Here is a 53,507-nt window from a genome sequence, read left to right as displayed (position 1 = left end):
ATTTTAATGCGACGCTAGTGATTTACGAGCTCTTATGGTCTTTCCCTAAGATTTGTTCAAAATACTTTTTATTGTGTAAAACCTTTTCATCATTTGGAATAAACGATCTGGCTAATTCATTATGGGCATTGGCTAGTTCATATTGTTGCAAGCGATCAAAAAGTACACAAAGTTGTAAATGCGGTAACCATGTAGTATAGATTTTATTTTGGAATGGGGCGTTTGGGTTTTGTTTAATGACGAGGGCTTGTTCGTACCAAAATATAGCTTCGTAGTTTTTAAAATTCTCCATAAAGTGGAATCCTAGTCTACAACACGCTTCTGGGCGGGGAATATCATATTCGAAGCTTCTTAATATAGAGCTCAAATAATTTTCTATATCATTTAAATGGGAATAGCAATCTGCTAATTTGTAGCATGCTTGAATATTATCTTCTACCCAGCCCAATTTAGAGGTTAAAAATGTTTCATAGTAAAATAGGGCATCCTCAAATTGTCCATGATCTAGTAATTCATTTGCGTAGTAAAATGTATCACGGGGGGAAAGAGGTTCTCCAGATTGGACGAGTTGCCTATAGATATTAATATTTCGAGTATGATCATGACTAAGTGGTAAATGGCTGACAGCGACATCACTATCTAAAAGATGGCCACCTACCTCTAAATATTCGTGGACAGCTCCTATCCATTGAAAGTGTTTATCCCTTTTTACTAAACGATATCTTCTTATTAGAGAGCTTACATTGCCCTCACTATCAAAACTTAAGTGATAATTCATTGAAACTGCTTCTATATTTGAGTTTAATGATTGTTTTAGAGATTTGAATTTCTCCTGATCCTCCGCTAAAAATACATCGTCTGCATCAAGCCATAAAATATACTCCTTTGTTGCTTGTTGAAATGAAAAATTTCGTGCTGCTGCAAAATGATGAATCCATTTAAAATCAAAAATTCGATCAGTAAATTGTTTAGCGATTTCCTTTGTACTATCGGTAGAACCCGTATCAATAATATTAATCTCATCAACCAAGTCTTTAACGGATGCTAAACATCTACCAATAACATCCTCTTCATTTTTTACGATCATACATAAGCTAATTGACACCATAACTAAAATAACCTCCTTTCCAGAATCTATGTAGTATATGTTTTCTAAAAGAGGAGAGTTGGATAAATGTTTGTTAGTAGCATTATTTTTATAATGAATCTGACAATGCCGCTGGTTTGTCATAGAATTACCAATCAAGTTTCACTCGGATTTCACAAATGTGAAGTATAGTTAAGAAGCAGAGGTGATGATGTTGAAAAGGTTTGCATTCTTCATTCTTTCTTTACTTCTAGTAGTATGGTTGGCTGGCTGTACGGATTTATCCTTTAAGCCTATCAAGAGCAAACAGAACTTTATTGCGTCTTTAAATATACAAGAACCATCATTAGATTTTATAGATGAACAGGGGAAGGTAATTGCCACATGGTTGTTCGATAAAGCTTATACTGGTGCAGTATTGCTGGGAAACAATCGTATATTATTGTTCGGTCATCAGTTAGATAAAATTGATGTTTATACATTATCAACTGGGGAAAAGCTCTATTCAAAAAAAGTGAAGATGGGTACTACAAATGTTTATTATTCCGAAAATGATAAACAATTCTTTATTACGAATAGCACCACGAATACAGTGACAAGCTTTGATGAGAAGGGAAATGAGCTTGCCTCACAGCAGTTAGGTAATTACCCTATGTCCATGGTAGCTTTTAAGGAAAAGCTATATATCATAAATTTTAAAGATACCAAATTATCAATTTTAAATGTCAAAGATCTGAAGGTTGAACAGGAATGGGTCATTCCAAAATCAGCTCATGGTTTAGCCATAATAGAGGAGACAAATGAACTGTGGGTTGGAGGGCATGGTGATGGCAGTAAACCTAATAGCTCCGTAAAGCGTTATGATTTAGCTACAGGCGAATTGCATGGAGAAATAGAGATGCCGTTAATGCCTGTGGGATTAACAAAAACGAAAGACTCAGTGCTTGTAATTAGTCATGGACATAATGAATTATATGTAGCTGACTTTAATGGTAAGGTGAAATGGCAGCTAGAGGTAGGGGCTAATCCATTTGTTGTTAATCAATTTAAAGACTATATTGTGGTTGCCGGATATGATGATCACACATTGTATTTTATTAAGGATGGTCATGTAGAAAAAACAGTGGATGTTGGAAAAGGTGCATTTCAACTGTTAGTGAGGGAGGAAAAATTGTGACAACTGTATTAATTGTTGATGATGAGCGAGATATGCGCAATCTAATAGAGATGATGCTTAATAATTCTAATTTTGAAACCTTTACTGCAGCAAGTGGTATGGAGGCATATGATATTATTGTTCGTGAACAAATTGATTTGGTTCTACTTGATGTTATGATGCCGCATGAGGATGGCTTTGTAGTATGCCAAAGTATCCGAGCAATGTCGAATGTACCAATCATATTTTTAACTGCCCGGGATGCAAATGAAGATAAGGTAAAGGGGCTTACGCTTGGTGGGGATGATTATATTGTCAAACCATTCACAGTAGAGGAACTACTAGCTCGTATACGTGCTGTTTTGAGAAGAACTGGCTCAAGAATTACGGAAATACAGCAAAAATATATTGTTATTGGACCAATCAAGTTAGATGAAATATCTCGAAAAGTTTCCGTTAATGATAAAAGTATCCCACTTACGCTAAAGGAATTTGAACTATTGCATCTATTTATGAAAAATCCAGGAAATGCATATACGAGGGAGCAATTGTTAGAACGCATTTGGGATATTGATTATATTGGTGGAACAAGAACTGTGGATACACATATTAAAACGTTACGGCTGAAGCTTGGAAAGGAAGCAGCGGCATATGTACAAACCGTCTGGGGAGTAGGTTACCGTTTTGACGCAAACGAATGAAAAAGATTTCTACTCGTATTTGGATATTAATTTTTACTTTTTTAATTATAACAGTCGTATTCATGTATGTTTTGACTGATTTTTTATATGAACGACTTTATGTGGAAGACACAGAAGATATGATGATTGAGGTCGGTACAAAATTACAAACTATGTATGCAGGCGGAAAAGTAACAGATGAATTTATTGCAGATATTGAACATTATAGTAATTATTCAAATTTAAATATTTTTGCAGTTAGAAATCCTCGTGAGCTTAGCGCTTGTGTACCATTCGATATTGATTATGAAACATTGATTGGTCCAGAGGATCGCCAGCAATTATTAGCAGGTCATTATGTACAGAAAATAGGGTATGAACCTCGGTTTGACAGACAGCTTATTTCTGTAGTACTCCCATTAGTAGATCAAAATAGACTTGAAGGCATCATCTATATTTACTTTCCATTGGCAAAAATTAGTGAGTTAGCAAATGAACAGGTTATTTTTCTAGTTGGAAGCGCCCTATTATTTTTACTCGTAATAAGTTTTTTAATTTATAAAGGGATTCGCCATATAATGCGACCTTTAAGTGAATTGCAAAGAGCAGTAGAAGAAATGTCGGATGGAAATTATGGAACTCGTGTGCCGGTTAATTCGAGGGATGAGATTGGGCGGTTATCTAGTACCTTTAATAAAATGGCAGTTTCTATACAGCAAGAGGATGAGGCGCAAAAAACGTTTTTAGCTACCGTTTCTCATGAATTACGGACGCCTATTAGTTATGTGAAGGGCTATGGTGAAGCATTGCATAATGGTTTCATACAGGAAGAACAGAAAGAAGAAACTATTCAGCTGATTGTACGCGAGGCAAATCGTATGGAGCGTTTAACAAATGAACTGCTTCAACTAGCTCGGATGGAGAATGAGCAAAAAGAAATTACCCTATATCCAATTCCACTTGCTGAAACATTACGTGAAGTTCAAAAGATATTAATTCATCAGGCAGAAAAAAAGAGGATAGCACTCCATTTAGATGCTGACGATGCTTTAATTATCAAAGCAGATGAAATCAAGCTGAAGCAGATTTTTATTAATATAATAGAAAATGCTATTAATTACTCGAATGAGCAGTCAAAGATAGAAATAGTAGCTGTGGAGAATCATAACAATGCTCAGATTATAATAAAGGATTATGGAATTGGTATTCCACAGGAGGATCTACCACATGTGACTGAGCGCTTTTATCGTGTCAATAAGGCCCGTAGTCGAGCAGATGGTGGTAGTGGCTTAGGCCTATCAATTGTGGAGCAGCTTTTAAAGCAGCTATACGGTAAAATTGAAATTGAAAGTAAAGTAGAAAAGGGCACAACGGTGAAGATTACGTTGCCATTAATGGAGGAAGAATAAATGAAAAAATGGTTGTTTGCATTAATAGCAGTACCATTATTAGTTGGGTGTGGGGAAAAAGAACCGACAACATTAAAGGAGCCAGAGGTACCTCAAATACCAGATGTTGAAATTTTAACAGCAAAAGAAGTAGCAATTAATGAAACAATTGAACTTGCCGCACATGTTGAGCAGGGTGGAAAAAATGTCGATAATGCTGCTGTAGAATTTGAGGTTTGGGAATCTGGCAAACGTGATGAAGGACAATTGATTGAAGGAAATTTAGAGAAGGATGGCGTTTATAAAGCAACAACGACTTTCGACCATGATGGTGTTTATTATATGTACGCTCATACAACTGCTAATGGCGTACATAATATGCCTAAGCAACAAATTATAGCTGGAAACCCAGATATGTCAAAGGTTGTACCAGAGGATGACAAAGCGAAAAACAGTATGGATAATAATATGATGAACCATGGTAAAGAGACAGAGCAAAGTGATGAAGAAAAAAATGAAAAAAATCATGATTAAACACTTGCATTATTGTTAAAATAGGAATATGATAATGACCAGATGACCGAAATGGTTTTCTGGTCATTTTGTTTCTGTGTACTAAGAATGTACATAACATAACAAGAAAGGATGTTACTAATGGATCGTAGGCAAGAAATTCTTGAAGCAGCTGCAAAATCTTTTACATTGTTTGGTTACAAGGCGACAACGATGGAGCAAGTAGCGAAAATTGCTAATGTCGGTAAGGGTACGATTTATACATTCTTTGCAAATAAAGAAATTTTATTTCAAGAGATAGCAATGTCACTTGTACGAGAGATGAAGGCAGAAGCAGATGCAGTGTTGGATGCATCAGCTAGTTTTATGGACAATGCACATAATGCTTTAATGAAAATGCTTCAGTTCCGTGAAAAACATCTTTTATTTGCGAAGTTATTAGAGGAGGAAAAAGAATTACGAACGCCAGTTGTCAAACAAGTTCTCATCCGTATCGAGACTGAGATTTTATCGTATGTTGCTGAGTTAATTCAAAGGCGTATTGATAAAGGTGAGATTCGAGACTGTGATGCAGAATTGGTAAGCTATCTATTGCTAAAGGCATATCTAGCATTTGTCGTTGATTGGCATGAACTACATGGTGATATGATTCCCGAGGAAAAGATTTTAAATCTTTTTAAAGAAACAATCTTTCGTGGACTAATTTTAACTTGATTACTGGATCAAGCACCAGTCTACTCATGGAAGTTTCGATTTTTTGGATTAAAATGACCGACTGACGTTTTCGGTCAACTAGTATAGGAGTGAGGTAATTTTATGATTAAAGCTGAATGGCTGAAAATCTTGAAAACAAGAAAAATGCTTGTGTCAATCATCGCTGTATTATTTATCCCAGTCATGTATGCAGGCATGTTTTTATGGGCTTTCTGGGATCCATATGCAGGCCTACCTAACCTACCAGTAGCAATTGTCAATGAAGATAAGGGTGCTGAAATGGATGGGGAAAAATTAGACTTAGGTGATACCCTAGTCGAAAAGCTTGTTGATAGTGAGCAATTTAATTTTATTGAAGTATCTAAAGAACAGGCTGAAAAAGGTTTAAATGGCCGTGACTATTACATGATTTTAGAAATTCCAACAAATTTCTCTGATCATGCTACAACACTATTAGATGACAAACCTTCTAAATTAGTGATGAACTATATTCCGAATGAAGGATTAAACTTCCTTGGTGCACAGATTGGTGAAACAGCAATGGATCGTGTACGTGCGGAAGTAAATTCACAGGTTTCAGCGACTTATGCAGAAAAATTATTTGATTCCATTGCCACACTTGGAGACGGCTTTACAGAGGCTGCTGATGGCTCAAATAAGCTAGATGAAGGTGCTCAAAAAGTAGCTAATGGTGCGAAAGACTTAAAAGGTTATCTTGAGCAACTAGCATCAAGCACAATTGAGTTATCAAATGGTACAGATAAAATCACAAAAGGTGCTGGAGATGCTGCCAAAGGTGCAAATGATTTATCTACTGGTTTAGTAAAGCTTCAGGATGGTACAGTGCAATTACAAAAAGGTGCCCAACAAGCAGCTAATGGTGCTACAAGTCTTGAGCAAGGTTTAACGCAATATACACAGGGTGTTGCTAAAGTAGAAGCAGGTTTAAACACTTTAAATGACAAACAACAACAGATTAGTTCAGGCGCAGCTTCTATTGCTGAGAACGCTGGTGCATTAAATGGTGCAGCAAACCAATTAACATCTGGCTCTGCAAAAGTAGAAGCAGGAATTACAGCCTTATCTAACCAATTACAAGGTATGATGGCTTCAATGCCTGAAGAGCAAGCAGCGGTATTAAAGCAAACATTAGCAGAGCTTCAAGCTGGAAGTGCCAGCGTGCATAATGGTTTAAATTCGTTATCTGCAGGCACAGAAAAATTACAAGCTGGTGCAAATCAAGTTAGCTCTGGAGCTACTCAAATTGCAGCAGGTCAGGCAGAAGTGTTAGCAGGGGCTAACGCACTAACTGCAAAAAGTAATGCATTAGTGGAAGGCGCTAAGGGTCTTCAAGCAGGTAATACGACATTAGCAGCAAAATTAGGTGAACTAAATGCTGGCGTGAAAACAGCAGTAACAGGTTCTAAAACATTAGCGTCTGGTTTAAATGAATTAGCGAATGGTACAACAACTTTAAATCAAGGTACATCTACACTTGCCTCAAAATCTGGTGAGCTAGCACAAGGCTCTGCAACACTTGCAGATGGTTCAACTGAGCTTGCAGATGGTACATCAACTTTATCTGGCAAATTAGGTGAAGCAAGTGAGAAAGCAAATGAAGTTCATGCGAATAAAGACACATATGATATGGTAGGTAGCCCAGTTCAAGTCGATAAGGAATCTGTTAACCATGTACCTAACTACGGCACAGGCTTCGCTCCATACTTTATTTCCCTTGGCCTATTCGTCGGAGCATTATTAATTTCCATCGTGTTCCCACTTGTAGAGCCAGCTATTCGTCCAAAAAATGGAGCAGCTTGGTTTACAAGTAAGGTGTCAGTATTAGCATTCGTCGGCTTAGTTCAAACTATATTAACAGTGGTTATTGTTAAATGGGGACTTGGTCTTGAAGTAAATAATTTAGGATACTTCATATTAACAGCATTATTAACAAGCTATGTTTTCTTAGCTTTAATTCAAATGTTAGTGTCTATCTTCGGTGACCCAGGACGCTTCATAGCAATTGTTGTACTAATTTTACAATTAACAACAAGTGCGGGAACATTCCCACTGGAGTTAATCCCATCACCGTTACAAGTATTTAACAAACTATTACCAATGACATATACTGTTCAAGCCTTTAAAACAAGTATTTCTACAGGCGATATGACATTCTTAATGCAAAACTACGGCGTTCTATTAGGCTTCCTAGTTGCATTCTTAGCAATTACGTTCGGATACTTCATGTTACTACACACAAAACGCTATTCCAAAGTAGCCGAAGAAAATTAAAATTTAACTTACTATGCACCCACCAATTAAATGGTGGGTGTTTTTATGTTGCTATTGTATTGAGTATTTTCAAGGGCTTGGCTATTGTGAGAAATTATTCAGGTGGAGGGAAGGTCTGCTCAGGCATGGGAAGAATTCGCTCAGGTAGGAGACAGAACAGCTCAGGTTGAGAGGAAATTCGCTCAGGTGAGAGAGAAAACTGCTCAGGTTAAGAGAAAATTCGCTCGGGTGAGAGAAAGAACTGCTCAGGTCGAGAGAAAATTCGCTCAGGTGGGAGGCAAAACAGCTCAGGTCGAGAGAAAATTCGCTCAGGTGGGAGGCAACCTGCTCGGGTATAGAAAGAATTCGCTCAGGCAGGAAGTCTCCTCTACCCAGGCAATGAAAAAATTTGCTAAATCCCAGAAACAACAACAAAAAAACAACAGCTGATATGAGCGTATCAGCTGTTGTTTCGTAAGTGTAAGAGATTTAATTAAGGGTTCATCAAAAATGATGAGGGGTGTCATTAATAGTACGTGTGGGGCACGTAAATGACAAAATTACAGAATAGGCAAATGCTTATAGGTGGTTACATTTTTCACAAGTGTTGCTGTAGCATTCACTTTGTTCTTCAATTTTTTCACCGCATTCTGTGCATTGCTTTGCAGGTAGGTTCTTGAAAAATTCAACTACGTTTTCTAACATTGTGGACTCCTCCTTTAAGTTCATCTGTACTATTACTGTTTTGATATTTTATAGTGTATTATAACAGATGCTTTTCGTCAACACAAAATGCCTAATTTGCGTTAAAATAAATATGGATATTTTGTGAAGGAGGAAAAGCAAACAATGATTTTTGTTGATAATAAAGGAATTCATGACCCACGCATTAACCTTGCCATTGAGGAGTACTTATTAAAAACAATGGATGTTGAAAAGGAACCTGTACTCCTTTTTTACATAAACCAGCCTTCCATCATCATTGGAAAAAATCAAAATACTATTGAAGAGATTAATACAGATTACGTGGAGGACAACGGCATTATTGTTGTGCGACGACTATCTGGTGGTGGTGCAGTGTATCATGATTTAGGAAATCTTAACTTTAGCTTTATTACCAAAGATGATGGCGAAAGCTTTATGAATTATAAAAAATTCACGCAGCCTGTTGTTGAAGCACTGGCTGCAATGGGTGTCAATGCAGAGCTTTCGGGGCGTAATGATATTTTGGCAGAGGGACGTAAGGTTTCCGGAAACGCACAATTCTCTACTAAGGGGCGAATGTTTAGTCATGGCACATTGATGTTTGATACAGAAATTGATGCTGTTGTATCTGCTTTAAAAGTGAAGAAGGATAAAATAGAATCCAAAGGCATTAAATCAATTCGCTCACGAGTGGCTAATATCTCAGAATTTTTGAAGGATAAGATGACTGTTGAAGCGTTCCGATTAGAAATTTTGAAATCCATTTTTAATGGTGAGGAAAATATTCGTTACTATGAGCTATCGGAGGAAGACTGGGCAAATATCCATAAACTATCTGCAGAACGTTATCAAACTTGGGAGTGGAACTACGGTAAATCCCCACGCTTTAATATTCAAAAAACACACCGTTTCCCAACAGGAGGCATTGATATTCGCTTAGAGGTAAATCACGGCATTATTGAAGAGGCGCATATTTTTGGTGATTTCTTTGGAGTAGGAGACATGGCTGATGTTGCACAACGACTAGTTGGGACAAACTATAATCGAGCAGCAATTGCTGAAGCGTTAGAGGATATTGATATTCCAACATACTTTGGTGGAATTACAACTGAAGAGTTTTTACAATTAATTTATTAAGTAAAGCTAATTCGAAAAAGACGCATGCCTAAGACGTCACACTCGGATTACATGATCTTTTACGATAAAGGTTCGCTGACAATTATGTCGTCGAACCTTTTTTTGATACAATATAGAGTAGAAAGGAGTGTTCGTATGGAGAAGCATCGAATATTTATTGTCGAAGATGATGTAAAGATTGCATCATTACTTGCGGAAACGCTTAGAAAATATCAGTACGAAGTTGAAACAATTAAAGAATTTGATCATCTCATTGAAGAGTTTACAGCATTTAACCCACATATGGTGTTGCTTGATATAAATTTACCTGCGTACGATGGCTATTATTGGTGTCGTCAATTACGTCAGCATACAACTTGTCCAATCATTTTTATTTCTGCCCGTTCGGGGGAAATGGACCAAATATTCGCATTGGAAAATGGTGGTGATGATTTTATCACAAAGCCGTTTAACTATGAGATTGTGCTGGCAAAGATTCGTAGTCACTTGCGCCGTACATATGGTGAATATGCAGCAAGACAAGAAGAACGGACGATTAAGCAGGGACAGCTAATTCTTCATTTAGAGAGAATGGAGCTTCATAAAAATGATTTAGAGATACCCCTTCAGAAAAAAGAATGTATTATTTTAGAGCTACTAATGGGTAATGCTCCAAAAGTAGTTACTCGTGAGCAATTACTAGAAGAGCTCTGGGATGATCAGGCTTTTGTGGATGAAAATACATTGAATGTGAATATGACACGAGTACGTAAAAAACTTGCGGATTATCATATTTCTTCCACGATTGAGACAGTGCGCGGTGCTGGCTATCGCTTTATGTTAAGCGCAGGTGAGCTATAGTGGGATGGAAATTATTTTTGCGTGATTATGCATCATTCATTGTGTTCCAGCTACTACTAGTTGGATTCATCATGGTCTTATATGGGCTCGACGGTTTTCGAAACGTTGATACTGCGATTTATTCCTTCTGTATTAGTTTAGTATTGCTAGCCTCTTTTTTACTTGTCCGCTATTTAATGCGTCAGCGTTATTTATTGAAAATCTCACAGCTTCCAAAAACTATGGAGGATGTACTCCAAAAAAACGCGAAAACGCCGGAAGCGATACAGACGGAAAAATATATGCATGAGCTTTATCGACTTTATCAGCATGAGCTCCACTCATTGTATGCAAGTCAAAAACGGCACGATCAATTTATGAATCAATGGGTGCATCAAATGAAAACACCCATATCTGTAATTGAGCTTTTATTGCAGGATGAGCGCCCACTTGATAAAAGGAATGTGCAGGAGGAGATTGATCGTTTACGAAGAGGCTTGGACATGGTGCTTGTGAATGCTCGATTGGAGAACTTTGAGGAGGACATGCAAGTAGAGCAAGTGGCAGTAAAAACAATTATTACTGCAACTGTAAATGAAAATAAACGTTTATTTATTACGAAAAGAGTTTTTCCTGAAATTCATATCGAGGATGACATAATCGTAGCAAGTGACTCTAAATGGCTTCGATTTATTATCGGACAATTTGTAACCAATGCTGTTAAATATACATTTGAAGCCAATAAAAAAATAGTTATTTCTGCAGTGAAAAGGGATGACCATGTGCAACTAGCCATTTGCGATGAAGGTATTGGTATTCCTGCCTCAGATCTTTCGCGTGTCACAAAAGCCTTTTTTACCGGAGAAAATGGTCGTAAAACAGGGGAATCTACAGGAATGGGCTTATATTTAGCTAAGGAGATTTGTGAAAAGCTAGGGCACGAATTAAACATTACATCAGAGGTAGGAAAAGGAACAATTGTTACAGTGACATTTACGAATTAGGGGGAGCAAGGATGAAAGAGGTACATTTTAATGAATGGGTTTTGAATATCGAAAGCGAAAAAACGGAAGCATTTATCGAATTAAATCATGGTGGCTGTGAATGTCTTTCCTGCAAAAATTTTCGTAAGGCTAGTCTTTTGCTTGATGCAGAAGTTATGCATTTTTCAAATTGTCTTGGGTTAGACTTACAAAAACCAACTTTACTAAATGCTTTTCCTGTAGATGGTGAACAGGTGATGTATAGCGGACATTATACGGTATGTGGAGAAGTTATTGAAGGGGAAATGGACGCTTGGGATGTTGTTGTTGGCAATCATTGCTTTAGTCTTGTAGAGGACGATGATCAGACATCTATTGCAGAGCCACATTTTCAAATTGGTTTTGAGGTAGTCTTGCAATGGCTATTACCAGAATCCCTGGAACTAATTAAGAAATAAGGTGAAAGAAGCTATGTCTATTTTACAAATAAAAGATGTGACAAAGGTTTATGAAGGTAAGGTAACACATCGTGCACTAAATCAACTTAGCTTTGATGTTGAGGAGGGCGAGTTTTTAGCAGTTATGGGTCCATCAGGAAGCGGAAAAACTACATTATTAAATATTATTTCTACCATTGATGAACCCACTAGCGGTGAAATTATTTTAGACGGTTTAAATCCGCATAAGCTAAATGCAACAGAGCTTGCTTACTTTAGAAGAAGACAATTGGGTTTCGTTTTTCAGGATTTTAATCTGTTGCATATGCTGACAGTTGAAGAAAATATTGTGTTGCCACTAACGTTGGATCAACAACCTTTGGAAATCATGGAGGAACGTTTGGCAAGCATTGTGGAAAAGCTAGATTTAACTTCTTTCTTGCAAAAACGACCAAATGAAATATCTGGTGGACAGGCACAAAGAACAGCTATTGGACGAGCACTAATTCATAATCCAAGTTTGATTTTAGCAGATGAGCCAACTGGAAATTTAGATTCGAATTCTTCGCGTGATGTACTTGAACTTTTAACAAAAATCAATAAGGAAAAACAAACGACGATCGTCATGGTCACACATGATCCTATTGCAGCGAGCTACTGTGATCGTGTGTTATTTATTAAGGATGGGGAATTTTTCAACGAAATTTATAAGGATGATCGCCGTCAAATGTTTTTCCAACGAATATTAAATGTTTTAAGCTTACTAGGAGGAGGACAAGTAGGTGACCTTTCGACAATTCGCTTACCGTAATGTCGTACGGAACAGCCGTATTTACGGAGCCTTTTTCATGGCAAGCTTTTTTTCTGTGGCTGTGTTTTTTATCTATTCCATGCTAATGTTTCATCCAGATATTGAACGAGGTATTTTAGGTGAGGTATCACTAATTGGGATGATTGGTGCTGAAATTGTACTTGTTCTTTTTACACTTTTCTTTCTGTATTATTCGATGAGTGCCTTTTTAGAGGCCCGATCACATGAATTTGCGATTTTATTGCATCTAGGTATGGAAAGACGTCAGATGAATAGATTAGTTTTTTTAGAAACGATGATTATAGGATCAGGTTCCATTATTGTTGGCATTATATTTGGCTTCTCTTTCTCAAAATTCTTTTTCATGATTGTGCGAGAAATTTTACACTTAGATCAATTGCCATTGTATGTTTCTTGGCAACCATTTTTGCTAACAATCGGTGTCTTTACTAGTGCCTTTGTGGTCATCTCTTTTATCAGTGTGTACTTTACTCGTGAAAGAAAGTTACGTGATTTAATTAAAGGAAATGACTATTTAAATAAAGGTTCTACTTATTCGAAAATACGGGCAATATATGGTATTGCCCTCATTTTATCCACATATATTCTAGCGTTTATTGTTGCGAATACATCATTAATTGGATTGACTTTATTAATTCCGTTTTCAGCGACTTTCGGAACCTATTATTTTTTCAGTGATTCGTTACCTTGCTTTCTAGATGTAGCCCGAGGTAAACGAAAATTCCATTGGCAGCGCTATCGCCTTCTTTCATTAGCTGAGCAAACCCATATTATGATGGATAATGTAAAAATGTTTTTTGTTGTAACGATGGTATCAACTTTGGCATTTTTATCAGTGGGTGTATTAGCCACAATGTCTTCGTATACGACGCAGTATGATCGTTTAAATCCACTGGGGCTTGTATATAAAGGAGATGTGGATAATCCATATGAACGAAGTCATATTAACTCTTTGCGGATTCAGTTAGAAGAAAAGGGTTTATCTTATCATTTATCCCGCTTCGTTGTAGTAAAGCAAACGTCTTCTTTTACACATAACGAAGTGGAAGTTTTTAGAGAATCAGATATGAACGTATTATTATCTTCCTTTAGCTATCCATTGCTTGATTTGGCATCAGGAGAAGCTGTATTCATACCCTATTCAGAGGATTCCTTAAAAAAATTAAAAAATAGAGTGGTACATACCATTCTAGAGGAAAATTCTATCCCAATCACTATAGATAGTGTTTATCCTAAAATCATATTCCCAGGCTCTATCGTTAGTGTCAATTCAATTATTATAAGTGATGAGGACTTTGCCAAGCTCGTTAAGCCGATTATTAATAAAAATGTTGAGCAACCAGTTTATCATTTATTTACTTTTTATATTCCTCAATGGATGGAAACAAAGGATATTGGTAGTGATATTGATGAATTAGCTATATCTCAATATTTCAAAAAGAAAGGTAAATTCAGTCCATTCTATTTTGAAAACGCAGGATTAAATTATTCTTATATATTAGCTACCTACTCATTATTTACATTAGTGGGGGTTCTGGTGGCAACAGTATTTTTATTAGCGGCAGGCAGTTTTATTTACTTTAAATTGCATACCTCTCTTGAACGAGAAAAGCGCAAATTTGATGTTTTAAAACGGATGGGCTTAACAGATACAGAGCTCAAAAAGTTAGTGAATCGGCATCTTTTCCCACAATTTTTCTTGCCATGGGGTGTAGCAATGATGCATAGTGCCTTTGCCTTTCTAATGGTTCAAAGCATTTTAAAGGATATTGCTAATATTTCCATTGTTAATGAAGTTTTCTTTGCATTTGGTTTCTTTGTTTTAATACAAGTAATCTATTTCTATCTAATTCGTTGGCGTTACATCTCCCATATCCGTTCGTAATGTAAGTGTATAAAAGAGAAAAAAATGAATTATTTGACGGTTTTTTTGACATGAAATAAAAAGTCTCATTGTCTTTTAGATATATTTCTTATATAATAATACTGAATGATGATTCATTTTATTTTCATTCAGTAGATGACTCCCACCTCTGAGGTGGTGATATGGATGTGGGTGTAATTCCTTTTTAAGGGATATCCAAATATCTACTGAATGAAGATAAAGCCTCCAGCGGATGTCACGGATTTTCAAAGGAATGAAGTGTACAGGCACAATTCAAAATCCGGACGTAATTACGCTTAGGCGAAATTGATACGATAAGGGGATGGTGTAATTGAATTTAGTTTCGAGTGTTCATCAACAAGCAGTGCAACAGCCAGATAAAATTGCGTATCATTTTATGGGGAAAGATACAACATATGGCGAGTTCGAGTTTACAGTTGGACGTTTTGCAAAGGGGTTACAAGAATTAGGAGTAGAAAAGGGGGACCATGTAGCATTTTTATTAGGCAACACACCTCATTATTTAATTGCCTTGTATGCGACGATGCGCTTAGGTGCTACTGCAATACCAATCAACCCAATTTATACACCGGATGAAATATCTTATATTTTGCATAATGGCGATGTTAAGGCTGTTATTGCACTTGATGCCCTTCTACCTCTAGTAGAAAAGGGTGTACAAGCTTTTCCACAAGTTACATCATTTATTATTTGTGAAACGACAGCAGATACTTCAGAAAAAATTGCAGCCTTGTCACAAGAGGCAAAAGTAAAAACACATTTATTTACACAGGTAATTGCTAACGTATCAGACTCTTTACAGCCTGTAGAAGTGGCCGATGATGATAATGCCATTATTCTCTATACTTCTGGAACAACAGGAACTCCAAAGGGAGCCATGCTGACACATGAAAATATTTATTCTAATGCACGAGATGTTGCACATTATTTAGGCTATAAAGCAGATGATCGTATTATTGCAACCTTGCCAGTTTTCCATGTATTTGCGTTAACAGTTGTTGCGAATGCACCATTATTGAGTGGAGCTACGGTATTACTTGCACCACGCTTTAGTCCAACCGAGATTTTCGCCTTAGCAAGAGAGCAAAAAGCAACTGTATTTGCTGGTGTACCTACAATGTATAATTTTTTATATCAACTACCTGAAGGCAATCCAGAAGATTTCTCGACAATCCGCTTAGCAATATCAGGAGGAGCTTCATTACCTGTGGCACTATTACATAATTTCGAGAAGAAATTTAATGTACGTGTTTCGGAGGGCTATGGCTTGTCAGAGGCTTCACCAGTAACTTGCTTTAATCCATTGGACCGCGATCGTAAAGCAGGTTCCATTGGTACATCCATCTGCAATGTTGAAAATAAAGTTGTAGACGTAAACGGGCAAGAGGTACCTGTCGGTGAAGTAGGAGAGTTAATTGTTAGAGGACCTAACGTTATGAAGGGATATTATAAACTGCCTGAAGAAACAGCGATGGCTATACGTGATGGCTGGTTATATACGGGTGACTTAGCGAAGGTTGATGAAGAGGGGTATTTCTATATCGTTGATCGTAAAAAAGATATGATTATTGTAGGGGGATTCAATGTCTATCCAAGAGAGGTTGAGGAAGTACTCTTTGCTCATAACAATATCGTTGAAGCGGCAGTTATAGGCTATCCGGATCCTAATTTAGGGGAGGCTGTTCATGCATATGTTGTCTTAAAGGAAGTAGCAGCAACCTCCACAGAGGATCTACTTGCCTATTGTACAAAACATATGGTGAAATATAAGGTTCCTAAAGTCATAGAAATTATGGATGAACTACCGAAAAATACAACTGGAAAGATATTACGTCGCTCTTTAAAGGAAAAAGTATAAAATGAAGTAGCTACTATTGAAAAATAGTAGCGCTTTTTTTATTGTGTAATGCTAATTTGTAAAAAGAAATTGCTCTTTCAGGAAATAAGTTGAGTGTAGCTATCAGGAAGTGATAAAATCAAACTTGTGATAACTGTTACATACTTTATCAAGGCTTGTCATATAGTGAGAAAGTAGTCTATAGCAGACTGTTACAATAATGGAACCCTTCGGTGCAACTTTGCGTCAAAGCATTTAGAAAATTAAATTGAAAGAGAGCATTCGGAAAAATGATAGAACTCATCAAGGAGTTAATTAGCTTTATTATGCATATCGATGTGCATTTAGAGGAAATTATTCGCGATTTTGGTCATTGGAGTTATCTTATTTTATTTGCCATTGTTTTTGTTGAAACAGGTGTTGTCATTTTCCCGTTCTTGCCAGGTGATTCATTGCTCTTTGCAAGTGGTACATTAGCTGCAGCAATGGGCGCATTTGATATGTGGATATTAATTCCCGTATTTTTAGTAGCTGCAATTTTAGGAGATACGATGAATTATCATATTGGTCATAAAGTAGGAACATCCATACCACCAAAGAGCTTTCTAGGCAGGGTTATAAAAAAGGAACGTATGGAAGCCGCAGAAAAATTCTTTAATACACATGGTGGAAAAACAATTGTCATTGCACGTTTTATGCCCTTCATCCGAACATTCATACCATTTGTTGCAGGTGCAAGTAAAATGAAATATAGCTACTTCATTATGTACAATGTGGTAGGTGCAATTTTATGGGTATTCAGCTGTACATTATTAGGATTTTACTTTGGTAATATTCCAATTATTAAAGATAACTTCTCAACAGTGCTAATTTTAATTATCCTTATATCCGTAATACCAGCAGTAATTGGAGCTATTAAATCAAAAAGTGCAAAATAACAAGGACAGTCCAAAGGTGATAAAAAATCGCATGGACTGTCCTTCTTTTAGTCTATCTTAAATATTGTATAACCCCCTGAGAATCCTCAATATCTGTTCCATTTGGTGTCTCAATGACAATAAAATTGGAAGAAAGATAGAAGATGGAAGACGGATAGTCGTCATCAAAATCTTCCTCTCGATTGAAATCTAAAATACCTATGGATGCTTTTATACGATGATAATTAACTTCGTGCCTCGATAAAGCTTCAATCCAAAGTTGATTTTGTGACATATAAACATTTGGTAATGGGATCTTATCTGAAATATCAATGCCATCTATAATAGCCGGGAATTGATAATAGGAAACAATAGCTTTTCCTGCTGGAATATTATCATTATAAAGGTGACGAATATTAAGGCTTGAGTCTTCATTTCCGTTATTTATTGTTACTGGCAATGTACCACCTAGAAAATCAAATTCCCATGTTTTCTTCTTATAGTTGTCTGTTAAAAAAGAAGCGTTATATTCCTGATCATATTTTTGGATAGACTCAATATTCTTTTCAATTTTCTTTAATTCTGACTTCGATAATACCTGTATGGATGAATTTGCAAAAAGGCTCAGATATAGTAGTGCAAATAATCCAACTCCAATATATACTGTAATCCCAATTGATAGACGTTTAAGAGTCCAGAAGTTTTTTGTTTTGTTACTTACCTTTCTTACTACAAAAAAGACCAAGGTAAGCAATAATATTGTAATCAATAATGAGAGTAAGAGTACTGTAGCGTTTGTCATTTGCGAGACACCTCCGATTTATCAGCAATCCAAATACAGAGAGTAAAGCACAGTATAGATACTATTATATAAAATCCGCTAAGCATGAGATCTGGTAATTGTATGAATGGTTGAAGATTCACAGACTCGGGAAAAATAATCGTTGAAATAATGCCAATTGCTAATAATACTATCGATGCTATTTTTATGATGCTTGGGCCTTGGAAGCAGTAACCAAATAGTAAACCGATTGCGCTAAATAAACAAATGCTACAGATGCACAAAATAAAAATTGATGGTGAAATAAGAAGTTTATCAATTATGAATGTATCTTTTTCCATTAACATCAAACCTAATATTTGTATATAGTAACTAGCTAACATAATTAAGACAGCAAAAAAGCTATAAAGAATAAGTACAAGTATATTTGCGATTGCACTTGAAGTTCGACTTGAAATAATAGATAAATCATCCATGCGATATGCCTTTGTAGTAAAGAGAATGGCTGTTATAAAAGCCCAAAATACAGTAATGAAAAGAAACGTATCAAGCGAATAAATGGAGAACTGAACATTTAAACTCCCGCGTCCATGACCACTTGAACCACTCCCAGAGCTGAAAAGCAATGCCCCAAAAATAACTTGCAAAATAATAAGAGAGCTAAGGGCTGAACTATATAATTTGGCTTTCCATTTCACTTGCTTTTTGATGATCGTTTTAAAAGACATATTAGTCAAAGATTGCATCGATATCACTTCCTTTATGATTGGTTAAATACCTGCAAATCTCACTTGCAGTAAGGACTGATTTTGTAATGCCTTTTGTGCGAAGCATTTCCTCCGTGATGAAAAGTTTACTTGCATCGACAATTGCCGTGGACACTCCACCTACAATCTGTTGGGCGTAAACGTCAGTTTCTGAAAGCAAGGATTTCATCCTATCACTTGGTCCGCTCAAGGCAATTAATTGCTCCTTCAGTTCATCTACGGAGGCATGTGTAACGACAGTACCCTCATCTATAAGCAGAATTTCCTCCAAAATGGACTCCATTTCTTGTAAGTGATGACTGGCAATTAATATTGTCCGAGGGAAGGCTATGTATTCCTTTAGAATGGCTCTATAAAAATCTGTTCGAATAGCCTCATCCATACCATTCATGGGCTCATCTAATATAGTTAATGCACAGCGACTTACTAATCCATAGACAAGATTAAAGGTAGCCATTTGTCCTTTCGATAATTGCTGATGTTTAACAGAAAGATCAATGTTTGCATAATGTAGCAGTCGATATGCTAACTCATTTTGCCAATTTGGATAAAAATCAGCCCCCATTTTTAAGATTTCCTCTAGGGATAAGTAGTCTGAAAAGCTTAACCGATCATCAATTAAAATGGTGTTGGCAGCAGTTTGAATATTGTTAAAGGGATTCTCATTAAATACCTGACAGAAACCATTAGTCGGTTTTAGAAAGCCCGCTATAATCGTTAGCAATGTTGATTTACCAGCACCATTACGACCAATAACACCGATTATTTTTTCGCCATTTATTGTACAAGTAATATCTTGGAGTGCAGGAAGACGTCCAAATTTTTTAGATAGCTTTTCACATTGAATAACATTCATTTCAATTCCTCCTGTGTTTTTTGAATTAGTGCTAGCAACTCCTCATCAGAAACAAGTAAGCGTTGTGCCTCTAAAACAATCTCTTGAGCCATCTTTGTTAATATTTCATTGCGACGTTTCAATAAAATTCGATCCTTTGCATCTGTTGCAACAAACATACCTAGCCCCCGTTTCTTATAAAGAAGTTGTTCCTCAAGTAAAATGGTCAGTCCTTTACCGGCCGTAGCGGGATTAATATTGAATAACTCAGCTAGCTGATACTGTGAATAAACCTTTTCGTCTGCCTGTAACCGATTGGCGATAATTTCATGTTGTAGCCATTCGGCAATTTGAATATAAATGGGTGTTGTACTGTCTAGATGAATATGCATGAAAACCCTCCCTTCATTTCAGAGTATTACAGTGCATTAGTGTTGTAATGTACTATAGTTTAAATCAAATTAAATGTCAAATAAGGAGGCATTTTTTTTACAAGTAGTTATAAGGTTTTGTGTAACTGGAGAACATTTTTAAATGTATGATGAATGATAAGCAAATGGTCATGAAAAAATGTTATAATATTCATTACAAATAATGGAGAAATGGGGGCGACAATATGGAAGTATTTATTGGCAGACAACCAATTTTTAATCTTCATGAACAAGTTGTTGCATATGAATTGTTATATCGAAGCAAAAATGTGAATACTTTTCCGATGGTTGATTCAGATGCAGCAACAGTCGATGTATTAGTAAACTCATTTCTTTCAATTGGAATAGAAGAAGTTACAAACGGTAAGCCTTGCTTTGTCAATTTCACTGAAAATCTGCTAATGAGCTCAATCAATGAATACCTAAATCCATCTCAAGTGGTCATAGAGATTTTAGAGGATGTCCCTTTGACATCGAAGTTAGTTGAGCGAGTTATTGAGCTTAAATCATATGGATTTAAAATTGCTTTAGATGATTTTATACTGGATGAGCATGTACAAATTTATGACGAATTATTTGTTCATATAGACTTTATAAAGGTGGATTTTCTATTGTCCCCTTTACTTGAACGTATGGAAATTGAGAATAAAGTAAAGGAAAAATTCCCTCATATTAAATTGCTTGCTGAGAAGGTTGAGACACGTAATCAATTTGAAGTAGCGAAGCATTCAGGCTATGAGTTATTTCAGGGTTATTTTTTTGAACAGCCTCAAATTTTAAAAGCAACTGATATACCAGTGAATACGATTCAGTATTTTTATATTATTTCGCTGCTAAAAGAAGAGGAACCTAATATCCAGTTATTATCTGAAAATATTGAACGTGATATCTCGTTAACCTATAAATTATTGCAAATGGTTAATAATTCTTCTAGACGTTCTAAATCGAAGGTACGCTCTATTAAACAGGCGATTTTAATCCTTGGAATAGCCGATTTACGCAAATGGATTTACTTATTAGCCATGCGGGAAATAGATATGAATACTGATTCGGATCTTTTTAAGGAAGTAATGAGAACATCATTATTTAGAGCAAAAGCATGTGAAAAATTAGCGAAGCTCTCCTATAAACAAAATTTTTCAGAGTATTTTTTTGTGGGCATGTTTTCATTGATTGATACTTTATTGCAAAGACCATTACATATTATTTTACAGCAACTTCCATTCTCTGAAGATATAAAAGCAACCATTTTAGGGTATCAAACAGAGATGACACCATATCTAGAATTTAGTATTGCACTGGGGAAACTGGACTGGGATAGCCTAGAAGAGCTAGCTCCAAAAATCAATATAGATTTGACAAGTATTGATCTTTTATACCATGAGGCAATCGAATGGGCTGAAAAATCATTATAGTCAAAGCAGAAATAAGTATCCTTTAAATGCTCGTTCAGGTACTTATTTTTTGTTTTTATCGAATAATTTGTTATATATGGATTAATGAAAGTAAATAATATGCTTGCTTATTTCCTTCATCATGATGAAGTTCTCAACGTCAAAACTATTTGCTATAATCATCACGTCTTAAAAAATTCTGATAGTTGAAGTGGGCGTGGGGAAATGAGACATGATGTTAGGGAAAGCATTGTGGAGTATGTGTATGTAATTATCGGAGCGGCAGTGATAGCTATTGGTTTTAATGTCTTTTTATTACCAAATCAAGTCGCTTCAGGCGGGGTAAGTGGAATAAGTACAATATTGCATGGTTTATTCGGCTGGAATCCAGGGATTGTTCAATATTGCTTTAATATTCCACTATTTATTGCGGGTGTATTATTACTTGGCAAAAAATTTGGGGTAAAATCGTTTGTTGGCACAGTGACTTTACCGTTCATTGTATTATTAACAAATAGTTGGGAGCCCTGGACTGATAATCCTTTACTTGGTGCGCTTTTTGGAGGAATTGTTGTCGGTTTAGGAATAGGACTTGTTTTTAAAGGGAATGCTTCTACTGGTGGCACTGATTTGCTAGCGCAAATTATAACAAAGTTTACCGGAATATCTCTTGGTACTAGTGTACTACTGATTGATGGGGTCATCGCTATTAGTGCAGCAATTGTTTTTGACTTAGAAAAAGGTTTGTATGCCCTGATTGGATTATTTGTGACAACAAAAACGATCGATATTATTCAGCTAGGCTTTAGCCAATCCAAAATGGTTTATATTATTACGATGAAACAAGATGAGGTACGTGATGCCATTTATGCTGAAATTGATCGTGGTGTGACACAATTACCTGCAATTGGTGGTTATACGGGTGAGGCGCGACCAGTACTGATGGTTGTTGTTTACCAAACAGAATTCACAAAGCTGAAACAACTCATTAAAACCGTTGATCCATCAGCGTTTGTTATCGTTTCCGATGCATATGAGGTATTAGGAGAAGGTTTCAAACGTGCATAATTTTGGTATAATACTGTGGAAGTTATTTATTTTGAGGAGGGGTACTAATGAAAAAGGTAATGTTAACATTAGTGTTCGGTTCAGCAATCTTTTTAGCCGCTTGTGGCGGTGGTAAGACGACTAATGAAGGTACAAAAACGAGTGCTACACCAGATGGTGAAGCGATCGCTATGAAATCCTGTATCACATGTCATGGAGGCGAATTGCAGGGTCAAAATAATGCACCAGCTATCAAAGATGTAGGTGCCCGTTTATCTGAAACTGAAATTTTAGATATTATCGAAAATGGTAAAGGTGCTATGCCTCCAGGTATTGTTAAAGGTGAAGATGCAAAAGCTGTGGCTAAATGGTTAGCTACTCAAAAATAAGAGAGTATAAACTAGCGGACAGGAGAACCGCTAGTTTTTTTATGCTTTATAGAGAGTAATTCTCTTCCTTTAGCGAGCGAGAGTAAATACATTTCTTTTATACATAGTCATGCTAAAATAAAGTAATACTGCAATCAGAGAGACTGATTGTTAGTGAAAAATGAGCAAATACGGTCAGTTGTAGAGACCGTTAAAAGAACAAACAATATTCAATTCCATTGAATGGAGGCTTCTAACATTGGTCGTAGTATTAACAAGAGACGTAATGGAGAAATTTAAGTTAGACCTATTAGCTGGTGAGGAAGGAATTGGAAGGACGATTGTCACTAGTGATATATCTAGACCAGGGCTAGAGATGGCAGGATATTTTACTCATTATCCTGCAAATCGAGTCCAATTGCTTGGAAAAACAGAGCTATCCTTTTTTGAAATGTTACCTGCAGATGTTAAGCTTGAGCGTATGCGTTTACTGTGTTCACAAGATACTCCAGCTATTATTATTTCTCGTGACCTAGAGGTACCGGAGGAGCTTTTACAGGCTTCTAATGAAAAGCATGTGCCTGTCTTTAAAACACATATGACAACAACGAAATTTTCTAGTAGGCTTACCAACTATTTAGAGGGACGCTTAGCACCAATGACAGCAGCCCATGGCGTGTTAGTGGATGTTTATGGTATTGGTGTGTTAATTATCGGCAAAAGTGGCGTAGGAAAAAGTGAAACTGCTCTTGAGCTTGTCAAGAAAGGCCATCGATTAGTAGCTGACGATTGTGTGGAAATTCGGCAGGAATCAGAGAATTTTTTAATTGGTAGCCCGCCTCCGCTTTTAGAACATTTACTTGAAATAAGAGGCATTGGTATTATTGATATTATGACGCTTTTTGGAGCAAGTGCGGTAAGACCCTACAAGCGTATTACCTTAATTATAGAACTGGAGATTTGGGATCCTGAAAAGGTTTATGATCGTTTGGGTCTAGAGGAAGAGAAAATGAAAATTATTGATACAGAGTTAACTAAATTAACAATTCCTGTAAGACCTGGCCGTAATGTATCTGTTATTATTGAGGTTGCAGCGATGAATTATCGCTTGAAAAAAATGGGTGTTAATGCAGCAGAGGAGTTTTCAAGACGTTTGGATGAGGTGATCTCTTCCGCTGATGAGTTAGATGATTAATTGTTCATAATTAGGATAAAATGACCTATAAAGTGAATAGAAATTGAGAGGAGCATTTGATGGAGTTATTACTATTGCAAATTAACCCAATTGCTTTTCATTTGGGACCAATTCCCGTTCGTTGGTACGGGTTGTTAATTGTATCGGGTATTATTTTAGCTTATGTTGTAGGTCAAAGAGAGGCTGTTAAACGAGGCTTACCAGAGGATTTTCTTGCCGATTTATTGCTATGGGCAGTTCCTATTTCGATAATATGTGCACGTATTTATTATGTTTCAATGCGTTGGGATTATTATAGTGAAAATCCAGGGAAGATTATTGAAATTTGGAATGGTGGTATTGCTATTCATGGTGCACTAATTGGGGCATTTATAACAGCGTACATATTCACACGTAAGAAAAATATTAGCTTTTTACGTGTAGCGGATATAGCAGCACCAAGTATTTTGATAGGACAAATCATTGGACGATGGGGAAATTTTATGAACCAAGAGGCTTATGGTGGTCCAGTATCTAAAGAGTTTTTAGAAAATCTGATGTTACCAGATTGGATTATTAACCAAATGTATATTGAGGAATTAGGAACCTATGTGCATCCTACCTTTTTATATGAATCTGTATGGAATTTCATCGGATTACTTATTTTACTGTTTTTACGTAAAGTGAATTTAAATCGAGGAGAAATTTTCTTCAGTTATTTAATTTGGTATTCAATTGGTCGCTTCTATATAGAAGGTTTGCGTACGGATAGCTTGTATTTAGTTGGTGACTTACGCTCAGCGCAGGTTGTCTCCATCATTGGTGTAATAGTAGGTCTTGGTGCTATTATTTACAGACGCCTAATAGTAAAACCAGCAGTGAAATATTTGGATAATAAATAAGGGGTGCAGAACGTTATGATAAAGGCATTATTATTCGATTTTGATGGTACATTACTAAATACAAATGATTTAATCATTCAAACATTTATGCATGTATTAAATGAGCGATTTCCTGGGCAATATTCGCCAAAAGATTGTCTAAAATTCCTTGGGCCGTCCTTAAAACAGACAATGAGTGACATTGCTCCTGGAGAAGAGGATGCAATGATTGCTAAATATCGCGAATATAATGAATTACATCACGATGAGCTTGTCACACAATATCCTGATGTTGTCTCAACTTTAGAGCAATTAAAGGCTATGGGTCTCAAATTAGCGATTGTGTCTACAAAGCGAAATGGGATGATTGATCGTGGTCTATCAGTACTAGGTGCAAATCATCTATTTGATGTCCGTATAGGCACGGACGATGTAAAAAATGTAAAGCCTGATCCAGAGCCAGTTTTGCTTGCCCTTGAACGCCTTGGTGTAAACAAGGAAGAGGCCATTATGATTGGTGACAATTCTCACGATATTGAGGCTGGACATAATGCGGGAATTAGAGCAGCTGGTGTCGCATGGGCTTTTAAAGGTCCGGAATATTTACAGCAATTCAAGCCAGAATATATGTTACATCATATGACAGATTTATTAGATATTGTGAAAGCGGGGTAAGTAAATGGCACGTAAAACAGAACGCTACCGTGTTGAAGGAGCAAACTCCCTGTGGAATATATATAATACGGTGTCCTTTTGGAAGGTGATGAAGTGCTTCATTGTCATTCAAATTGGCCGCTTCACACCATTTTTACGTGTAAAAAACTGGCTATATCGAACATTTTTAAAAATGAAAATTGGCGAGCAAACCTCATTAGCCTTAATGGTTATGCCTGATACCATGTTTCCAGAACGCATACACATTGGCAATAATACTGTAATTGGTTTTAATACAACGATTTTAGCACATGAATATTTAATAGAGGAATATCGTCTAGGAGACGTGAAGATTGGTAATGAGGTAATGGTTGGTGCCAATTCAACAATACTACCTGGTGTTACGATAGGTGATGGTGCAATTGTTTCAGCTGCTACACTTGTACATAAAGATGTGCCAGCCGGCTGTTTAGCTGGTGGTAATCCGATGCAAATTATTTATACTGCTGAGCAAATGGCAGAACGTAAACGCAACGAAGTGGTAGAGTGGTGTACGCCGAAAAAATGACCTATAAGGTTGAACAATGAAAAAACTGTTCCAAAAACAATGGTACCTTTGTTTCTGGAACAGTTTTATTTTTTTGTTGGGAATTATATTCAGGCATAAATTCATAATTATTTGGACTCTACAAAAGTTGATTTAGTCAGTGTGCCATCAATGAAATCTGTTGTGTGTAATGCTATTTTGTCTTCAGATAAAACCCTCCTTTACAAATACCTACGATTAATTGTTCACCCAGTTGGACGAATGGACATGCTGTTGTGAATACTCATAATTTATAGTTTGTGTTCTTCCTGGTTATTCACTTTCATTCTCAGTGGCGACTAAATCTCTATTTATAAATTAAAATTTGGAGATATTTTGAATTTCATTATTTTCCATTAGTAAATGTGTANNGAATAATCAGTGTTGAAATTGTTAGAGAATTCAAGTTGACTGAATGGGAGAAATAAGTTAGAATTCTTTCATAATCTAATTCTCTAATACTCTAGTGAATTAAAGTGAAACGTAAGGAAGTGTCTACATGTCTTCAATTAAAATGTTTGAGAAACCACTTGGAATGCGCGATACATTTCCACAAATATATGAAAAGGTAGAGGCTGTAAGAAATACTGGACGAGAGTTTTTATGCAGCAGGGGTTATGAATTTATTATGACACCTGCTGTAGAGTATTTTGATACAGTAGGTAAAGCCTCTGCGATTGCCGATGCCCATTTATTTAAGCTCGTAGATAGTCAGGGAAACACATTAGTACTACGACCAGATATGACAACACCAATTGCTCGGGTGGCCACATCTAAATTATTAAAAGAGATGATACCAATACGTCTTGCTTATTTTGCAAGTGTCTTTCGTGCACAAGAAACTGAAGGTGGGCGTCCTGCAGAATTTGATCAGATGGGAATCGAGCTAATTGGAGACAATTCTGTGTTTGCTGATGCTGAAGTGATTGTGACGGCAATGGAGCTATTACAGCAATATGGATTATCTCAATTTAAAGTTACTATCGGTCATGCGGGTATCTTAAATTGCATTTTACAAGATTATACGGAAAGCGTGGAACAGCAAGACATACTTCGAACACTTCTTGTGCAACGGAACTATGTTGGGTTTGAAGAAGCGGTAGAATCTTTTGATTTGCCTAAAGCGAAAACAGATGCATTACTACAATTTATTGAGGAAGCAATGAATTTAAAAGAAATCAAAGATATTGAAAAATATGTGCGAAAAAACGACGCATTAGAATATATGCAACAGCTTGCCAAACTACTTGAAATTGCTAATTTAGCGGATTATGTAGCCTTTGATTTCACACTTTCTAGTCATATGAGCTACTACACAGGCATGCTATTTGAAGTGTTTGCATTAGGAAGTGGATTTCCGTTAGGCAACGGTGGTCGTTATGACGGATTACTTGAGGTGTTTGGTTCAAAAGTAGGTGCTACTGGGTTTAGTATTCGCGTCGATCGCCTGTTAGAAACACTTAATGGACTCGCAAATGAGCGTGAAGAAGCAGTGGTTGTGCTTTTTGAGGAAGAGCAATTCGAGGAGGCGCTAGCAAAGGTACAGGTTTTACGAGCGGCAGGTAAACAGGCTACCTTGCAATTAAGAAGTAGCTTAATCGATGAAAAAGCATTTTTAGCTTATTTTTCAGAGGTAGTTGTTGTTGGACAGGAGGAAGTTGGCGGTGAATGAATTAACGATTGCTATGCCAAAAGGGCGCATTTTTGAAGAGGCATACCAAATGCTTTTAGAGGCTGGCTTTAATTTACCAGAAGAAGTAGAAATGTCCCGTAAATTAATGATAGAAATTCCTGAGGAGAAAATTCGCTTTATTTTAGCTAAGCCAATGGATGTGCCTGTTTATGTAGAACACGGCGTTGCAGATATTGGGATAGCAGGGAAGGATGTTTTATTAGAGCAGCAACGAGAAGTGCATGAATTACTGGATCTCAAAATTAGTACATGCTACATCGCTTCAGCAGGTCTGCCTAATACAACGATGAATGAAATAGCGCCAAGGATAGCCACAAAATACCCAAATATTGCTATGAAATATTATAAGGGGATTGGGGAGCAGGTAGAAATTATTGAGCTTAATGGGTCGATTGAATTGGCACCTATGATTGGCTTAGCAGATCGTATTGTCGATATTGTTTCAACTGGCCGAACGCTTAAAGAAAATGGTCTTGTGGAATATGAATTTATTACAGATGTATCATCACGGTTAATTGCTAATCCAGTAAGCTATCGTATGAAGGGAGACCGTATTATCGATCTAGTGAGACGCTTAAAGGAATGTGTTAACTAAAAAATAGAACCATGAAGATAAAAGGGGAGTAATCCTATGAAAATAACAAAGCTAACAAAGGGTATTTCTTTAAAGCGCCAGCTTGAAAGTGGTAATGAAGAACAGTTAAAGGTAGTACGACAAGTATTGGCAGATGTGCGAGCACAGGGCGACGCGGCTATACGTTTTTATACAGAGAAATGGGATGGCTTTGCACCTGAAAATTTACGTGTCACACAGGAAGAAATCGAAGAAGGCGCAAATGCGATAGATCCACAGCTTTATGCTGATTTAACAGAAGCTGCTCAAAATATTCGACTTTATCATGAGCAGCAAAAGCGATCAGGTTATCGCTTAGAGCTAGAAAATGGGTCATGGCTAGGGCAACGAATTACAGCGCTCGATGCAGTGGGTCTGTATGTTCCTGGAGGTATAGCAGCGTATCCATCGTCAGTTTTAATGAATGTTATTCCTGCGCAAGTTGCTGGTGTGAAACGCATTGTTATTTCATCTCCAGCAGGTCGAGATGGAAAGTTACCTCCGGGTGTACTTGCTGCGGCGCGAATTTTAGGTGTAGAGGAAATATATAAAGTTGGTGGGGCTCAAGCCATTGCGGCACTTGCATATGGTACGGAAACCATTTCGCCAGTTGATAAAATTACTGGTCCAGGAAATATTTTTGTAGCACTAGCAAAACGTGAAGTATTTGGTGAAGTATCGATTGATATGATTGCGGGACCAAGTGAAATTGCGGTGCTAGCAGACGATACTGCATTTGCGGATGAGGTTGCAGCGGATCTTTTATCGCAGGCGGAGCATGATCAGTTGGCATGTGCCATTTTAGTGACGACTTCTGAGCAGTTGGCTAAAAAAGTAGCTAATGAAGTGGAGAAGCAATTAACCACTTTACCACGTCAAGAGATAGCACGTGCATCTATTGAAAAATTTGGAGCGATTTATGTTGCTGAGAAAATGGCAGATGCAATTGATGCAGTTAATTCACTAGCACCTGAGCATTTAGAAATTGTAACAAAAAATGCTGAGGCTGTGGCTGAACAGATACGTCATGCGGGGGGGATTTTCATCGGACGTTATAGCTCTGAACCAGTTGGTGATTACTTTGCAGGGACAAACCATATACTGCCGACAAATAGTACTGCTCGCTTTGCAAGTGGCTTAAACGTCGATGATTTTGTGAAAAAATCAAGTATTGTTTTTTATAACGAAAAAACTTGGGCAGAAAATGCACCAAAAATTGCACGGCTTGCACGCATGGAAGGTCTAGAGGGGCATGCGCGTGCAGTGGAATCACGTGGATGGGAAAAGGAGTAGCACAATGACAGAAATAAAACGCTTTGCGAAAGTAGAACGAACAACCAATGAAACGCAAATCTCGGTAGCCATTGATTTAGATGGGGAAGGGAAGGCTGATATTAAAACAGGCGTTGGCTTTATGGATCATATGCTGGATTTATTTATCAAGCATGGACTTTTTGATGGAACAATTCAAGCGAATGGTGATACTTACATTGACGATCATCATACTACAGAGGACCTTGGAATCGTACTAGGACAAGCGATTCGTGAAGCACTTGGTGATAAAAAAGGCATTAAACGCTATGGCACAGCATTTGTACCAATGGATGATGCGTTGGCACAGGTTGTTGTAGATTGCTCTAATCGTCCACATCTAGAATACCGTGTACCACAATTAAAAGAAAAAGTGGGTAGCTTTGATACAGAATTAGTTCATGAGTTTTTATGGAAATTTGCTCTAGAAGCGAGAATGAATGTTCACGTCATTGTACCATATGGACAGAATACACATCATATTATAGAGGCAATTTTTAAGGCGTTAGCACGCGCGATTGATGCAGCAGTGGAAATTGATCCTCGTGTTAAAGGTGTGCCATCAACTAAGGGGCTGTTAACGTGAAAATAGGCGTGATCGATTATGGTATGGGTAATTTATTTAGTGTAGAGCAAGCATTAGTACGACTTGGCTGTGAGGTGGTTGTTACGGCTGATGAAAAAGCGTTGGATAAAGCAGATGCACTTTTATTACCAGGTGTTGGAGCATTTCCAGATGCTATGAAACGGCTTGCTGAGACAAAATTAGATAGCTATTTACAAAGGGTAAAAGCAGATAATCGTCCACTGCTGGGTATTTGCTTAGGTATGCAGTTGCTATTTGAGGAAAGTGAAGAGGTGACAGCGACAAAAGGCTTAGGATTTTTCAAAGGTAGCATCAAACGTTTTGCTGGTGTGAATGATGGTCAGGCATATCGAGTACCACATATGGGCTGGAACGAGCTAATCATGACTAATCGTCCAACTTGGCTAACAGCGTTGCCGCCAGCGAAGCATGTGTATTTTGTTCACTCCTTTTATGCAACGGACATAGATGACACAGAGCTTGTCGCTTATGCAGATTATCATGGAATAAGAGTTCCAGGTATTGTTACTACTGGCTCTGTAACGGGAATGCAATTTCATCCAGAAAAATCAGGTGAGCTAGGTGTGTTTTTATTACAGCAATGGTTGAAGGGGGTGGCTTCATGCTAACAAAGCGTATTATTCCATGTTTGGATGTGAAAGAGGGGCGAGTTGTGAAGGGAGTGCAATTTGTGTCTTTACGAGATGCAGGCGACCCAGTAGAGCTAGCCAAGTTTTATGATGAGCAGGGGGCAGATGAGCTTGTTTTTCTTGATATCTCTGCCTCACATGAAGGGCGTGAAACAATGGTGGATGTCGTGCGACAAACAGCAGCGACACTTGCTATTCCATTTACAGTAGGTGGTGGAATTCGCACATTGGACGATATGAAACGCATTTTACGTGCAGGCGCTGATAAGGTATCAGTCAATACTTCTGCTTTAGAGCGACCTGAGCTTATTAAAGAAGGATCTGACTTTTTTGGTGCACAATGTATTGTTGTTGCTATTGATGCGCGCTATAGTGATGAAGACGGCACATGGATGGTTTATACGCATGGTGGTCGCAACAAAACTAGTTGGCAAGCAACAGAGTGGGCAAGGGAAGCGGTTCGCTTGGGCGCTGGAGAAATTTTATTAACAAGCATGAATCAGGACGGTGAAAAATCAGGTTTTGATTTAGCCTTAACTAAGGCAGTGAGAGAGTCTGTAACAGTTCCTGTTATTGCTAGTGGCGGTGCAGGGAATGCCGAGCATTTTTACGAAGTATTAGCGGAAGATGTTGATGCAGATGCAGCTCTTGCCGCATCGATCTTTCATTACAAAGAAACGAGTGTAGCGCAAGTAAAAGAATACTTACGTGAAAAAGGAGTGGCAGTAAGATGATAGACAGCATTAAATTTGATGATAAAGGCCTTGTCACTGCAGTTGTGCAAGATGCCAATACAAAAGAAGTATTAACTGTAGCCTATATGAACAAAGAATCACTGAAAAAAACACTTGAATCAGGTGAAACATGGTTCTACTCACGTTCACGTCAGGAGCTTTGGCACAAGGGGGCAACTAGTGGTCATACACAAAAAGTAGTGTCCATGAAAGCAGACTGTGATGGAGATGCGTTAGTTGTGGAAGTACTCCCTGCTGGTCCAGCCTGTCATAATGGCACAACCTCCTGCTTTACAAAGCTTATTCAGCAAAATACAAAGGTTGGCTCTGTTGAGATTATTTCTAAGCTTGTTAACGTTATTGCAAAACGTGAGCAAGAAATGCCAGAAGGCGCATATACTACATATTTATTCGATAAAGGTATCGATAAAATTTGTAAAAAGGTCGGGGAAGAGGCAACAGAAGTTGTTATCGGTGCAAAAAATCGAGATGCAGAAGAGGTTAAATGGGAAGCGGCCGATTTACTTTACCATTTATTAGTATTACTGCAAGAACAAAAAGTAAGCGTTTTTGATGTGTTACATGTGTTAGAAAAACGTCACGAAGAGAAATAACAGCATATTGCTAATTGTATGGTATAATAAAGTTTACTGTGTAAAGGAACGTGAAAAACGTTCCTTATTTCTTGTTTCGGAGGAAATATTTTGGAAAAGAAACATCAAAAAGAGAATCTAACGAATGTCGTGTCGTTCATTCCAACAGGCGACTACTATTATAAAAAATCAATTCAAGCAATGAATAGTGGACAAATGAATAAAGCTTATAAATATTTACAGCGTGCGGTAGATCTAAGTCCAGATGATCCTATGATCTTATTGCAATTGGCAATCGTGGAGTTAGAGGGTCAACGTTTCGAGGAAGCGTATGATCTTCTTCGTCATGCCTATCAAATTGATCCAGAGAATCTAGAAATCATTTTTTATATGGCAGAGGTTTCAGGATGTGTTGGTATGATACAAGATGCTAAACGCTTTGCGGAGCAATATTTGCAAAAAGAGCCAGATGGTGCCTATGCAGATGAGGCGGCAGAAATATTAGAATTCGTTGCTTTTGAGCAGGATGATTTTGAGGAGCAAGATGGTACTGGCGAGGATTTATATCGACAGGAACAGGCGAGGCGTTGTATGGAAAAAGGGGACTTCCCCGAAGCTATTAATATTCTAGAAGAGTTAATTGAAGATCGACCAGATTTTTGGTCAGCTTATAATAATTTAGCACTTGCATATTTTTATGTCGGTGAGGCAGAACAGGCAAAGGCACTTTTAAATACTGTCTTGCGTGAAAATAAGGGAAATTTACATGCGTTGTGTAATTTAACCGTTATTGCATATTATGAAAAAAATGAAGAAGAATTAAAGGACCTTTTAAATGTACTTGTTAAAATTCAGCCTTACACTTGGGAACATCGCTACAAGCTAGGTGCAACATTAGCGTTAGTTGGGCAATACGATTTGGCCTTTAAATGGTTACGTAGTATGCAAAAACGTGGTTATATAGGGGATGCTGGCTTTTATTTTTGGTTATCCCATGCGGCATACTTCTCAGGACATAAGGAAATTTCTAAGAGTGCTTGGGAGCAACTATTAGAGCTAGATCCGGACAAAGAAGGCTTTGAACCTTGGCGTGAACAGGAAAATGTTTATGAGCTCGATGCATTAGAGCATGACCGTGATTATATTGTAGAAAAACTAGAGAGTAATTATACTAGTGAGCGTATTTTTGGATTGTTTTTATTGAGCTGTACAGCGCATAAGCAAGAAATTATTGCACATCCCAAATGGATAGACGTTGAGCAATATGGTTCGTTTGAAAAGTTATTCTTAGCATATGCACTTGGTCATCACTTTGATATGAAAAATAAGGTTGAGGCTAGTTTTTTACGAGCAGTAAGTGTGCCAGAAATTTTATTAGAACAGTATGGTAAGCTTACGGCCCTCATTGCACCAATGTTTCAAATGTGGTTTGTTCTCTGTGAGCAGGCACTTAACAGTAATTATCGTTTTACAAATCCAGCAGCTATTGCAGGAGCGAATGATTTTTTATTTCGCTCATCTCGAATGCTCAAGGTTACAAAAAAAGAGATAGCTCAGCAATATGGGGTATCTGTGGCGACTTTATCAAAGTATATTGATGAAATTTTAAAGTTCTTACCAAACGGTCATAAGTAACCTCTGAGCAACATAGTTGAATAACTTTTTACTTTCACATACGATGAACTTACAATCGTTATTAATAGGTAAAACTTCAAACAGTTAGAGTTGAGCCAATCAAGCTTTTCATGGGTAGTTGATTTCCTTCTTCATAATTGCATCACTTAAATTGGAGAGTAGGGGTCTTACTGTACATGTAGGCTGGATAAAAAAGTATTTGTGTAGGGGGAAGATTTTATGTCGGAAGAAAAAATTTATGATGTTGTAATAATTGGTGCAGGTCCTGCAGGAATGACTGCTGCTGTATATACATCACGTGCGAACCTTTCAACTTTAATGATTGAACGTGGTATCCCTGGTGGACAAATGGCAAATACAGAAGAAGTAGAAAACTATCCAGGATTCGATACGATTTTAGGACCAGAGCTGTCTACAAAAATGTTTGAGCATGCTAAAAAATTCGGTGCAGAATATGCTTACGGCGATGTTTCTGAAATTATCGATGGTGAAGAATATAAAACAATAAAATCAGGTGCGAAAGAATATAAAACACGTGCCATTATTATTTCTACAGGGGCGGAATATAAAAAAATGGGCGTGCCTGGCGAAAAAGAATTAGGTGGCCGCGGTGTCAGCTATTGTGCAGTTTGTGATGGTGCATTCTTCAAGCAAAAAAACCTAGTAGTCGTAGGTGGAGGAGATTCAGCTGTCGAAGAAGGGGTATACTTAACTCGCTTTGCTGAGAAAGTAACAATTGTTCACCGCCGAGATAAATTACGTGCACAAAAAATACTTCAAGATCGTGCCTTTGCAAATGAAAAAATTGATTTCATCTGGAATGCAACAGTGAAAGAAATAAATGAAGCTAACGGCAAAGTTGGTAGTGTAACATTACAATCTACTGTAGATGGAACAGAATCTGAATTTGTTGCTGATGGTGTATTTGTTTATATCGGAATGCTACCATTAACAAAGCCATTTGAATCTTTAGGTATTTTAAATGATGCAGGCTATATTTTAACAAATGAAAACATGGAAACAACTGTACCAGGTATCTTTGCAGCAGGTGATGTACGTGAAAAATCACTTCGTCAAATTGTGACAGCTACAGGTGATGGAAGTATTGCTGCACAAGCAGTGCAGCATTATGTAGAAGAATTATTAGAGAAAATTAATGCTTAATGTAAATAAAAGTTCCAAGGAAAAAAATACAATTTTTAACACGGTTTTAATATTGTTGTAACTTGAATGACATATAAAAGGTGTAATATATATTGTGTAATTAGCAATCCCCCTTTTATTTTGTTTAGTAGGTTGTTTCCGCCTAATATGGTGGGGCAACCTATTTTTGTTATGTTAGGATATTAATAATTGTGAGCGAGCTCTTTTAGATTCATGGATGATGACAAACTCATGATTACTAATAATACGATTAAAGTGAAAATTGCCAGGCACTAAAGTTCTGAATGGAGGACAAATATTGTTGGGTCTTGCTATAATGAAGGATAGAATGCAAAGTGATTAGAGGTGTGCCTATGCAAAGAATTGCAAACTTAATTGCCGTTAAAGACGGTCAAGTATTATTACTTCAAAAGCCTAGACGCGGCTGGTACGTAGCTCCAGGTGGAAAAATGGAGTGCGGCGAATCCATCTATGAGGCTGCTGTACGTGAGTTTCAGGAGGAAACAAATGTCACACCATTAAATGCGCATTTAAAAGGTGTTTATACAATGGTTATTAAAGAAAATAATGCAGTCGTTGATGAATGGATGCTTTATACGTTTGTTGCCAAGGATATAGAAGGTATACCTTTTGATGAAACGAGAGAAGGCAAGCTTGCATGGCACCCAGTAGAGGATTTAAACCATTTGCCAATGGCTGAAGGTGATCGGACAAATTTACAATTTGCTATCTCACAATCAGGCATTCAGTATGGAACATTTGAATATACGACTGATTTTGAATTATTGCATGAAAAAATACAAATATCAAAAGAACAATAAAAGGAGCTGCATGACAGTGGTGGTTGAAGGCCAACAAAGAACACATGAATTGGTTATTATTACAGGAATGTCTGGAGCTGGAAAAACAGTAGCTATTCAAAGCTTTGAGGATTTAGGGTATTACTGTATTGATAATTTACCACCGGCGTTACTTACAACTTTTTTAACCCTCCTTAGGGATTCGGGAAAAAATACTACACGTATTGCAGCTGTTATGGATATGCGGGGCGGTGACTTTTTTGATTCTCTTATTGGTGCTCTTGACCATATACAAAAAGAAGGGAATATTGTTGTACGCATATTGTTCTTGGATGCAGATGATGCAACATTAGTTAGACGCTATAAAGAGACAAGACGTTCGCACCCATTAGCTGTCAATGGCTTACCATTAGATGGTATTCAACAAGAGCGTATTTTGCTCTCTGAAGTGAAAGGGCGGGCTAATTTTGTCTATAATACGTCTACTATGAAGCCTAAGGAACTACGTGAAAAAATCGCCAAAGAGTTTGCGAGTGATTCAGATCATGTTTTTTCGGTTAATATTATGTCCTTTGGATTTAAACATGGTATGCCAATAGATGCAGATTTAGTGTTTGACGTGCGTTTTTTAAAAAATCCCTATTATGTTGAAGAGCTGCGTCCTAAGACGGGATTACAGACGGAGGTATCCTCTTATGTTTTAGCGCTTGAGGATACACAAACGCTTATTCAAAAATTGAAGGATTTATTTGAATTTATGATACCTCTATATAGACAAGAAGGAAAATCACAGCTTGTTATTGCCTTTGGTTGTACGGGTGGACAGCATCGCTCGGTAACATTAGCAGAGTATTTTGGGGCATATCTAAGTGGAAAAGAGAATACGGTTATAACGCATCGTGACATCAATCGAAGAAAGGATTGAGTGAATGGGGAAAAGGCACACTAAGCTAGTTGTTATAGGTGGTGGTACAGGGCTTTCTACATTACTAAGGGGGCTGAAGCATCATCCATTCGATATTACTGCTATTGTAACAGTAGCGGATGATGGTGGCTCTTCAGGGCGCTTACGGGATGATTATGATATACCACCACCCGGCGATGTCCGAAATGTTATTGCTGCATTATCGGATGTTGAGCCACTTGTAGAGCAAATGTTTCAATATCGCTTTTCGGCATCACAAGATTTACGAGGGCATTCATTAGGCAATTTAATGCTCACTGCTTTAACAGAGATTACAGGTGATTTTAACCATGCCATTAGTGAAATGGGAAAAGTGTTAAAGGTCCATGGTCGTGTTATACCAGCTGCCAATAAAAAAATTAATTTACATGCAGAGCTTGAGGACGGTTCTACAATCGAAGGTGAATCTAAAATTCCAACGGCTACAAAACGCATTAGTCGTGTTTTTTTAGTGCCTGAAAATGTGAAACCGTTACCAGAGGCAATACGAGCAATCCAGCGTGCGGATTATATTTTAATTGGTCCTGGTAGCTTATATACGAGTATTATACCTAACCTGCTTGTCAAAGAAATTGGTGAAGCTGTTGTAAGAGCTAAAGGAAGAAAAATTTATGTTTGTAATTTAATGACTCAAAAAGGTGAAACCATTTCCTATACAGCAGGAGATCATGTAAAAGCAATTTACGAACATGTTGGCGCTTCCTTTATCGATTCTATTTTAGTAAATGAAGAGAAATTACCACATCCTGTACAGGAGCTTTATAAGGAAGAATGTGCGGAACCTGTAACATTTGATGTGGCAAAACTTGAAAGTATGGGATTAGAGGTTATTAAGCGAGATATTGCTACAATTCGATCAGATGGGACGGTTCGTCATAATGCGACAAACGTTGCTAAATGGCTTGTAGAATACGCAAATATTTATAAACAAAAAGTAAACAATCCAAAAATACAATCATAAAGCGCTTATTGTATATGATAAGATGGCATATACATAGAACTGAAGTTGAAAGGGGGGCACGTGATATGTCTTTTGCTTCTGAAACAAAAAAAGAATTAACGCAAATAGAAGCGGACAATCATTGTATGAAAGCAGAAGTATCTGCCCTAATTCGTATGAATGGTTCATTATCCTTTGCGAATAAACAGTTAAGCTTAGACGTACAAACTGAAAACGCTGCAATTGCAAGAAGACTCTATACGATTATGAAAAAGTTGTATCCATATAATGTAGAGTTACTTGTTCGAAAAAAAATGCGTTTGAAAAAAAATAACGTATATATTTGCCGTGTAAGAGATGGTGCGCGCGAGCTACTAATTGATTTAGAAATCATCTCAGACGACTTTCAATTCAATCATACGATTTCTCCAAAGCTTATTAAAAAGAGTGGTCAAAAAAGAGCATATTTACGAGGTGCATTTTTAGCAGGCGGCTCTGTTAATAATCCAGAAACGTCAGCCTACCATTTAGAGATTTATTCGTTATATAAAGAGCATGGCGAGGCTTTAATGGATGTTATGAATGAATTTGATCTAAATGCTAAAACAATAGAACGGAAAAAGGGCTTTGTGACCTATTTAAAAGAGGCAGAAAAGATTTCTGATTTTCTTAATATTGTAGGAGCACATCAGGCAATGATGAAATTTGAGGATGTCCGTATATTGCGAGATATGCGGAATAGCGTTAACCGTATTGTTAATTGTGAGACAGCAAACTTAAATAAAACAATAGGTGCTGCATTGCGTCAGGTTGAAAATATTCGATTTATTGAAAATTCCATTGGCCTAGATCAATTACCAGAAAAGCTTCGAGAAATTGCACGTTTACGAGTAGAATATCAAGATGTCACCCTAAAAGAACTGGGTGAAATGGTATCAAGCGGAACGGTTAGTAAATCAGGTGTCAATCATCGTTTACGGAAAATCGACGAAATAGCGGATGCATTAAGACGTGGAGAAAAGATTGGTGGTTAAGTTTTCATACTTTTCAGGTATGAATGTGATGCGTAAACACATATTGTTCTTTTGCTAGTAAGTAAGGTAAGATAAAACTAATAAGATGAACGGTAGTAAAGGGGAGTTTTGAGAATGACCGAGAGAAGAGTCCAAGTCAAATTAAAATTAGGACTACAGGCTAGACAAGCAGCATTATTTGTTCAAGAAGCAAATCGCTTTAGTGCAGATATCTTTCTTGAGAAGGATGAGAAAAAAGTTAATGCTAAATCCATTATGGGTGTAATGAGCTTAGCTATTGCTAAAGGAACAGAAGTAGTTTTAAGCAGTGAAGGTAACGATGCTGAGCAAGCGGTTACAGCATTGGCAGAGTTAATCGAAAAAGAAGATTAAATATAAAGACTGTCCAATAATTGGGCAGTTTTTGTGTTCTATTTACCGAAAATGGTGGATAGCGGAGCTAATGTGACGGATAGAAATGTCAAAGTGACGGATGAAAATGACAAAATGACGGATAGAGCGTTAAAATAAAGAAAGACATCTCAGAACTAAATCTGAGATGTCTGTACTTTGTTATTTACGGTCGCTACGGTCCATAATATGGTCGATTAAGCCATATTCTTTTGCACGTTCAGCTGTCATGAAGTTATCACGATCTGTATCTCTTGAAATGACTTCAAGCGGTTGCCCAGTGCGTTCTGATAAGATACCATTTAATTTTTCACGTAGGAATAAAATACGTTTAGCAGCGATTTCAATCTCAGTTGCTTGACCTTGTGCGCCACCTAATGGTTGGTGAATCATTACTTCTGCATTTGGTAAAGCGAATCGTTTACCAGGCTCACCTGCTGCAAGTAAGAATGCTCCCATAGATGCAGCCATACCAATACAGATTGTTTGTACTTGTGGCTTAATAATTTGCATTGTGTCATAGATAGCCATACCAGCAGTGATTGATCCACCTGGAGAGTTAATATAAAGTGAGATATCTTTATCTGGATCTTCAGCTTGTAGGAATAGAAGCTGAGCTACAATTGAGTTAGCCACGTTGTCATCAATCGCACTTCCTAAAAGGATGATGCGGTCTTTTAGTAGTCGTGAATAGATGTCATATGCACGTTCACCACGGCTTGTTTGTTCAATAACTGTAGGAATTAAATTCATGTTAAATCCTCCTTAATAAAACTAAATTCGAATACTCTTGCTGAAAACTTCCGTTGTATTTCAGCTGTATCCCTATCATACACATTATAGTCAGGGAAGGTCAAATATTAACCCTGCTAAAGTGAAATAAAAAAAATAAATTGTTTTTTGCATTCTATAGTTGAATTGTTGGCAATACGTTTGTATAATAGTTAAGGTCATAGATTAAAGTACGGTACACTATTTTGCGGGTATGCTTCAAAAAATGAGGATTATCTACATCATGCTTTTCATAAAGCCTAGAGTGAGTACTTTTTTTTTGTGTTTAATTGCCCTCGTGGTGTAATGGATAACACGTAAGATTCCGGTTCTTGCACTGGGGGTTCGATTCCCTCCGAGGGCGCCATTTTATTGATTATTTTATTACCTTTTATAGCTCGATTCTCCTAATAAGTAGTTTAGCAGCCTGCTTAGTGGAGAAAGAAGGGAAAATAGTGGAAATACTGCCCTAATTGGCATTATTCCCGTATTTGTTCCATTCAAACCTTCAAAAAAGCAACAACTCCAAATTATTTTTTAGTGGACATACTGTACGTGAGGACTAGCCATCTAGTCGAAAAAAAGAATCCTATCTGAGGGGATTCTTTTTTTTTGCCCAAAACTATCTAATTTTGGCATGATTAGTTGATGTATAAATATTCATTTTTAATGCTATTTTCAATTATTCATACCGTTTTTTGCTAAAAAAACACATGGAAATAAATTTTTATGAAAAAATAATTACTTTTATACGAAAAGTTATTGTCTATTAGCAATAATGTTACTATAATTGACCTAATAGTCTAACATTTCCGAATTGTGAAAAATGAAGTCGTATTTCGGAAAAACTTATTTTAGGGGGAAATGCTATGAAAAAAAGAGTATCTATGTTACTTATGCTCGTGGCAGCACTAATGCTAGCTCTAGCAGGATGTGGCACGAAGGAAGATAAATCATCAGGTAGTGCACCGGCAGAGGATGGCGGAAGCGGTAAAAAAGTTTATAAGGTAGGTACAGAGGCTACTTTCGCTCCGTTTGAATCGATTGACGATAAGGGGAATATAGTAGGGATTGATGTCGATATTTTGCAGGCTATTGCAGATGAAATGAACTTTGAGGTAGAATGGCAAAATATTGGCTGGGAGCCTGTATTCCAAACAATTAAAAATGGTGAAACAGATATTGGGGCATCCGGAATTACAATTACAGAAGAACGTAAACAATCATTCGACTTTACAGAACCATACCATGAATCTCAATTATTTATTGTAGTAAAAGAAGATTCAAAGATTAAATCACTGGCAGAATTAAAAAATAAAAAGGTTTCCGTACAAATCAATTCTACTGGACATACAGCAGCGAAAAAGCTACAGGGTGATGCTAGTACAAATATTATGGCATTTGAAAATCAACCAGTTGCTATCCAAGAAATGCTAAATGGCAATGTAGATGCTGCAATCGGTGATAATGCAGTAGTTAACAAGTATATCCAAGCACATCCAGATCAAAAACTAAAAGTAATAGAAGATGATGCATTTGATAAAGAATATTATGGCTTCATGGTTCAAAAAGGAAATAAAGAGCTCTTAAACCTATTAAATGAGGGTCTACAAAAGATTAAAGAGAACGGTAAATTAAAAGAGATTACTGGCTCAGACTTTAAGTAAGAAAAGAATGAATGGTGCCCCTAGCATAGCCTTATGCTAGCGGCTTCATATTTTTTCGTAACTTTTTAGGGGAAATGGGGTTTTCGGATGGACATCTTTGACTTACGCTGGGACATAGTCTGGAACTACCGAGATATGTTTATACGTGGTATTGGCGTAACACTAATTTTGACACTCAGTGGTTATTTTGGTGGTATTTTTTTAGGATTATTTTTAGGGCTCGGAAAATTATCAACGAAAAAATGGATTTATTGGCCATGTAAGCTTTATGTTGATTTATTCCGTGGAACACCAATGCTAGTGCAAATTTTATTAATTCATTTAGCCGTAATACCTACGATTTTTGGACACTCTTTAGGCTATATGGTGTCAGGGATCACGGCACTTATATTAAACTGTGCAGCCTATAATGCAGAAATCTTCCGTGCCGGCATTCAAAGTATTGCGAAAGGTCAAATGGAGGCAGCTCGATCACTTGGCTTAACACATAACCAAGCGATGAGAAAAGTCATTTTACCACAGGCATTTAGACGAATGATTCCACCGTTAGGGAATGAATTCATTGCGCTATTAAAGGATTCCTCTCTAGTAACCGTTATTGCAGCTCCAGATATTTTATATGCAAGTAAAGTAGTAGCAGGAGCTAGCTTCCGATTCTGGGAGCCATACATTGTTGCAGCATTATTATATTTAGTTTTAACGTATGGTGTAACAAAAATTGTGGCATTTATCGAGAAGCGATTCAGTAATAGTTATGTCCCTCGTAAGGTAGAAGGGCGGGAAGCGCGATGATTAAAATTCAGAATTTACACAAATATTTTGGCAAGCTGGAAGTATTAAAAGGTATTGATTATGAAATACAAGAAAAACAGGTGGTTTGTGTAATAGGACCATCTGGTTCAGGAAAAAGTACCTTTTTACGCTGTATTAATATGCTCGAAGAAGTGACAGATGGTGCCATTTATATTGAAAATGTGAAGATTAATGATCCTAAAACAAATATAAATGCAATACGTGCAGAAGTGGGCATGGTGTTTCAACAATTCAATTTATTCCCGCATATGACGGTTATTGATAATGTGACAATGGCACCAATGCAAATTCGTAAGATGAGTCGTGCCGATGCAGAAGCATTAGGACATGAGCTTCTTAAGAAGGTTGGTTTAGATAGTAAGGCATACAACTACCCTGAACAGCTTTCAGGTGGTCAGCAGCAACGAGTAGCTATTGCTCGCGCTTTAGCAATGAAACCAAAAGCCATTCTTTTTGATGAACCGACGTCAGCACTTGATCCAGAAATGGTAAAAGAGGTATTAGATGTAATGAAGAATCTAGCAGCTGAAGGAATGACAATGATTGTCGTTACACATGAAATGGGCTTTGCACGTGAGGTAGGCGATCGTGTGGTCTTTATGGATGGTGGCTATATTGTGGAAGAAGGAGCACCAGAGGAAATTTTCGGAAATCCTCAAAATGAACGAACAAAAGCATTTTTAGGAAAAGTTTTATAACCTAAAAGTAAAGCAGTCTCAGGTGATTTAAATCACATGTGAGACTGCTTTTTTGTTAATGAAGAGGATTTGTAGTTGTACCGAATGAATCAAGTATTGTACGCATATCTTGTTGCGAATATTGAGGTACTTGATAGTAGCCATGTTTATTTTGGTAAATAGATAATTCGTATGCCATTTCAATACAGTTGGGAATACTATCTGCAACAACACGACGAACAACAGGGTTTGTAGTCTCAGTTGCAGCAGCCGTCATACATTTGGCTGTACCTTTTTGGGCACCTAATAAGAAGCCAGAAATTGTTTCATCATTCATTTCATTTGCATTTTGCATTGGTTTTTTAGGTTGCCCAGGATTTAATCCATAAGTAAAGTTATTGCCTGTCTCCATTTGGTAACGTCCAGTTGGAACCGATGGATCATGTCCAGTTTTAAAAGATTCCACAATAGTGTTATACATCCCTAAAGTGAAGTTATATTGGCGATCCAAAATACTAAGTAACTCAGGGTCCTTAACATGTGGACGTAGAATAATGGATTGATTCATACCAGCAATGATTTCGCCAAGTGTTTCATGCATGTCCATAACTTCATGTCCACCATGATTTAGACTTTGTTGTTGGTTGAATGATGGTTGGTTAGCTGATTCATTGTGAAATGATTGTGACAAAAAAAACGCCTCCTAAATGTTATTTTGTTGCAGTATTTAGTATGTCTAATTAGATATATTTCATACGCTATAACTACATTTGCATATATGTAGAATAGAGATGTTTTTTTTGCAGCACATTAGAGGTAAGGAAAAGTAAGTGTGTAAAGGAGGGAATTTCATTTGAAAAAAGTTCTTGGACCAATTGGTATTATCATTATTATTTTAGTGCTATTAGCTTTACTATTTATCCCTAAATACAACAGCCTTGTTACAGCGGAGGAGAGTGTGGATTCAAAATGGGCCCAGGTTGAAAATCAGCTTCAGCGTCGCTATGATTTAATTCCAAACTTAGTGGAATCTGTAAAAGGGTACGCTAAGCATGAGCAAGATATTATTGCTAGTATTTCGGAGGCACGCTCACAAATGGGGAATGCACGTAGTCCAGAGGAGCAAGCGGTTGCAAATGATGCACTGAATGGCGCACTTAGTCGATTGCTTGTTGTGGTAGAAAATTATCCAAACTTAAAGGCAGATGCTAATTTTAGACAATTAATGGATGAATTAGCTGGAACGGAAAACCGGCTAGCAGTCGCTCGTGAGGACTACAATAATGAGGTTCAAACTTTTAATAAAAATGTAAAACGTTTCCCAGGAAATTTAATTGCAGGAATGTTTGGGTTTGAGCAGAAGGAATATTTTAAAGCTACAGCAGGTTCTGAAAAGGCACCATCTATTGATTTTAGTAATTCAGGTAAGCAATAATGAAACGTTTTATTGTGCAATTTGCAATTGTTTGTTTCTCATTTCTTGTATTGATTAGAATGGCAGATGCAGCAATGCCAACCCCCATGAAAAATACGTATATTCACGATTTTGCTAATGTATTATCCACTTCAGTAAAAGAGGAGCTTAATCATTATTCAGAGCAGCTAGACAAAGGGACAGGAGCCGAAATAATGGTGATCACTGTGGAATCCATTCATGGACAGGACCCAAAAATGTATGCGACTAAAATGATTCGTTCATGGGGAATTGGTAATGCACAAAAAAATAACGGTGTATTATTATTAGCAACATTTGGTCAGGGTGAAGGCAATAATGATGTCGTAATTGCTGTTGGTCAGGGACTTGAAGGAGCATTACCAGATGGGAAACTTGGACGGATATTAGATACAGCGTTTTATCCTAATGCAAGTGCTGGTAATATTGATCAAGCCTTTAAAGTAACATATGCTGAAGTATTTCAAATTGTTGCAGAGGAATACAATTGGGAGGGGGAGACTCCTACAAATTCAGCTGAAGAGGAAGAAATGCCAACATGGATGATTATTGTCCTTGTTGTCATTGTCCTTGTTTTTTACTCCATTATTTCTAATGGTGGTGGAAGAGGACCACGCTCAGGTGGCAGAGGAGGCTATCCAGGAGGCTTTGGCGGTGGCTTTGGCAGCCGAGGCTCAGGTGGAGGCGGCTTTGGTGGATTTGGAGGTGGTTCTTCTGCTGGAGGCGGGGCAAGTCGTAAATTCTAGCTGGCTACTTTGTAACATTAAAAATAGGGAATTGTACATTACTACCCGAATATAATGTTGCGCATATAATAGAAATGTACATTACTAAATTAAATTTTTTTAGTAATGTACATTTTTATTTTAGAGAAAATTCAAATTATTTGATGCGTGAAATTATTAAAGCAATACTCATATATAAAGCAAGGTCGAAAATCATTATATAAAATCTAAACTATTCAAAATATCTGTGACTTCCAACTTAAATGTCTCATTCTCTATAACAGAGTGAATGAATGGACGGTTCCCAATAAGCTCTACAATTATTTGATGCTTATCTTCTTGAGCAAAATGGATTATTTCTTCAAATTGAGTGTGATTATAATAAATGTCAACATCATAGTATTTTCTTAATTCACGAGCGATATGAAAAATCATAGGATGGAACTCTTCGTTGGCATCAGCTAATAATATTTTATGAGGCAGTAATATATTTTTGTCAATATAAGCTAGGCTTTTCAATACAGATAATAATCTTTCTAAACCAAAGGCTAAGCCAACTCCTGGTTCATTTAAATTGCCGACAGCAGAAACTAAATTATTGTATCGTCCACCACCTAAAATTGCTCCGATTTCAGAGTCAACAACCAAACCCTCTAATATATAGCCTGTATAATAGTCTGCCCCTCTTGCTAGTGTTAAATCAATTTTGATGTTGGATTGAACATTTTTTGGTAAATAAGAGAGGATAAATTTCAAATCGGCTGTCGCCTTTGTAGAAGAGAGACAGTAATTAAAGAACTTTTCAATTTGACTTATTTGATTTTGTAAATCCTCATATTGAGCTAAAAGGTTAGAAAAACATTCAATTTCAATTAGTATTTGATTAGCAATATTCAGTGGAATTTTATTTTCTATGAGTTTATTTTTTATACCTTGTAATCCGTCTTTTGAAACTTTATCTGCATAATCTAAGGCTCTTTGTAATCCGAGGTGTTCTTCTTTGGTATTCAAACCAACTTTAAGAGCTAAGGCTTGAATAAGTAGTCTATGATTTATTTTCAAAACAAAGTTTTTTATTCCTAACTTATTAATCAATTCATGGGCCATTATTGTAATATCGATTTCAGCTAATAAACTGTCTGAGCCAATGATATCAGCGTCGCATTGTGTAAATTCTCTAAAATGACTTTTTCCAGGCTGATCATCTCTAAAAGATGGACCAATTTGATATCTTTTATAAGGTCTCGGTATATTTGGATACATACTTACTACTCTAGCCAGCGGTACAGTTAGATCATAGCGAGGAATAAGAAATTTTTCATTTTTATCTTTTATATGAAAAAATAACTTCTCTCCTTCCCCATGATGTCCGTTAAAAGTTTCTAAGTATTCTAAAATAGGTGTTTTATGTGGATTGAAACCATAGTTTTCATAAACGCCTTTAATTATATTGATGATATGTTCTCGATATCTCATATCAATTCCTAAAACATCTTCAGTTCCTTCAGGAATTGATAGAGTCTTTTCATTTAGGTTAAAAATCATCTTTGAATCTTCCTTTCGATGAGTATTTGAATCATATTAATTTTTATTTTGAAAATAAATCAATAAAGTTAAGCCTATTAAGATGAAAATGCCTCCCAATAGTTGAAGAGGTTCCATTACTTCCTGCAAAAACAGTAAGCCAAAGATAGAGGTGAATATGGGCTCTACCATACTTATCATAGAAACATTTGTTGAAGTAAGAATCTGTAGTGATTTAAATAAAGTTATTTCACCTATAATCGTTGAAATAACAACAATGCCGAATATATATATCCATGCATTTGAACCAAAATTCAAATGTAGTTCACTAGTTATTAGTCCTATGAAAATTACACCCAATGCAGCAAAGGAGGTAACATAAGTACTTGTTACAACGGGAGAATTATTGTCGGTGACTTTTTTTCCAAGAATCATATATAGTGCATATACAATAGCAGCTAATATTGCTAACATTACGCCTTTCATATTTATACCTTGAAAAGAAACGCCTAATAAAAAAATCATACTAATAAAGGTGAAAAATAAAGCTATGATTGATTTTACCTTTAGCTTTTCTTTGTAGATTAAAAAGGAAAAAATTGAAACAAATATAGGAAATGAAAATAATAATAAAACAGCCATAGCAGAAGATAGATATTTTAATGATTCAAAATGTAGGACAGATAACAGTGTAAATAAAACACCACCCAATAGAAAAAATAACTTTAAATCCATTTTACTAATTTTTAAAGGTATTTTTTTCCATATAAGAAACAAAAAAAATAGTAAAGAACTTATTGAAAATCTTAAAACCAGTAAAGTATAAACAGAAATCCCATAGCTATAAGCTTTTATAGCGAAAATGGGCATAATACCAAAACAAATAGCTGAAATTATTGCATAAATAGTGCCTTTTTTTAAATCTCTCACACTAACCTTCCTTCACAAATTTAAAAAAATAATAGAATTGTATCTAAAAATATAAGTTGCTACAGCAATTGACGTTCGCTCGAGTTAATTTAATCCTAACATTACAAATAATTACATTTCAATACTGATCTTTGACATTTTTGTGTCCTTAAACCATTTTTAACCAATCGGAGAGAGTTTTTCGACGTTTATCCATGATGTGTAACCAGTTGCATGGACACTGTGCGCGTAATAATAGCCCCAGCTTTCTGTTGGTCGAGCTGCTGCTTAAATTCATAAATAAAAGCTGAACTAAATTGTGTGGATTAGTTCAGCTCAAAAACCCCATGTACTATGGTTTAATTTTTTTATTGGTTTAAAAGGTAATTATATTTAATTATTATCATTTATTGACAAAAGCGCTAAAGTTGTTATAATTTTAATATATCGACAAACGATATAACGCACAATGATATAAGGAGGAATCATTTTGAAAAAACGATTTTTATCGGCATCATTAGCGGTCATTTTAACGACTTCTGCTGTTTATCCAGTCACAATGCAAGAGGTACGAGCTGCCAATGAAACTAGTCAACAAGTAGTAGCCCAAGAGGAAAGTGTCACAGCGCAGGAATTTCTTAATTTAGCTGTAACAGCTTTAACCTTCCAGCATGGATCAGAATCTATGCGTCAGCAAATCATTGCAACGTGGGTAAAAGGTGAGGAATTAAAGGATTTAACCCTTGCTATTAAACGCGATGAAGCAGCACGTATTTTAGTAAGAGCTTTAAATAAAGAGGAAAAAGAATCAACGCTTGATGAGTACAAAGAAAAAGCAGCTAAGCTTGGATTATTTACTGGGCTTTTAATTAGCGATAATACGCTTTCTAAACAAGATGCAGTCAAAATGTTAAATAATGCTAAACAAGTGAAAAACGGTACTAATAATGAGGGCGTAAAGGAAATTTCTGTAGAAGACTTCATGAAAAGCCCAGGGAACTTTGGCTATCAGCTTTCGCCAGATGGTAACTATATAACGTTCTCATCAGCATGGGAAAACCGTTCTAATATTTTTGTGAAAAAAATGGGTGATGATAGTGAGCCTGTCCGTGTATCAAGTTCAAAGGATCGAGATATAGCTGGTTCCTTCTGGAAGGATGATACATTATTATATGTTAAGGATAAAGGTGGGGATGAGAATTTCCATATCTACTCTACAACATTTAACGGGACAGAGGAAAAGGATTTAACGCCGTATCCAAATGTGACAGTAGGTTTATTAAGTAGTTTACAGGGTGTAAAAGATGAGATTCTAATTATGATGAACAAAGAAGATGCAACAGTGTTCGATGTGTACAAGCTTAATGTGAAGACTGGTGAAACAACACATGTTGCTAAAAACCCTGGTAATATCTCAAACTGGTTAGCAGACCGTAATGGAGAAGTGCGTGTTGCGGTTGCATCAGATGGGGTAGTTGGAACTGTTCTTTATCGTGACTCCGAAAAAGATGAATTCAAGCCATTTATTGAATTAGCAGCAGGGGATGAAGTAACACCACTTGCATTCTCCAAGGATAATAAACATATTTACGCAACCTCTAATAAAGGAAGAGACAAAGTAGAAGTTGTTAAATATGATTTAGAAGGTAAAGAAGAAGTTGTTATGTCTAATAAAGAAGTAGACGTTACAGGTGTACTATATAGTGCCGAGCAGGATAAACTATTATATGGTGCGTATATAACAGATAAACCACATTACCAATTCTTTGATGAGAACTTTGAAAAGCTATTCCGTAAAATACAAGATAAATTAGGTGTTCATGAAAGTGAATTAGGTATTAACGATTACAATAAGGAAATGACTAAGTTTATTGTTAGCGTTTCTAGTGATACGGTTTACGGAAAATATTATTACTATGATTCTTTAACAGATAAATTAACAGAATTGGCTACATTAAGCCCTTGGTTAAAATCTGAGGAACTATCTGAAATGCATCCAATTTCCTATAAGAGTAGAGATGGTTTAATAATTAATGGCTATCTAACATTGCCAAAAAACAAAGAAGCTAAAAATCTACCACTTATCGTGAATCCACATGGTGGTCCATGGGCACGTGATATGTGGGGCTTCAATCCAGAGGTACAGCTATTAGCGAACCGCGGTTATGCAGTCTTACAGGTTAATTTCCGTTCTTCTACTGGTTACGGTAAGGAATTCCTGCAGGCTGGTAATAAACAGTGGGGTCTAAAAATTCAAGATGATATTACAGATGGCGTACAATGGGCAATTGACCAAGGTATTGCGGACCCTAAACGAATTGGTATTTACGGGGCATCATTTGGTGGTTATGCTACTTTAGCTGGTATTACGTTTACACCAGATTTATATGCAGCAGCAGTTGACTATGTAGGTGTTTCGAATATCTTTACGTTATTAAATACAATCCCTCCGTATTGGGAAACAATGCGTGAAATGTTCTATGAGCGAGTAGGGCATCCAGAGAAAGATAAAGAGCTATTAACAGCTGCTTCTCCAGTGTTCCATGCGGATAAAATTAAAACACCACTATTCGTGGCTCAAGGTGCAAATGATCCACGCGTAAACAAAGCAGAATCCGATCAAATTGTAGAAGCATTACGTGCTAGAGGCGTTGACGTGGAGTACATGCTGAAAGAGAATGAAGGCCATGGCTTCCAAAATGAAGAAAATAAAATTGAATTCTATAATGCGATGTTAAAATTCTTAGATAGTCATCTAAAAAAATAATAGAAAAAAAGACTGTGCACCGAGTTGCGCAGTCTTTTTATGTGAGAAACATAGTTTATAGGAGCTGAATTTTATATTGGGACGTAGCAGATCTCTTGCTGTCAATCAACGTGATACAATGAGCCAGCTTTTCTACACCAGTATGAATTTGATTGTCTTCTACCTGGGAAATGCTTAGGCGAATTAGGTTTTCCTTTTTATATTCTGGCAGAAACATTCTAGAGGCATCATCAACAAAAATATGTTGTTCCTTTAACAATTGAACAATTTGCTTTGCTGCAACATGTTCTGGTAAGTAGATTGTAAGGTAAAACCCGGATGCTGGCTTTGTGTAAAGTGTGTTATTGGGTAGAAATAATTCACACGCTTCCTGTAAATGCTTCATCTTTCCAAAATAGAGCTCCTTAATTTTTTTTATATGGCTTTGAAACATGCCATTTTTTAAATAAATCTCTAATGCACCCTGCGAAAGCACGGAACTATTAAAATCAGCAGTAAACTTATAGCGTGAAAAATGGCTGCTCATTTTTGGAGGAAGAACGATGGTAGCAATCCTTAAACCAGGGAGAAAAATCTTAGAAAAACTTTTTATATAAATGACTCTTCCAGAAGGGTTGTATGAAAATAATGGATCAGATTTAGTGTTTGGATCGAGCTCCCCTAAAAAATCATCCTCAACGATATACACATCGTACTTTTCAGCCAATTCAACGATTCTCTTTTTCTCTTTATTTGTGTAGCTATGACCAAGTGGGTTTTGAAACCTTGGTACAATATAGAAAAACTTTATATTATTATTCCGAAAAATATACTCTAGACGATCAAAATCTATACCATCCATAGATAAATCAATTCCAAAGGTAGTTATCGAATGTAAATTGGCTGATTCGATAAAGCCAAAATAAGTAGGCTGTTCAATTAAAATATTTTTTTTGCCATTAGGAAATGGCATGGATACTAATAAATTTAATGCCTGCTGTGAGCCAGAAACAATAAATAATCTTTCTGGTTCGGTAAAAACCTGTAAGCTTTGTAAGTATTTCACCAATTGTACGCGCAAAGAGTAGAAGCCTTGTTGATCGGAATAAGTAAATAATTCTTCCTTATATGTATCAATTGCCTGATTGATACAGTGCTGAAAATCAATGTATGGCATGATGTTTTTATCAGGACCAGCAGATAAAAAATCGATGGTCGTCCTTCTAGAGTCAATGCGCTGAAATTCATTGACAACATAATAGCCACTTTTGGGGATAGAAAATATTAAATGTTTCTTTTCTAATTCATCGTATGCTTTAATAACAGTGTTTTTACTGCAGGAAAATTTCTCAGACATTTGTCGGACTGAGGGAAGCTTACTGCCTGCCAGCAGATCACCATTCGCAAGCTGATTTTTAATGTCTTTAACTATACCATCATATTTTGTATCCATAAAAATCCTCTCCTTATTCTGTACCAGGACAGATGCTAGAAAACTCTATTTCTTTTAACGATGGGTTCTCTTATTATGTATTATACCAGTACAGATGAGACAGTTTTGTACTTAACAATAAGGGGAGCTGATTGATTGTGCAAGAAAGTAGAAAAGAAAAAATGGGGATATTATTAGGTTTATTGGGTGTTATTTGTTTTAGTTTAACCTTACCTGCAACTAGTGTAGCTGTTGAATATTTTGGTACTACATTCGTTGGTTTAGGAAGAGCAGTAATTGCTTCAATTTTAGTTGCTATTATCTTGATTGGAAGAAAAGAAAAATTACCTAGTGCTCGTCAGTTTAAAAGCTTAGTAATTGTCTCTTTAGGTGCCGTGTTAGGATTTCCCCTCCTAACTTCTTGGGCAATGACTAGTTTGCCAGTATCTCATGGAGCGGTAGAGCTAGCTCTGCTACCTTTAGCTACAGCAGGCTTTGCAATGATGAGAGCAGGGGAAATGCCGTCACTTAAATTTTGGCTATCTAGTATTGCAGGTGCTCTAGCCGTAATCATTTATGCTATTTATCTTGGACTGGGTCAGCTACATATTGCAGATTTCGCATTATTGGCCGCTGTCGTAATACTAGGGCTCAGCTATGCGGAGGGTGGATTGCTTGCACAGGAAATAGGTAGCTGGCAAGTAATTGCGTGGGCCATTATTATTGCAGTGCCTGTTCTGATCATTCCAGTATCTCTAAANNCTAAACGTTTCAGGGGAGATGTTACATGCACCTCTAAAAGCTTGGATTAGTTTTTTATATTTAGCAATTGTAAGTCAATTTCTAGCCTATGTAGCATGGTATGGCGGTATGGCGATGGGCGGTATCTCTAGGGTTAGCCAAATACAATATTTACAGCCATTTTTAATGATTATTTTTGCAGCTTTATTTCTTCATGAATCGATTTCAGTATTTACAATTGTCATAGCAATTGCTGTTGTGTTGTCAGTGATGATTGGCAAAAACGCTTCAATTGCTAAAAAAGCTTCTATATAAGTAAAAAAGCTTTTTTATATGGCATAATAGCCTGAGGAGGTGCTGTAAAGTGAATGTGAAATTTTTTACTCGTGCTAATTGTGGGCTGTGCGTGGAGGGTTTGCATACATTAAAACTTGTACAAGAGGACTTAGGTTTTCATGTCGATATCATTGACATTGAAGAAAATGAGGCAGTGCATGAGAAATATATGCTAATGATTCCAGTAGTAGAAAAGGACGAGCAAGTAATACAATATGGTAATTTAGATTACGCAACATTGATGGAGCATTTATCTTGCGAATAGAATAAACCAATGAGTAGCAAATTGATCGGTTTTTAAAAAAG

54 protein-coding genes, 1 tRNA gene and 1 pseudogene are annotated in these 53,507 nt (G+C 36.7%); 45 read left to right on the top strand and 11 right to left on the bottom strand.

Features of this window, described 5'->3' with window-relative positions; all coding sequences use genetic code 11:
• Window positions 1-22 precede the first annotated feature (22 nt).
• Window positions 23-1,108 carry a glycosyltransferase family 2 protein gene (locus tag B2R82_RS14225; protein ID WP_286925480.1) on the bottom strand — a complete coding sequence of 362 codons (1,086 nt, stop codon included), beginning with the start codon at window positions 1,106-1,108 and terminating at the stop codon, window positions 23-25.
• 190 nt (window positions 1,109-1,298) lie between these two features.
• Between B2R82_RS14225 and B2R82_RS14220 the strand changes: the two genes are divergently transcribed.
• The 7 genes from B2R82_RS14220 (at window position 1,299) to B2R82_RS14190 (ending at window position 8,259) form a co-directional block, all read left to right on the top strand.
• Window positions 1,299-2,264 carry a YncE family protein gene (locus B2R82_RS14220; RefSeq protein WP_286925479.1) on the top strand — a complete coding sequence of 322 codons (966 nt, stop codon included), beginning with the start codon at window positions 1,299-1,301 and terminating at the stop codon, window positions 2,262-2,264.
• Entirely contained in the window at window positions 2,261-2,944 is a 684-nt protein-coding gene (locus B2R82_RS14215; RefSeq protein ID WP_286925478.1) for a response regulator transcription factor, read from the top strand. Before B2R82_RS14220 ends, B2R82_RS14215 begins: the two co-directional genes overlap by 4 nt.
• Window positions 2,941-4,332: a sensor histidine kinase gene (locus B2R82_RS14210; RefSeq protein ID WP_286925477.1), complete on the top strand. Its 1,392-nt coding sequence runs from the start codon at window positions 2,941-2,943 to the stop codon at window positions 4,330-4,332. Before B2R82_RS14215 ends, B2R82_RS14210 begins: the two co-directional genes overlap by 4 nt.
• Entirely contained in the window at window positions 4,333-4,845 is a 513-nt protein-coding gene (locus B2R82_RS14205; protein WP_286925476.1) for a FixH family protein, read from the top strand.
• A 120-nt stretch (window positions 4,846-4,965) separates the two neighbouring features.
• Complete coding sequence (locus B2R82_RS14200; RefSeq protein WP_054772371.1) at window positions 4,966-5,538, top strand: TetR/AcrR family transcriptional regulator; 573 nt, start codon at window positions 4,966-4,968, stop codon at window positions 5,536-5,538.
• A gap of 102 nt (window positions 5,539-5,640) precedes the next feature.
• Complete coding sequence (locus B2R82_RS14195) at window positions 5,641-7,830, top strand: YhgE/Pip domain-containing protein (protein ID WP_286925475.1); 2,190 nt, start codon at window positions 5,641-5,643, stop codon at window positions 7,828-7,830.
• Window positions 7,831-7,932: 102 nt separating this feature from the next.
• Window positions 7,933-8,259 carry a hypothetical protein gene (locus B2R82_RS14190; RefSeq protein ID WP_286925474.1) on the top strand — a complete coding sequence of 109 codons (327 nt, stop codon included), beginning with the start codon at window positions 7,933-7,935 and terminating at the stop codon, window positions 8,257-8,259.
• A gap of 129 nt (window positions 8,260-8,388) precedes the next feature.
• On the opposite strand, the gene yhfH is transcribed toward B2R82_RS14190, so the two are convergent.
• Complete coding sequence (gene yhfH / locus B2R82_RS14185; protein WP_012292204.1) at window positions 8,389-8,514, bottom strand: protein YhfH; 126 nt, start codon at window positions 8,512-8,514, stop codon at window positions 8,389-8,391.
• A gap of 144 nt (window positions 8,515-8,658) precedes the next feature.
• Here yhfH and B2R82_RS14180 point away from each other — a divergent pair, with 144 nt between their 5' ends.
• The 8 genes from B2R82_RS14180 to B2R82_RS14145 all read left to right on the top strand — a co-directional run bounded on the left by B2R82_RS14180 (window position 8,659) and on the right by B2R82_RS14145 (window position 17,403).
• Entirely contained in the window at window positions 8,659-9,651 is a 993-nt protein-coding gene (locus B2R82_RS14180; RefSeq protein WP_286925473.1) for a lipoate--protein ligase, read from the top strand.
• A gap of 135 nt (window positions 9,652-9,786) precedes the next feature.
• Window positions 9,787-10,491, top strand: coding sequence for a response regulator transcription factor (locus B2R82_RS14175; RefSeq protein ID WP_283869501.1), 705 nt, complete (start codon window positions 9,787-9,789; stop codon window positions 10,489-10,491).
• Complete coding sequence (locus B2R82_RS14170; RefSeq protein ID WP_286925472.1) at window positions 10,491-11,474, top strand: sensor histidine kinase; 984 nt, start codon at window positions 10,491-10,493, stop codon at window positions 11,472-11,474. Before B2R82_RS14175 ends, B2R82_RS14170 begins: the two co-directional genes overlap by 1 nt.
• A gap of 11 nt (window positions 11,475-11,485) precedes the next feature.
• Window positions 11,486-11,911, top strand: coding sequence for a hypothetical protein (locus B2R82_RS14165; RefSeq protein WP_286925471.1), 426 nt, complete (start codon window positions 11,486-11,488; stop codon window positions 11,909-11,911).
• 13 nt (window positions 11,912-11,924) lie between these two features.
• Window positions 11,925-12,701 (top strand): ABC transporter ATP-binding protein, encoded by a 777-nt coding sequence (locus B2R82_RS14160; protein ID WP_286925470.1) that lies wholly within the window; start codon window positions 11,925-11,927, stop codon window positions 12,699-12,701.
• Window positions 12,673-14,607: an FtsX-like permease family protein gene (locus tag B2R82_RS14155; RefSeq protein WP_286925468.1), complete on the top strand. Its 1,935-nt coding sequence runs from the start codon at window positions 12,673-12,675 to the stop codon at window positions 14,605-14,607. The genes B2R82_RS14160 and B2R82_RS14155 overlap by 29 nt, the downstream gene beginning before the upstream one ends.
• 331 nt (window positions 14,608-14,938) lie before the next feature.
• Window positions 14,939-16,486, top strand: a complete 1,548-nt coding sequence (locus B2R82_RS14150; protein ID WP_286925467.1) for a fatty acid--CoA ligase family protein — start codon at window positions 14,939-14,941, stop codon at window positions 16,484-16,486.
• A 272-nt stretch (window positions 16,487-16,758) separates the two neighbouring features.
• Window positions 16,759-17,403, top strand: coding sequence for a VTT domain-containing protein (locus B2R82_RS14145; RefSeq protein ID WP_283872917.1), 645 nt, complete (start codon window positions 16,759-16,761; stop codon window positions 17,401-17,403).
• Between the two features lie 52 nt (window positions 17,404-17,455).
• On the opposite strand, the gene B2R82_RS14140 is transcribed toward B2R82_RS14145, so the two are convergent.
• The 4 genes from B2R82_RS14140 to B2R82_RS14125 are packed head-to-tail and all read right to left on the bottom strand — an operon-like array spanning window position 17,456 to window position 20,157.
• Window positions 17,456-18,184 carry a hypothetical protein gene (locus tag B2R82_RS14140; RefSeq protein WP_286925466.1) on the bottom strand — a complete coding sequence of 243 codons (729 nt, stop codon included), beginning with the start codon at window positions 18,182-18,184 and terminating at the stop codon, window positions 17,456-17,458.
• The gene (locus tag B2R82_RS14135) at window positions 18,181-18,909 is read right to left on the bottom strand and encodes a hypothetical protein (RefSeq protein ID WP_286925465.1); all 729 of its coding nucleotides are present in this window, start codon (window positions 18,907-18,909) and stop codon (window positions 18,181-18,183) included. Before B2R82_RS14135 ends, B2R82_RS14140 begins: the two co-directional genes overlap by 4 nt.
• On the bottom strand, window positions 18,893-19,786 hold the full coding sequence (locus B2R82_RS14130) for an ABC transporter ATP-binding protein (protein WP_286925464.1): 894 nt from the start codon (window positions 19,784-19,786) through the stop codon (window positions 18,893-18,895). The genes B2R82_RS14135 and B2R82_RS14130 overlap by 17 nt, the downstream gene beginning before the upstream one ends.
• Window positions 19,783-20,157, bottom strand: coding sequence for a GntR family transcriptional regulator (locus B2R82_RS14125; protein ID WP_286925463.1), 375 nt, complete (start codon window positions 20,155-20,157; stop codon window positions 19,783-19,785). Before B2R82_RS14125 ends, B2R82_RS14130 begins: the two co-directional genes overlap by 4 nt.
• A 224-nt stretch (window positions 20,158-20,381) precedes the next feature.
• On the opposite strand from B2R82_RS14125, the gene B2R82_RS14120 reads away from it, so the two are divergent.
• From B2R82_RS14120 to B2R82_RS14020, 21 genes are all read left to right on the top strand, one after another.
• Entirely contained in the window at window positions 20,382-21,611 is a 1,230-nt protein-coding gene (locus B2R82_RS14120; protein WP_286925461.1) for an EAL and HDOD domain-containing protein, read from the top strand.
• Between the two features lie 204 nt (window positions 21,612-21,815).
• Complete coding sequence (locus B2R82_RS14115) at window positions 21,816-22,658, top strand: YitT family protein (protein ID WP_283869490.1); 843 nt, start codon at window positions 21,816-21,818, stop codon at window positions 22,656-22,658.
• A gap of 47 nt (window positions 22,659-22,705) precedes the next feature.
• Window positions 22,706-23,026: a cytochrome c551 gene (gene cccB, locus B2R82_RS14110; protein WP_286925460.1), complete on the top strand. Its 321-nt coding sequence runs from the start codon at window positions 22,706-22,708 to the stop codon at window positions 23,024-23,026.
• 238 nt (window positions 23,027-23,264) lie between these two features.
• Window positions 23,265-24,200 (top strand): HPr(Ser) kinase/phosphatase, encoded by a 936-nt coding sequence (hprK, locus tag B2R82_RS14105; protein WP_283869488.1) that lies wholly within the window; start codon window positions 23,265-23,267, stop codon window positions 24,198-24,200.
• Between the two features lie 59 nt (window positions 24,201-24,259).
• The gene (gene lgt, locus B2R82_RS14100) at window positions 24,260-25,081 is read left to right on the top strand and encodes a prolipoprotein diacylglyceryl transferase (RefSeq protein ID WP_286925458.1); all 822 of its coding nucleotides are present in this window, start codon (window positions 24,260-24,262) and stop codon (window positions 25,079-25,081) included.
• Window positions 25,082-25,096: 15 nt separating this feature from the next.
• The gene (ppaX, locus tag B2R82_RS14095; RefSeq protein ID WP_286925457.1) at window positions 25,097-25,735 is read left to right on the top strand and encodes a pyrophosphatase PpaX; all 639 of its coding nucleotides are present in this window, start codon (window positions 25,097-25,099) and stop codon (window positions 25,733-25,735) included.
• Between the two features lie 4 nt (window positions 25,736-25,739).
• The gene (locus B2R82_RS14090; protein WP_286925456.1) at window positions 25,740-26,282 is read left to right on the top strand and encodes an acyltransferase; all 543 of its coding nucleotides are present in this window, start codon (window positions 25,740-25,742) and stop codon (window positions 26,280-26,282) included.
• Between the two features lie 517 nt (window positions 26,283-26,799).
• Window positions 26,800-27,972 (top strand): ATP phosphoribosyltransferase regulatory subunit, encoded by a 1,173-nt coding sequence (locus B2R82_RS14085; protein WP_286925455.1) that lies wholly within the window; start codon window positions 26,800-26,802, stop codon window positions 27,970-27,972.
• On the top strand, window positions 27,965-28,588 hold the full coding sequence (gene hisG / locus B2R82_RS14080) for an ATP phosphoribosyltransferase (RefSeq protein ID WP_286925454.1): 624 nt from the start codon (window positions 27,965-27,967) through the stop codon (window positions 28,586-28,588). The genes B2R82_RS14085 and hisG overlap by 8 nt, the downstream gene beginning before the upstream one ends.
• A 36-nt stretch (window positions 28,589-28,624) precedes the next feature.
• Complete coding sequence (gene hisD, locus B2R82_RS14075; RefSeq protein ID WP_286925453.1) at window positions 28,625-29,899, top strand: histidinol dehydrogenase; 1,275 nt, start codon at window positions 28,625-28,627, stop codon at window positions 29,897-29,899.
• A gap of 4 nt (window positions 29,900-29,903) precedes the next feature.
• The gene (gene hisB / locus B2R82_RS14070; protein ID WP_283869483.1) at window positions 29,904-30,503 is read left to right on the top strand and encodes an imidazoleglycerol-phosphate dehydratase HisB; all 600 of its coding nucleotides are present in this window, start codon (window positions 29,904-29,906) and stop codon (window positions 30,501-30,503) included.
• Window positions 30,500-31,132 carry an imidazole glycerol phosphate synthase subunit HisH gene (hisH, locus tag B2R82_RS14065; RefSeq protein ID WP_286925452.1) on the top strand — a complete coding sequence of 211 codons (633 nt, stop codon included), beginning with the start codon at window positions 30,500-30,502 and terminating at the stop codon, window positions 31,130-31,132. The genes hisB and hisH overlap by 4 nt, the downstream gene beginning before the upstream one ends.
• A complete protein-coding gene (gene hisF, locus B2R82_RS14060; RefSeq protein WP_286925450.1) occupies window positions 31,126-31,887 on the top strand; it encodes an imidazole glycerol phosphate synthase subunit HisF in 762 nt (253 codons plus the stop codon). The genes hisH and hisF overlap by 7 nt, the downstream gene beginning before the upstream one ends.
• Window positions 31,884-32,501: a bifunctional phosphoribosyl-AMP cyclohydrolase/phosphoribosyl-ATP diphosphatase HisIE gene (gene hisIE, locus B2R82_RS14055; RefSeq protein ID WP_286925448.1), complete on the top strand. Its 618-nt coding sequence runs from the start codon at window positions 31,884-31,886 to the stop codon at window positions 32,499-32,501. Before hisF ends, hisIE begins: the two co-directional genes overlap by 4 nt.
• Before the next feature lie 90 nt (window positions 32,502-32,591).
• Window positions 32,592-34,115: a tetratricopeptide repeat protein gene (locus tag B2R82_RS14050; RefSeq protein WP_286925447.1), complete on the top strand. Its 1,524-nt coding sequence runs from the start codon at window positions 32,592-32,594 to the stop codon at window positions 34,113-34,115.
• Window positions 34,116-34,334: 219 nt separating this feature from the next.
• Window positions 34,335-35,279 carry a thioredoxin-disulfide reductase gene (gene trxB / locus B2R82_RS14045; protein WP_286925446.1) on the top strand — a complete coding sequence of 315 codons (945 nt, stop codon included), beginning with the start codon at window positions 34,335-34,337 and terminating at the stop codon, window positions 35,277-35,279.
• A gap of 353 nt (window positions 35,280-35,632) precedes the next feature.
• Window positions 35,633-36,100, top strand: coding sequence for an 8-oxo-dGTP diphosphatase (locus B2R82_RS14040; RefSeq protein ID WP_286925445.1), 468 nt, complete (start codon window positions 35,633-35,635; stop codon window positions 36,098-36,100).
• A 10-nt stretch (window positions 36,101-36,110) separates the two neighbouring features.
• Window positions 36,111-37,004, top strand: a complete 894-nt coding sequence (rapZ, locus tag B2R82_RS14035; RefSeq protein WP_286925444.1) for an RNase adapter RapZ — start codon at window positions 36,111-36,113, stop codon at window positions 37,002-37,004.
• Between the two features lie 4 nt (window positions 37,005-37,008).
• Window positions 37,009-38,004, top strand: a complete 996-nt coding sequence (locus tag B2R82_RS14030) for a gluconeogenesis factor YvcK family protein (RefSeq protein ID WP_286925443.1) — start codon at window positions 37,009-37,011, stop codon at window positions 38,002-38,004.
• A gap of 65 nt (window positions 38,005-38,069) precedes the next feature.
• Window positions 38,070-39,017, top strand: a complete 948-nt coding sequence (gene whiA / locus B2R82_RS14025; protein WP_283869475.1) for a DNA-binding protein WhiA — start codon at window positions 38,070-38,072, stop codon at window positions 39,015-39,017.
• Window positions 39,018-39,131: 114 nt separating this feature from the next.
• Window positions 39,132-39,389: an HPr family phosphocarrier protein gene (locus B2R82_RS14020; RefSeq protein WP_283869474.1), complete on the top strand. Its 258-nt coding sequence runs from the start codon at window positions 39,132-39,134 to the stop codon at window positions 39,387-39,389.
• 180 nt (window positions 39,390-39,569) lie between these two features.
• Here the strand turns inward: B2R82_RS14020 and clpP are convergent, their stop codons facing one another.
• The gene (clpP, locus tag B2R82_RS14015) at window positions 39,570-40,160 is read right to left on the bottom strand and encodes an ATP-dependent Clp endopeptidase proteolytic subunit ClpP (protein WP_054770443.1); all 591 of its coding nucleotides are present in this window, start codon (window positions 40,158-40,160) and stop codon (window positions 39,570-39,572) included.
• 310 nt (window positions 40,161-40,470) lie between these two features.
• Here clpP and B2R82_RS14010 point away from each other — a divergent pair.
• From B2R82_RS14010 to B2R82_RS13995, 4 genes are all read left to right on the top strand, one after another.
• Window positions 40,471-40,545, top strand: a tRNA-Arg gene (locus B2R82_RS14010).
• A gap of 502 nt (window positions 40,546-41,047) precedes the next feature.
• Window positions 41,048-41,845: a basic amino acid ABC transporter substrate-binding protein gene (locus tag B2R82_RS14005; protein ID WP_286925442.1), complete on the top strand. Its 798-nt coding sequence runs from the start codon at window positions 41,048-41,050 to the stop codon at window positions 41,843-41,845.
• 87 nt (window positions 41,846-41,932) lie between these two features.
• A complete protein-coding gene (locus B2R82_RS14000; RefSeq protein WP_286925441.1) occupies window positions 41,933-42,637 on the top strand; it encodes an amino acid ABC transporter permease in 705 nt (234 codons plus the stop codon).
• Complete coding sequence (locus B2R82_RS13995; protein WP_286925440.1) at window positions 42,634-43,356, top strand: amino acid ABC transporter ATP-binding protein; 723 nt, start codon at window positions 42,634-42,636, stop codon at window positions 43,354-43,356. Before B2R82_RS14000 ends, B2R82_RS13995 begins: the two co-directional genes overlap by 4 nt.
• Before the next feature lie 55 nt (window positions 43,357-43,411).
• Here the strand turns inward: B2R82_RS13995 and B2R82_RS13990 are convergent, their stop codons facing one another.
• On the bottom strand, window positions 43,412-44,026 hold the full coding sequence (locus tag B2R82_RS13990; RefSeq protein ID WP_283869470.1) for a spore coat protein: 615 nt from the start codon (window positions 44,024-44,026) through the stop codon (window positions 43,412-43,414).
• A 162-nt stretch (window positions 44,027-44,188) separates the two neighbouring features.
• Between B2R82_RS13990 and B2R82_RS13985 the strand changes: the two genes are divergently transcribed.
• Both B2R82_RS13985 and B2R82_RS13980 read left to right on the top strand, forming a co-directional pair.
• Window positions 44,189-44,770, top strand: coding sequence for a LemA family protein (locus B2R82_RS13985; RefSeq protein ID WP_283869469.1), 582 nt, complete (start codon window positions 44,189-44,191; stop codon window positions 44,768-44,770).
• Window positions 44,770-45,534: a TPM domain-containing protein gene (locus B2R82_RS13980; RefSeq protein ID WP_286925439.1), complete on the top strand. Its 765-nt coding sequence runs from the start codon at window positions 44,770-44,772 to the stop codon at window positions 45,532-45,534. The genes B2R82_RS13985 and B2R82_RS13980 overlap by 1 nt, the downstream gene beginning before the upstream one ends.
• A gap of 195 nt (window positions 45,535-45,729) precedes the next feature.
• On the opposite strand, the gene B2R82_RS13975 is transcribed toward B2R82_RS13980, so the two are convergent.
• Window positions 45,730-47,058 carry a histidine--tRNA ligase gene (locus B2R82_RS13975; protein WP_286925438.1) on the bottom strand — a complete coding sequence of 443 codons (1,329 nt, stop codon included), beginning with the start codon at window positions 47,056-47,058 and terminating at the stop codon, window positions 45,730-45,732.
• Between the two features lie 36 nt (window positions 47,059-47,094).
• Window positions 47,095-47,967 carry a DMT family transporter gene (locus B2R82_RS13970; RefSeq protein WP_286925437.1) on the bottom strand — a complete coding sequence of 291 codons (873 nt, stop codon included), beginning with the start codon at window positions 47,965-47,967 and terminating at the stop codon, window positions 47,095-47,097.
• Between the two features lie 469 nt (window positions 47,968-48,436).
• Between B2R82_RS13970 and B2R82_RS13965 the strand changes: the two genes are divergently transcribed.
• The gene (locus B2R82_RS13965; protein WP_286925436.1) at window positions 48,437-50,713 is read left to right on the top strand and encodes a S9 family peptidase; all 2,277 of its coding nucleotides are present in this window, start codon (window positions 48,437-48,439) and stop codon (window positions 50,711-50,713) included.
• A gap of 55 nt (window positions 50,714-50,768) precedes the next feature.
• On the opposite strand, the gene B2R82_RS13960 is transcribed toward B2R82_RS13965, so the two are convergent.
• A complete protein-coding gene (locus tag B2R82_RS13960) occupies window positions 50,769-52,145 on the bottom strand; it encodes a PLP-dependent aminotransferase family protein (protein WP_286925435.1) in 1,377 nt (458 codons plus the stop codon).
• Between the two features lie 161 nt (window positions 52,146-52,306).
• Between B2R82_RS13960 and B2R82_RS13955 the strand changes: the two are divergent.
• Window positions 52,307-53,180 (top strand): annotated as a pseudogene (locus B2R82_RS13955) (DMT family transporter).
• Between the two features lie 49 nt (window positions 53,181-53,229).
• Complete coding sequence (locus B2R82_RS13950) at window positions 53,230-53,466, top strand: glutaredoxin family protein (protein ID WP_286925434.1); 237 nt, start codon at window positions 53,230-53,232, stop codon at window positions 53,464-53,466.
• Window positions 53,467-53,507: the final 41 nt, after the last annotated feature.

Origin of the sequence: Lysinibacillus sp. UBA6686 (genome assembly GCF_002455205.1) — a bacterium.
Classification (GTDB): domain Bacteria; phylum Bacillota; class Bacilli; order Bacillales_A; family Planococcaceae; genus Lysinibacillus; species Lysinibacillus pakistanensis.
Note: the sequence above shows the minus strand (reverse complement) of the source record. Positions and strands in the feature narration are given on the sequence as shown.

Excerpts from the sequence above, each read along its gene's own strand:
- B2R82_RS14225 (WP_286925480.1), bottom strand. The coding sequence starts at position 1,108 with ATGGTGTCAATTAGCTTATGTATGATCGTAAAAAATGAAGAGGATGTT.
- B2R82_RS14220 (WP_286925479.1), top strand. The coding sequence starts at position 1,299 with ATGTTGAAAAGGTTTGCATTCTTCATTCTTTCTTTACTTCTAGTAGTA.
- B2R82_RS14210 (WP_286925477.1), top strand. The coding sequence starts at position 2,941 with ATGAAAAAGATTTCTACTCGTATTTGGATATTAATTTTTACTTTTTTA.
- B2R82_RS14205 (WP_286925476.1), top strand. The coding sequence starts at position 4,333 with ATGAAAAAATGGTTGTTTGCATTAATAGCAGTACCATTATTAGTTGGG.
- B2R82_RS14200 (WP_054772371.1), top strand. The coding sequence starts at position 4,966 with ATGGATCGTAGGCAAGAAATTCTTGAAGCAGCTGCAAAATCTTTTACA.
- B2R82_RS14195 (WP_286925475.1), top strand. The coding sequence starts at position 5,641 with ATGATTAAAGCTGAATGGCTGAAAATCTTGAAAACAAGAAAAATGCTT.
- yhfH (WP_012292204.1), bottom strand. The coding sequence starts at position 8,514 with ATGTTAGAAAACGTAGTTGAATTTTTCAAGAACCTACCTGCAAAGCAA.
- B2R82_RS14180 (WP_286925473.1), top strand. The coding sequence starts at position 8,659 with ATGATTTTTGTTGATAATAAAGGAATTCATGACCCACGCATTAACCTT.
- B2R82_RS14175 (WP_283869501.1), top strand. The coding sequence starts at position 9,787 with ATGGAGAAGCATCGAATATTTATTGTCGAAGATGATGTAAAGATTGCA.
- B2R82_RS14165 (WP_286925471.1), top strand. The coding sequence starts at position 11,486 with ATGAAAGAGGTACATTTTAATGAATGGGTTTTGAATATCGAAAGCGAA.
- B2R82_RS14160 (WP_286925470.1), top strand. The coding sequence starts at position 11,925 with ATGTCTATTTTACAAATAAAAGATGTGACAAAGGTTTATGAAGGTAAG.
- B2R82_RS14140 (WP_286925466.1), bottom strand. The coding sequence starts at position 18,184 with ATGACAAACGCTACAGTACTCTTACTCTCATTATTGATTACAATATTA.
- B2R82_RS14135 (WP_286925465.1), bottom strand. The coding sequence starts at position 18,909 with ATGCAATCTTTGACTAATATGTCTTTTAAAACGATCATCAAAAAGCAA.
- B2R82_RS14130 (WP_286925464.1), bottom strand. The coding sequence starts at position 19,786 with ATGAATGTTATTCAATGTGAAAAGCTATCTAAAAAATTTGGACGTCTT.
- B2R82_RS14125 (WP_286925463.1), bottom strand. The coding sequence starts at position 20,157 with ATGCATATTCATCTAGACAGTACAACACCCATTTATATTCAAATTGCC.
- B2R82_RS14120 (WP_286925461.1), top strand. The coding sequence starts at position 20,382 with ATGGAAGTATTTATTGGCAGACAACCAATTTTTAATCTTCATGAACAA.
- B2R82_RS14115 (WP_283869490.1), top strand. The coding sequence starts at position 21,816 with ATGAGACATGATGTTAGGGAAAGCATTGTGGAGTATGTGTATGTAATT.
- cccB (WP_286925460.1), top strand. The coding sequence starts at position 22,706 with ATGAAAAAGGTAATGTTAACATTAGTGTTCGGTTCAGCAATCTTTTTA.
- lgt (WP_286925458.1), top strand. The coding sequence starts at position 24,260 with ATGGAGTTATTACTATTGCAAATTAACCCAATTGCTTTTCATTTGGGA.
- ppaX (WP_286925457.1), top strand. The coding sequence starts at position 25,097 with ATGATAAAGGCATTATTATTCGATTTTGATGGTACATTACTAAATACA.
- B2R82_RS14090 (WP_286925456.1), top strand. The coding sequence starts at position 25,740 with ATGGCACGTAAAACAGAACGCTACCGTGTTGAAGGAGCAAACTCCCTG.
- B2R82_RS14085 (WP_286925455.1), top strand. The coding sequence starts at position 26,800 with ATGTCTTCAATTAAAATGTTTGAGAAACCACTTGGAATGCGCGATACA.
- hisD (WP_286925453.1), top strand. The coding sequence starts at position 28,625 with ATGAAAATAACAAAGCTAACAAAGGGTATTTCTTTAAAGCGCCAGCTT.
- hisB (WP_283869483.1), top strand. The coding sequence starts at position 29,904 with ATGACAGAAATAAAACGCTTTGCGAAAGTAGAACGAACAACCAATGAA.
- hisF (WP_286925450.1), top strand. The coding sequence starts at position 31,126 with ATGCTAACAAAGCGTATTATTCCATGTTTGGATGTGAAAGAGGGGCGA.
- hisIE (WP_286925448.1), top strand. The coding sequence starts at position 31,884 with ATGATAGACAGCATTAAATTTGATGATAAAGGCCTTGTCACTGCAGTT.
- trxB (WP_286925446.1), top strand. The coding sequence starts at position 34,335 with ATGTCGGAAGAAAAAATTTATGATGTTGTAATAATTGGTGCAGGTCCT.
- B2R82_RS14040 (WP_286925445.1), top strand. The coding sequence starts at position 35,633 with ATGCAAAGAATTGCAAACTTAATTGCCGTTAAAGACGGTCAAGTATTA.
- rapZ (WP_286925444.1), top strand. The coding sequence starts at position 36,111 with ATGACAGTGGTGGTTGAAGGCCAACAAAGAACACATGAATTGGTTATT.
- B2R82_RS14030 (WP_286925443.1), top strand. The coding sequence starts at position 37,009 with ATGGGGAAAAGGCACACTAAGCTAGTTGTTATAGGTGGTGGTACAGGG.
- whiA (WP_283869475.1), top strand. The coding sequence starts at position 38,070 with ATGTCTTTTGCTTCTGAAACAAAAAAAGAATTAACGCAAATAGAAGCG.
- B2R82_RS14020 (WP_283869474.1), top strand. The coding sequence starts at position 39,132 with ATGACCGAGAGAAGAGTCCAAGTCAAATTAAAATTAGGACTACAGGCT.
- clpP (WP_054770443.1), bottom strand. The coding sequence starts at position 40,160 with ATGAATTTAATTCCTACAGTTATTGAACAAACAAGCCGTGGTGAACGT.
- B2R82_RS14005 (WP_286925442.1), top strand. The coding sequence starts at position 41,048 with ATGAAAAAAAGAGTATCTATGTTACTTATGCTCGTGGCAGCACTAATG.
- B2R82_RS14000 (WP_286925441.1), top strand. The coding sequence starts at position 41,933 with ATGGACATCTTTGACTTACGCTGGGACATAGTCTGGAACTACCGAGAT.
- B2R82_RS13995 (WP_286925440.1), top strand. The coding sequence starts at position 42,634 with ATGATTAAAATTCAGAATTTACACAAATATTTTGGCAAGCTGGAAGTA.
- B2R82_RS13980 (WP_286925439.1), top strand. The coding sequence starts at position 44,770 with ATGAAACGTTTTATTGTGCAATTTGCAATTGTTTGTTTCTCATTTCTT.
- B2R82_RS13975 (WP_286925438.1), bottom strand. The coding sequence starts at position 47,058 with ATGATTTTTAACCTAAATGAAAAGACTCTATCAATTCCTGAAGGAACT.
- B2R82_RS13960 (WP_286925435.1), bottom strand. The coding sequence starts at position 52,145 with ATGGATACAAAATATGATGGTATAGTTAAAGACATTAAAAATCAGCTT.